This is a genomic window from Rhizobium sp. Rhizsp42, from assembly GCF_047304155.1.
GTDB lineage: Bacteria > Pseudomonadota > Alphaproteobacteria > Rhizobiales > Rhizobiaceae > Rhizobium.
Genome location: NZ_JBGLYS010000013.1, coordinates 53921 through 111591, shown reverse-complemented (window position 1 = coordinate 111591; position 57671 = coordinate 53921). Strand labels below are relative to the sequence as shown.

Annotated in this window: 46 protein-coding genes, 1 tRNA gene and 2 pseudogenes (2 of these 49 running past the window's edge); 19 read left to right on the top strand and 30 right to left on the bottom strand. The window is 62.0% G+C overall.

The features are described 5' to 3' along the window. Both ACCD05_RS14850 and ACCD05_RS14845 read left to right on the top strand, forming a co-directional pair. Window positions 1-1267: the 3' portion of a sensor histidine kinase gene (locus tag ACCD05_RS14850; RefSeq protein WP_047513591.1), read on the top strand. It extends 137 nt beyond the left edge of the window; only the last 1267 of its 1404 coding nucleotides appear in the window; its start codon lies beyond the left edge, outside the window; it ends in the stop codon at window positions 1265-1267. 122 nt (window positions 1268-1389) lie between these two features. After that, entirely contained in the window at window positions 1390-4344 is a 2955-nt protein-coding gene (locus ACCD05_RS14845) for a bifunctional [glutamine synthetase] adenylyltransferase/[glutamine synthetase]-adenylyl-L-tyrosine phosphorylase (RefSeq protein WP_413393599.1), read from the top strand. A gap of 52 nt (window positions 4345-4396) precedes the next feature. On the opposite strand, the gene ACCD05_RS14840 is transcribed toward ACCD05_RS14845, so the two are convergent. Both ACCD05_RS14840 and pepN read right to left on the bottom strand, forming a co-directional pair. Then, the gene (locus ACCD05_RS14840; protein ID WP_047513585.1) at window positions 4397-6718 is read right to left on the bottom strand and encodes a PAS domain-containing sensor histidine kinase; all 2322 of its coding nucleotides are present in this window, start codon (window positions 6716-6718) and stop codon (window positions 4397-4399) included. A gap of 180 nt (window positions 6719-6898) precedes the next feature. Further along, complete coding sequence (pepN, locus tag ACCD05_RS14835; protein WP_413393597.1) at window positions 6899-9547, bottom strand: aminopeptidase N; 2649 nt, start codon at window positions 9545-9547, stop codon at window positions 6899-6901. Between the two features lie 352 nt (window positions 9548-9899). Here pepN and ACCD05_RS14830 point away from each other — a divergent pair, with 352 nt between their 5' ends. Continuing rightward, a complete protein-coding gene (locus ACCD05_RS14830) occupies window positions 9900-10832 on the top strand; it encodes a DMT family transporter (RefSeq protein WP_413393595.1) in 933 nt (310 codons plus the stop codon). A gap of 262 nt (window positions 10833-11094) precedes the next feature. Beyond that, window positions 11095-11574 (top strand): annotated as a pseudogene (locus ACCD05_RS14825) (hypothetical protein); the annotation flags it as partial. A gap of 187 nt (window positions 11575-11761) precedes the next feature. Here ACCD05_RS14825 and ACCD05_RS14820 read toward each other — a convergent pair. The 6 genes from ACCD05_RS14820 to ACCD05_RS14795 all read right to left on the bottom strand — a co-directional run bounded on the left by ACCD05_RS14820 (window position 11762) and on the right by ACCD05_RS14795 (window position 19872). Continuing rightward, window positions 11762-11911, bottom strand: coding sequence for a hypothetical protein (locus ACCD05_RS14820; RefSeq protein WP_018898858.1), 150 nt, complete (start codon window positions 11909-11911; stop codon window positions 11762-11764). Between the two features lie 181 nt (window positions 11912-12092). Continuing rightward, the gene (locus ACCD05_RS14815) at window positions 12093-12974 is read right to left on the bottom strand and encodes a uracil-DNA glycosylase (RefSeq protein WP_413393593.1); all 882 of its coding nucleotides are present in this window, start codon (window positions 12972-12974) and stop codon (window positions 12093-12095) included. Between the two features lie 59 nt (window positions 12975-13033). After that, the gene (locus tag ACCD05_RS14810) at window positions 13034-14326 is read right to left on the bottom strand and encodes an Hsp70 family protein (protein WP_413393591.1); all 1293 of its coding nucleotides are present in this window, start codon (window positions 14324-14326) and stop codon (window positions 13034-13036) included. A 165-nt stretch (window positions 14327-14491) separates the two neighbouring features. Continuing rightward, window positions 14492-17608 carry an efflux RND transporter permease subunit gene (locus ACCD05_RS14805; RefSeq protein ID WP_112980824.1) on the bottom strand — a complete coding sequence of 1039 codons (3117 nt, stop codon included), beginning with the start codon at window positions 17606-17608 and terminating at the stop codon, window positions 14492-14494. Next, on the bottom strand, window positions 17605-18873 hold the full coding sequence (locus tag ACCD05_RS14800) for an efflux RND transporter periplasmic adaptor subunit (protein WP_413393588.1): 1269 nt from the start codon (window positions 18871-18873) through the stop codon (window positions 17605-17607). The genes ACCD05_RS14805 and ACCD05_RS14800 overlap by 4 nt, the downstream gene beginning before the upstream one ends. A gap of 210 nt (window positions 18874-19083) precedes the next feature. Continuing rightward, a complete protein-coding gene (locus ACCD05_RS14795; protein ID WP_413393586.1) occupies window positions 19084-19872 on the bottom strand; it encodes an SDR family oxidoreductase in 789 nt (262 codons plus the stop codon). 255 nt (window positions 19873-20127) lie between these two features. Between ACCD05_RS14795 and ACCD05_RS14790 the strand changes: the two genes are divergently transcribed. Both ACCD05_RS14790 and ACCD05_RS14785 read left to right on the top strand, forming a co-directional pair. Further along, on the top strand, window positions 20128-21792 hold the full coding sequence (locus ACCD05_RS14790; protein ID WP_413393585.1) for an electron transfer flavoprotein-ubiquinone oxidoreductase: 1665 nt from the start codon (window positions 20128-20130) through the stop codon (window positions 21790-21792). A gap of 11 nt (window positions 21793-21803) precedes the next feature. Next, complete coding sequence (locus tag ACCD05_RS14785) at window positions 21804-22337, top strand: GNAT family N-acetyltransferase (protein ID WP_413393583.1); 534 nt, start codon at window positions 21804-21806, stop codon at window positions 22335-22337. On the opposite strand, the gene ACCD05_RS14780 is transcribed toward ACCD05_RS14785, so the two are convergent. Next, on the bottom strand, window positions 22328-22693 hold the full coding sequence (locus ACCD05_RS14780; protein WP_413393581.1) for a type II toxin-antitoxin system VapC family toxin: 366 nt from the start codon (window positions 22691-22693) through the stop codon (window positions 22328-22330). The two genes, ACCD05_RS14785 and ACCD05_RS14780, sit on opposite strands and share 10 nt — an antisense overlap. Continuing rightward, window positions 22690-22926, bottom strand: coding sequence for a type II toxin-antitoxin system VapB family antitoxin (locus tag ACCD05_RS14775; RefSeq protein ID WP_113199241.1), 237 nt, complete (start codon window positions 22924-22926; stop codon window positions 22690-22692). Before ACCD05_RS14775 ends, ACCD05_RS14780 begins: the two co-directional genes overlap by 4 nt. Before the next feature lie 174 nt (window positions 22927-23100). Between ACCD05_RS14775 and ACCD05_RS14770 the strand changes: the two genes are divergently transcribed. Beyond that, a complete protein-coding gene (locus ACCD05_RS14770; RefSeq protein ID WP_413393579.1) occupies window positions 23101-23721 on the top strand; it encodes a L,D-transpeptidase in 621 nt (206 codons plus the stop codon). Between the two features lie 41 nt (window positions 23722-23762). On the opposite strand, the gene mgtE is transcribed toward ACCD05_RS14770, so the two are convergent. Together mgtE and ACCD05_RS14760 are read right to left on the bottom strand one after the other, a co-directional pair. Beyond that, window positions 23763-25139 carry a magnesium transporter gene (gene mgtE / locus ACCD05_RS14765; protein ID WP_413393577.1) on the bottom strand — a complete coding sequence of 459 codons (1377 nt, stop codon included), beginning with the start codon at window positions 25137-25139 and terminating at the stop codon, window positions 23763-23765. Window positions 25140-25459: 320 nt separating this feature from the next. After that, window positions 25460-26473: a zinc-binding alcohol dehydrogenase family protein gene (locus ACCD05_RS14760; RefSeq protein WP_413393575.1), complete on the bottom strand. Its 1014-nt coding sequence runs from the start codon at window positions 26471-26473 to the stop codon at window positions 25460-25462. 103 nt (window positions 26474-26576) lie between these two features. Here ACCD05_RS14760 and ACCD05_RS14755 point away from each other — a divergent pair, with 103 nt between their 5' ends. Beyond that, on the top strand, window positions 26577-26984 hold the full coding sequence (locus tag ACCD05_RS14755; protein ID WP_413393573.1) for a winged helix-turn-helix transcriptional regulator: 408 nt from the start codon (window positions 26577-26579) through the stop codon (window positions 26982-26984). On the opposite strand, the gene ACCD05_RS14750 is transcribed toward ACCD05_RS14755, so the two are convergent. Next, window positions 26955-28172 (bottom strand): MFS transporter, encoded by a 1218-nt coding sequence (locus tag ACCD05_RS14750; protein WP_413393571.1) that lies wholly within the window; start codon window positions 28170-28172, stop codon window positions 26955-26957. The two genes, ACCD05_RS14755 and ACCD05_RS14750, sit on opposite strands and share 30 nt — an antisense overlap. A gap of 299 nt (window positions 28173-28471) precedes the next feature. On the opposite strand from ACCD05_RS14750, the gene ACCD05_RS14745 reads away from it, so the two are divergent. Continuing rightward, the gene (locus tag ACCD05_RS14745) at window positions 28472-29416 is read left to right on the top strand and encodes a diacylglycerol/lipid kinase family protein (RefSeq protein ID WP_026283068.1); all 945 of its coding nucleotides are present in this window, start codon (window positions 28472-28474) and stop codon (window positions 29414-29416) included. Here ACCD05_RS14745 and ACCD05_RS14740 read toward each other — a convergent pair. Then, window positions 29413-30765, bottom strand: a complete 1353-nt coding sequence (locus ACCD05_RS14740; RefSeq protein ID WP_413393569.1) for a glutamine synthetase family protein — start codon at window positions 30763-30765, stop codon at window positions 29413-29415. The two genes, ACCD05_RS14745 and ACCD05_RS14740, sit on opposite strands and share 4 nt — an antisense overlap. An 83-nt stretch (window positions 30766-30848) precedes the next feature. Here ACCD05_RS14740 and ACCD05_RS14735 point away from each other — a divergent pair, with 83 nt between their 5' ends. Beyond that, on the top strand, window positions 30849-32216 hold the full coding sequence (locus ACCD05_RS14735; RefSeq protein ID WP_413393567.1) for an aspartate aminotransferase family protein: 1368 nt from the start codon (window positions 30849-30851) through the stop codon (window positions 32214-32216). Between the two features lie 7 nt (window positions 32217-32223). Here the strand turns inward: ACCD05_RS14735 and ACCD05_RS14730 are convergent, their stop codons facing one another. Both ACCD05_RS14730 and ACCD05_RS14725 read right to left on the bottom strand, forming a co-directional pair. Next, entirely contained in the window at window positions 32224-33720 is a 1497-nt protein-coding gene (locus ACCD05_RS14730; RefSeq protein WP_413393566.1) for a glycosyltransferase family 39 protein, read from the bottom strand. Next, entirely contained in the window at window positions 33713-34729 is a 1017-nt protein-coding gene (locus ACCD05_RS14725; protein ID WP_413393660.1) for a glycosyltransferase family 2 protein, read from the bottom strand. Before ACCD05_RS14725 ends, ACCD05_RS14730 begins: the two co-directional genes overlap by 8 nt. Before the next feature lie 69 nt (window positions 34730-34798). On the opposite strand from ACCD05_RS14725, the gene ACCD05_RS14720 reads away from it, so the two are divergent. Beyond that, window positions 34799-35761, top strand: a complete 963-nt coding sequence (locus tag ACCD05_RS14720; RefSeq protein WP_413393564.1) for a lysylphosphatidylglycerol synthase transmembrane domain-containing protein — start codon at window positions 34799-34801, stop codon at window positions 35759-35761. Window positions 35762-35775: 14 nt separating this feature from the next. Here ACCD05_RS14720 and amn read toward each other — a convergent pair whose 3' ends face one another. From amn to ACCD05_RS14705, 3 genes are all read right to left on the bottom strand, one after another. Next, window positions 35776-37278, bottom strand: coding sequence for an AMP nucleosidase (gene amn, locus ACCD05_RS14715; protein ID WP_018898839.1), 1503 nt, complete (start codon window positions 37276-37278; stop codon window positions 35776-35778). 118 nt (window positions 37279-37396) lie between these two features. Then, window positions 37397-37606 (bottom strand): hypothetical protein, encoded by a 210-nt coding sequence (locus tag ACCD05_RS14710; RefSeq protein ID WP_247750131.1) that lies wholly within the window; start codon window positions 37604-37606, stop codon window positions 37397-37399. A 170-nt stretch (window positions 37607-37776) separates the two neighbouring features. Further along, complete coding sequence (locus ACCD05_RS14705; RefSeq protein ID WP_047513524.1) at window positions 37777-38115, bottom strand: DUF2147 domain-containing protein; 339 nt, start codon at window positions 38113-38115, stop codon at window positions 37777-37779. 436 nt (window positions 38116-38551) lie between these two features. Between ACCD05_RS14705 and ACCD05_RS14700 the strand changes: the two genes are divergently transcribed. Continuing rightward, window positions 38552-38818, top strand: a complete 267-nt coding sequence (locus tag ACCD05_RS14700; RefSeq protein ID WP_018898836.1) for a sel1 repeat family protein — start codon at window positions 38552-38554, stop codon at window positions 38816-38818. 131 nt (window positions 38819-38949) lie between these two features. Here ACCD05_RS14700 and ACCD05_RS14695 read toward each other — a convergent pair whose 3' ends face one another. The 3 genes from ACCD05_RS14695 to ACCD05_RS14685 form a co-directional block, all read right to left on the bottom strand. Beyond that, window positions 38950-40062 carry a pyridoxal phosphate-dependent aminotransferase gene (locus tag ACCD05_RS14695; protein ID WP_413393561.1) on the bottom strand — a complete coding sequence of 371 codons (1113 nt, stop codon included), beginning with the start codon at window positions 40060-40062 and terminating at the stop codon, window positions 38950-38952. A gap of 91 nt (window positions 40063-40153) precedes the next feature. Next, a complete protein-coding gene (locus tag ACCD05_RS14690; RefSeq protein ID WP_018898834.1) occupies window positions 40154-40549 on the bottom strand; it encodes a hypothetical protein in 396 nt (131 codons plus the stop codon). A 109-nt stretch (window positions 40550-40658) separates the two neighbouring features. Next, window positions 40659-41060, bottom strand: a complete 402-nt coding sequence (locus ACCD05_RS14685; RefSeq protein WP_018898833.1) for a DUF2177 family protein — start codon at window positions 41058-41060, stop codon at window positions 40659-40661. 181 nt (window positions 41061-41241) lie between these two features. Here ACCD05_RS14685 and ACCD05_RS14680 point away from each other — a divergent pair, with 181 nt between their 5' ends. Then, complete coding sequence (locus ACCD05_RS14680; protein WP_047513517.1) at window positions 41242-41685, top strand: host attachment protein; 444 nt, start codon at window positions 41242-41244, stop codon at window positions 41683-41685. A gap of 59 nt (window positions 41686-41744) precedes the next feature. Here the strand turns inward: ACCD05_RS14680 and ACCD05_RS14675 are convergent, their stop codons facing one another. Then, the gene (locus ACCD05_RS14675; RefSeq protein ID WP_026283067.1) at window positions 41745-42077 is read right to left on the bottom strand and encodes a hypothetical protein; all 333 of its coding nucleotides are present in this window, start codon (window positions 42075-42077) and stop codon (window positions 41745-41747) included. 347 nt (window positions 42078-42424) lie between these two features. Here ACCD05_RS14675 and ACCD05_RS14670 point away from each other — a divergent pair, with 347 nt between their 5' ends. Beyond that, on the top strand, window positions 42425-42856 hold the full coding sequence (locus ACCD05_RS14670; protein ID WP_413393559.1) for a glyoxalase superfamily protein: 432 nt from the start codon (window positions 42425-42427) through the stop codon (window positions 42854-42856). Window positions 42857-42922: 66 nt separating this feature from the next. Here ACCD05_RS14670 and iolB read toward each other — a convergent pair whose 3' ends face one another. The 5 genes from iolB to ACCD05_RS14645 form a co-directional block, all read right to left on the bottom strand. Next, window positions 42923-43720 carry a 5-deoxy-glucuronate isomerase gene (gene iolB / locus ACCD05_RS14665; protein ID WP_413393557.1) on the bottom strand — a complete coding sequence of 266 codons (798 nt, stop codon included), beginning with the start codon at window positions 43718-43720 and terminating at the stop codon, window positions 42923-42925. 208 nt (window positions 43721-43928) lie between these two features. Further along, on the bottom strand, window positions 43929-44846 hold the full coding sequence (iolE, locus tag ACCD05_RS14660) for a myo-inosose-2 dehydratase (protein ID WP_413393555.1): 918 nt from the start codon (window positions 44844-44846) through the stop codon (window positions 43929-43931). Window positions 44847-45043: 197 nt separating this feature from the next. Further along, complete coding sequence (iolD, locus tag ACCD05_RS14655) at window positions 45044-46894, bottom strand: 3D-(3,5/4)-trihydroxycyclohexane-1,2-dione acylhydrolase (decyclizing) (protein WP_413393553.1); 1851 nt, start codon at window positions 46892-46894, stop codon at window positions 45044-45046. A gap of 86 nt (window positions 46895-46980) precedes the next feature. Continuing rightward, window positions 46981-48918, bottom strand: coding sequence for a bifunctional 5-dehydro-2-deoxygluconokinase/5-dehydro-2-deoxyphosphogluconate aldolase (locus tag ACCD05_RS14650; protein ID WP_413393551.1), 1938 nt, complete (start codon window positions 48916-48918; stop codon window positions 46981-46983). A gap of 95 nt (window positions 48919-49013) precedes the next feature. Further along, window positions 49014-49889, bottom strand: coding sequence for a MurR/RpiR family transcriptional regulator (locus tag ACCD05_RS14645; protein WP_112980841.1), 876 nt, complete (start codon window positions 49887-49889; stop codon window positions 49014-49016). 220 nt (window positions 49890-50109) lie between these two features. On the opposite strand from ACCD05_RS14645, the pseudogene ACCD05_RS14640 reads away from it, so the two are divergent. The 4 genes and pseudogenes from ACCD05_RS14640 to ACCD05_RS14625 all read left to right on the top strand — a co-directional run. Continuing rightward, window positions 50110-50301 (top strand): annotated as a pseudogene (locus ACCD05_RS14640) (gfo/Idh/MocA family oxidoreductase); the annotation flags it as partial. A 78-nt stretch (window positions 50302-50379) separates the two neighbouring features. Then, window positions 50380-51597, top strand: coding sequence for an NAD(P)/FAD-dependent oxidoreductase (locus tag ACCD05_RS14635; RefSeq protein WP_413393549.1), 1218 nt, complete (start codon window positions 50380-50382; stop codon window positions 51595-51597). An 81-nt stretch (window positions 51598-51678) separates the two neighbouring features. Then, a tRNA-Ser gene (locus tag ACCD05_RS14630) sits at window positions 51679-51768 on the top strand. 626 nt (window positions 51769-52394) lie between these two features. Next, window positions 52395-53444: a porin gene (locus ACCD05_RS14625; protein ID WP_047513658.1), complete on the top strand. Its 1050-nt coding sequence runs from the start codon at window positions 52395-52397 to the stop codon at window positions 53442-53444. A 119-nt stretch (window positions 53445-53563) separates the two neighbouring features. Here the strand turns inward: ACCD05_RS14625 and ACCD05_RS14620 are convergent, their stop codons facing one another. Both ACCD05_RS14620 and ACCD05_RS14615 read right to left on the bottom strand, forming a co-directional pair. Then, window positions 53564-54457 carry an alpha/beta fold hydrolase gene (locus tag ACCD05_RS14620; RefSeq protein WP_413393546.1) on the bottom strand — a complete coding sequence of 298 codons (894 nt, stop codon included), beginning with the start codon at window positions 54455-54457 and terminating at the stop codon, window positions 53564-53566. A 59-nt stretch (window positions 54458-54516) separates the two neighbouring features. After that, window positions 54517-56592 carry a lytic transglycosylase domain-containing protein gene (locus ACCD05_RS14615; RefSeq protein ID WP_413393544.1) on the bottom strand — a complete coding sequence of 692 codons (2076 nt, stop codon included), beginning with the start codon at window positions 56590-56592 and terminating at the stop codon, window positions 54517-54519. Window positions 56593-56808: 216 nt separating this feature from the next. On the opposite strand from ACCD05_RS14615, the gene dapA reads away from it, so the two are divergent. Beyond that, window positions 56809-57671 carry the 5' portion of a 4-hydroxy-tetrahydrodipicolinate synthase gene (gene dapA / locus ACCD05_RS14610; RefSeq protein ID WP_413393543.1) on the top strand. The gene runs 22 nt beyond the window's last position, so 863 of the gene's 885 nt are visible here — the first part of the coding sequence; its start codon is at window positions 56809-56811; its stop codon lies off the right edge, out of view.

The window sequence follows — 57671 nt, the reverse complement described above, 5'->3', positions numbered from 1 at the left end:
CCGCGAGGCGGTGCAGCAGGAAGTCGACCAGGTTCAGCGCGCCTATGACAATGGCGGCATGAACCTGCTTCTGAGGACCATGGAGCGCCGCGCCCGCCAGCCGGGCGCCAATCTCTACATCATCGCCGGCCCCTCGGGCGACATCCTTGCCGGCAACGTCGCTTCCGTCCAGCCGGGCGTGCTCGACGAGCAGGGCTGGACCAGCCTGCCGTTTCGCTATCAGCGATATGCGGAAGGACGCCAGAGCAAGCCGCATATGGCTGTCGCCAACATCAACGTGCTCGACAATGGCCTGCGCATCCTGATCGGCCGCGACCTCGGCGAGCCGGAGGCGTTCCGCGTGCTCGTGAGGCAGGCGCTGATGGTCGCGCTGGCGATCATGGGTCTCGGCGCCGTCATCATCTGGTTCGGCATCGGCCGCAACGCGCTGAAGCGCATCGACCGCATGTCGGCGGCGAGCAAGAAGATCATGGCCGGCGATCTCTCGCAGCGCCTGCCGGTCGGCGGCTCCGGCGACGAGTTCGATCGCCTCTCCGTGTCGCTGAACACCATGCTGGGCCGTATCGAGAAGCTGAACGAAGGGCTGCGCCAGGTCTCCGACAACATCGCCCACGACCTGAAGACGCCGCTGACACGCCTGCGCAACAAGGCGGCGGACGCGATCGATACGCCGGATGCCGATACGCGCCGCGTGGCGCTGGAAGGGATCATTTCGGAATCCGACCAGCTGATCCGCACCTTCAACGCGCTGTTGATGATCTCCCGCGTCGAGGCCGGCTCGGTGGCCGCCGAAATGTCGACGATCGATCTCTCGGCCATCGTCGCCGATAGCGCCGAACTCTACGAGCCGGTGGCCGACGAGGCGGGCCTTGCCATGACCACCGATATCGAGCCCGGTATCGAGGTGCAGGGCAACCGCGAACTGATCGGCCAGGCGATCTTCAACCTGATCGACAACGCCGTGAAGTATTCCGCGGGTGCGGAGGCGGGCGGTGAAGTTTCGCTGCGGCTGACACGCCGTCCCGATGCCATCTGCCTTCAGGTCGCCGATCATGGCCCCGGCATCCCTGCAGACAAGCGCGAGGACGTACTCAAGCGCTTCGTGCGGCTGGACGAGAGCCGTTCGAAGCCCGGCACCGGCCTTGGCCTGTCGCTGGTCGAAGCGGTGATGGAATTGCACAGCGGCAAGCTGGAACTCAGCGATACCGACCCGGATGCGGCGACCAATCGCGGCCTTGCCGTCACGCTGGTCTTTCCCCTGAAGTAGGCGTTTCCGCGCTACCCCGATTTGTCTGTTGGCCATTTGCGTCTCAGACCCTAACTTAGCCTCAGGCGGCGAGCGGCTTTGATTCTGCTTCGACTTTCGCTGCCTGTTGCCAGGGAGGGCGCATGCTGACGAATTCGACGCACAGCCTGAGCGAGGTGGTCGACGGCCTGTTGAAGCCGTTGAGCAAGACCGAATTGAAGCTCGTGCTTGATGATCTGCAGAAGATCGGCGCCGACGAACCCGTCGTGGCCGATATGCTGAAGACCGAGGGCGCACTTCGCGATTTCATCTCCGCCGCACTGACGCTCTCGCCCTATCTGCGCGACATCGCCAACATCGATCCCGGCATCCTCACCATCGCCATCAGCGAGCCGCTCGAGCCGCGCCTGGAGGCGCTGATCTCGGAAGCGCGTGATGCCTGGATGCCGCGCGATGGCGCGTCACCGAGCGAGAGCGAAATCATGGGCCGCCTGCGCATTGTGAAGCGGCACGTGGCCTTTCTCTTGGCGCTCGCCGATCTCGCCCGGATCTTCGATGGCCGCACGACCACGGCGTGGCTGAGCCGGCTTGCCGAGGCAACGGTCTCGTCCGCGATCGATCATCTGCTTCTCTCCTCGCACGAGGCCCGCAAGCTGCAGCTGAAGAACGTGGCGCGGCCGAGCGAAGGGTCGGGTCTCGTCGTGCTCGGCATGGGCAAGCTCGGCGCCTGCGAGCTCAACTATTCCTCCGACATCGATCTCGTCGTCTTCTTCGACGAGCAGGCGGGCATCCTGTCTGATCCCGACGATGCGATCGATATCTTCCCGCGCCTGATGCGCAGGCTGGTCCGTATCATGCAGGAGCGCACCGGCGACGGCTACGTCTTCCGCACCGATCTCCGGCTGCGCCCGGACCCCGGCGCCACGCCGCTGGCCGTCTCGATCGATGCCGCCATGGTCTATTACGAGGGCAGGGGGCAGAACTGGGAACGCGCGGCTTTCATCAAGGCCCGCCCCGTTGCCGGCGATATCGCCGCCGGCGACCGCTTCCTGCGCGATCTCACCCCCTTCGTCTTCCGCAAATATCTCGACTACGCGGCGATCTCCGACATCCATTCGATCAAGCGGCAGATCCATGCCCATAAGGGGCATGGCGCGATCGCGGTGAAGGGGCATAACGTCAAGCTCGGCCGTGGCGGCATCCGCGAGATCGAGTTCTTCGCCCAGACGCAACAGCTGATCGCCGGCGGACGCATGCCGGCGCTGCGCTCGCGCGCCACCGAGGAAACGCTCCACGAGCTCACCAAGGCCAAGTGGATCGACGAGGAGACCTGCGAGGAGCTGACGGACGCCTACTGGTTCCTGCGCGACGTCGAGCACCGCATCCAGATGGTGCGCGACGAGCAGACCCACCTGCTGCCCGAGACTGAGGGCGAATTGAAGCGCATCGCCTACATGATGGGCTTCAGCGACACACCGAGCTTTTCCGAGCGCCTTGTCGAGGTTTTCAGGACCGTCGAGCGTCGCTACGCCCGGCTGTTCGAGCAGGAGACCAAGCTGTCGACGGAGACGGGCAACCTCGTCTTCACCGGCCAGAACGACGATCCCGACACGCTGGTCACCCTGCGCAAGCTCGGCTTCGAACGCCCCTCCGACATCTCACGCGTCATCCGCACCTGGCACTACGGGCGCTACAAGGCGACGCAATCGGTCGAGGCCCGTGAACGGCTGACCGAACTGACGCCGGAGCTGTTGCGCGTGTTCGGCGAAAGCAAGCGTGCCGACGAGGCAATCCTGAGGTTTGACAGCTTCATCTCAGGGCTTCCCGCCGGCATCCAGCTGTTCTCGTTGCTCGGCAGCAATCCGGCGCTGCTCTCGCTGATCGTCTATATCATGTCGGCGGCGCCGAAGCTCGCAGAGGTCATTGCCGCGAGGCCGCATGTCTTCGACGGCATGCTCGATCCGGGCCTGATGGCCGAGCTTCCGACGCGCGACTATCTGGCGGGACGCCTCAAGGGCTCGCTGCAGCAGGCACGCTACTACGAAGAAGTGCTGGACCGGCTGCGCATCTTCGCCGCCGAACAGCGCTTCCTGATCGGCATTCGCCTGCTGACGGGCTCGATCAATGGCGCGATGGCCGGCCGCGCGTTTACGCACCTCGCCGATCTGATCGTCGAGGCGGCGTTGAATGCCGTGCTCTCGGAGATCGAGGCGGCGCACGGCAAGTTCCCTGGTGGCCGCGTCGCCGTCGCCGGAATGGGCAAGCTCGGAAGCTTCGAGCTGACCGCGGGCTCCGATATCGACCTCATCCTGCTTTACGACTACGACGATGCGGCCGAGGAATCCGACGGCGCCAAGCCGCTGGATGCGGTGCGCTATTTCACCCGCATCACCCAGCGGCTGATCGCCGCCTTGTCGGCGCCGACTGCCGAGGGCGTGCTCTACGAGGTCGACATGCGCCTGCGCCCTTCGGGCAACAAGGGGCCCGTCGCCACGCGCGTCAGCTCATTCGCGAAATACCAGCGCGAGGAAGCGTGGACCTGGGAGCATATGGCGCTCAGCCGCGCGCGGCTGATCTGCGGCGATGCCAGCCTGATCGGTGACGTCGAGCGCGTGATCGAGGAGGTGCTGTCGACACGGCGGGACGTGCGCAAGGTGGCCAAGGATGTGGCCGAGATGCGCGCGCTGATCGAGCAGGAGAAGCCCCCGGCCAACATGTGGGACCTGAAGCTTATCCCCGGCGGTGTCGTCGATATCGAGTTCATCGCGCAATATCTGGCGCTGATCGCGCCGGCGAAGGATGTCGCGGTCAAGGTCAATGGCATCAGCACCGGCGAAGCGCTGAAGCAGCTGGGAGCGCCGCTGATGGCATCGGCCGATGTCGATAGCTGCAGCAAGGCCTTCGGGCTCTACACCGAGCTGTCGCAACTGATCCGGCTCTGCATCGATGGTCCCTTCGATCCCAAGGATGCGCCGGCGGGTCTCATCGATCTCGTCTGCCGTGCCGGCGATTGCCCCGACATCAAGACGCTCGAGGGAGAGATGAAGCAGCTGTCGAAGACGGTGCGGAAGGTCTTTCAGGCGGTGGTGAAGGCGTAGCGCATGTCGCGCAAAAGTGTGTAGCGGTTTTGCGGCGCCGACATGCGAAGCTTTATGCAGCGCTATCCGGGATCAGCAGCGAAATCACCGTGCCGATCGCCTCGCGTGAGCGGATCTTCATGCGGCCGCCGTGCAGGGTCGTCAGCGAGCGCGAGATGGCGAGCCCGAGGCCGGAGCCGCCCTTGCTCTTGGCATACTGGTTCTGCACCTGTTCGAAGGGCTGGCCGATCTTGCTGAGCGCGGTCGTCGGGATGCCGATGCCGGTATCGGCGATGGTCAGCATCACGCCGACTGACGTGCGACGGGTGCGCACCGCGATCCGGCCGCCTTCGTCGGTGAACTTCACGGCATTGGAAAGCAGGTTGAGCAGGATCTGTTTCATCGCCCGGCGATCTGCGTTGAGTGTCATGCCATCGCAGATGCGCTGCTGGATCTCGATGCGCTTTTCGCTGGCCGGGATCGCGGTGAAGCGCAGGCTTTCCTCGATGAGCGGCGCGAGGTCGATCGTCTCGCATTGAAGCTTCATGTGGCCTGCCTCGATCTTCGACATGTCGAGAATGTCGTTGATGACGTTCAGCAGGTGCCGGCCGCTGTGATGGATATCGCGAGCATATTCGTCGTACTTGGCGGAGCCGAGCGGACCGAACATCTCGTCCTGCAGGATCTCGGAGAAACCGAGGATGGCGTTGAGCGGGGTGCGCAGCTCGTGAGACATGTTGGCGAGGAATTCCGACTTCGCCTTGTTGGCGGCCTCGGCGCGTTCTTTTTCCGAGAGATAGTTGGCGTTCGCCAGCGACAGTGCCGACTTCTGCCGTTCCAGCGTCTGGCGGGAGGAGGAGAGGTCGCCGATCGTCGCCATCAGGCGACGTTCGGAATCGCGCAGGCGCTCCTGGTTGCGCTTCAGAAGCGTGATGTCGGTGCCAACGGAAACCATGCCGCCGTCGCGGGTGCGCCGTTCGTTGATCTGCAGCCAGCGTTCGTCGGCGAGCTGCACTTCGCTGGTGCGCGAATAGCCGTTGCCATGGGCGTCGGCGATCCGGCGCTCGATGACGGGGCGGGCGGCGGCGGCATTGACGGCGGCGCGCTCGGTGCCCGGCACCAGCACGCTATCGGGAAGGCCGTAGGCCTGCTGGAAGTGCGTGTTGCACATCACCAGCCGATCGTTCTTGTCCCACAGCACGAAGGCTTCCGACGTGCTCTCGATCGCGTCCGCCAGCCGCTGGTCGGCTTCGGCGTAGCGTTGTGCAAGGCGGTGCTGCTCGGTCACGTCCATGGCGATGCCGATCATGTGCACCTGGCCGGCATTGGTGCGGATGACCTGCGCGCGGGCGCGCATCCAGACATAGTGGCCGGCGGCGTGGCGCATGCGGAAGATCTGGTCGATCTGCTCGGCGTCGCCACGGGCAACCGAGCGGGCGATCTCGTAGATGCCGCTGTCGTCGGGGTGCATCAGTCGGGCGGCGTCGCCGAAGCACATGTTGCCGTCGCCGCCTGGAAGGCCGAGCATCTGGTACATCGAGCGCGACCAGAAGAATTCGCGGCGATCGAAATCGAAATCCCAAAGGCCGCAGCGGCCGCGCGACAGCGCCGTCTCGACGCGCTGGTTGGACTCGACGAAGATCTCGTCGGCATGGCGGGCGCGCCGCACCTGCATGTAATAGGCGTAGAGGATGACCAGCAGGATCGAGGAAATTCCGGCGAACAGCGTGACGTTGAGCGTCAGCTCCTCGCGCCATAGCTGGCTGATCCGATCGAGCGAGGTTGCCGCGACCACATAGCCACCGCTGTCGCCGATGAGCGTGATCTGCGCGTAGTGCGGCCGGCCGGCGATGGTGGTCTCAATCACGCCCGCGCGGTCGCCGAAGCGGCGGATCGCGGACACCTCGGAGAAGAAATCGCCGATACCGGCGCCGACATAGGCCGCACCGGCGGCGGACGCCGCGAAGACCTTGCCGCTCGACTGCACGAGCAGAACGAAGGCGTCGTCGTCGAGCCGGTCCTGCGGCAGGAAGCGGGCGAGGCGGGCTTGGCCTTCCGTTGCGTTACCGCTGTCGAAGATCGCAGCGGAATCTGCGAAGGCTGCTGCGGCGGTGGCGGCTGCGAGCGCCGTGGAGTGGCGGGCGGCTGCCTGCATGCGGTCGTGCTCGGAGAGCATGCCGAAGAAATGCGAGGCTGCGACGACGGTCAAAAATGCAACGATAAGGATAGGAATGGCGCGCTTCAACACGGCCTCGGCATGCGTGTAATTTCGGGTAGAGGATGGTCGTGAGGTCGCGGTAGCCTTGCCGGTGAAGCTCTCACGCCAGGCGCGGAAGCTCTCGAAATCGACACGCAGCCGTCCTTCGGCCACGGTTGCCCGCCGCACGTTCATCATTTTCTGAGCCTTGTCCCTCGTGATTCGCTGCGCCGCTCGCCCGAACCTGACTCAATGAATCATTGGTGATTCGCCTTGTCCAGAGGAAAAGGTAAAAATCTGTTAACCGATTCTAAGTGCTGATTTTTCCAGCATGCGTGGGAGGCGGCTTCGACAGGCTCGGCCGCCTCGCTTTGCAAATCACCCCTTGAGGGTGCGCTCGACGATGTCGCGAACGTCGGTGGAGAGCGCCGGTGCTTCGGCGATCTCGGTCAGCGCCTTGCGTGCATGCTCGGCTCTTGCCGGCTCCAGCGAGCGCCAGGAGCGCATCGAGGTGAGGATGCGCGCCGCCAACTGTGGGTTGCGTATGTCGATGTCGAGGATCTCGCGGGCGAGGAAGCGATAGCCCTCTCCATCCGCGCGCCCGAAGCCGGTCGGGTTGCCGAAGGCAAACGTGCCGACCAGCGCGCGGACGCGGTTGGGGTTGGTGCGCTTGAACTGCGGATTGTCCATCAGCTTCAGCACCCGATCGAGCGCCTTTGCGCCCGGAATGGTCGCCTGAACGGAGAACCACTTGTCGATAACAAGCGCGTTTCCGGCAAAGCGGTCATGGAACGTGGAGAGCGCTGAGGCCGCCTCGCTGCTGTCGGGGAAGCGGTGCGCGAGGATCGTCAGCGCCTGCATCAGATCCGTCATGTTGTTGGCGGCGTCAAAGGCGGCCTTCACGCGATCAGGCGTATTCTCGGCGTAGGACAGATAGGTGAGCGCGCTGTTGCGGAGCGCACGGCGACCGGCGCTCTTGGCGTCGGGGCTGAAATCGCCTGGCGTGGTCATGCTGTCGTAGAGTGCGGCGAAGACGCTCTTTCCGGCATCGGCGACCTGCTGCAGCACGGCGGAGCGGCCGGCGTGGATGGCGTCAGGATCGTTGTTGCCGCCGAGTTCGCGGGCGATGTCGGATTCGCTGGGGAGCGCCAGCGCCTGGGCGCGGAAGGCGGGCTCCAACGTTTCGTCGGCTGCTGCTGCAAGCAGGGCTTCGACGAAGTCCTTGGAAGCGACGACCGGCTTGCCGTCACGCGCATCGCGGGCGGCTGCAAGCAGCGTCGGCAGTGCGAGATCGGTCAGCGCCTGCCAGCGCGCGAAATGATCGGTCTCGAAGCGGGCGAGAAGCGCCAGATCCGTGGGCGACTGATCGAAATGCAGGTTGATCGGGGCGGAGAAGCTGCGGTTGATCGACACGATCGGCCGCGAGCCGATGCCCTTGAAGGTGGCCTTCTGGCTGCGCTCGGTCAGATGAAGAACGTTGTCGCCATACTCGGCCCCATCGACCGAGGAAGGCTCGAGCGGCGTGCCGTCTTCGGCAAAGAGCGCGATGCTGAGCGGAATGTGCATCGGCTTCTTGTCGCTCTGGCCGGGCGTTGCGGGAACCATCTGCTCAAGCGACAGCGTGAAGCTCTTGGCGCCAGCGTCATAGCTGCCGGATGCGGTGACGAGCGGCGTGCCGGCCTGATGATACCAGAGCGAGAACTGCGTCAGGTCGCGTCCGCTGGCATCCTCGAAGCACTTGACGAAATCCTCGATCGTGACGGCCTGGCCGTCATGGCGATCGAAATAGAGATCCATGCCCTTCTTGAACAGGTCCTTGCCGAGCAGCGTCGCGATCATGCGCGTGACTTCGCTGCCCTTCTCGTAGACCGTTGTCGTGTAGAAGTTATTGATCTCACGATAGGTGGTCGGGCGCACCGGATGCGCCAGCGGGCCACCATCTTCGGGGAACTGCTCGGACTTCAGATGGCGCACTTCGGCGATGCGTTTGACCGGGCGTGAACGCATGTCGGCCGAGAATTCGTGGTCGCGATAGACCGTCAGGCCTTCCTTCAGGCAGAGCTGGAACCAGTCGCGGCAGGTGATGCGGTTGCCAGTCCAGTTGTGGAAGTATTCGTGGGCGATGATCGCTTCGATGTTGGCGTAGTCCTGATCGGTCGCGGTCTCCGGATCGGCCAGCACGTACTTGTCGTTGAAGACGTTGAGGCCCTTGTTCTCCATGGCGCCCATGTTGAAGTCCGACACGGCGACGATCATGAAGATGTCGAGATCGTATTCGCGGCCGAACCGCTCTTCGTCCCACTTCATCGAGCGCTTGAGCGCATCCATGGCATAGGCGGCGCGCGCTTCCTTGCCATGCTCGACGTAGATCTTCAGCGTGACTTCGCGTTCCGACATGGTGACGAACTTGTCTTCGACGACACCGAGATCGCCGGCGACCAGCGCGAAGAGATAGCTCGGCTTCGGATGCGGATCGAACCAGGCGGCGAATGCGCGGCCTTCATCATAACCGGCGCCGCCGAGGAAGTTGCCGTTCGACAGCATGACCGGGTTGGCGGTCTTGTCGCCGATGATGGTGATCGTATAGGGCGCCAGAACATCCGGGCGATCGGGGAAATATGTGATGCGGCGGAAGCCTTCGGCCTCGCACTGGGTGCAATAGACACCGTTGGTGCGGTAGAGGCCCATCAGCTTGGTGTTCGCCTCGGGATTGATGATCGTGGTGATCGTCAGTTCGAACGGCTTGGATTTCGGCAGGTTGCGGATCGTCAGGCTGTCTGGTGTCGCCGTATACTGGCTGGGCTTCATTTCCGCCTGGTCGAAGAGCAGGCCGGAGAGGGCGAGTTCGTCACCGTCGAGGATGAGCGGTGCCTTGGGATCGGCGCCCTTGCGGCGGTGGAAGATCAGGCGGGCATCTACCTTGGTCGCGGTCGGGTCCAGTTCAAACGTCAGATCCACGCGCTCGAGTACGAAATCGGTGGGGCGGTAATCTGCCAGATTGATGACCTGGCCGGTATCTGTGCGCATGATATTCCCTGAGACCTTTAGACAATGCTTCGCAAACAGAGTGGGCGCTCTGCCGTAAAATTTGATTGGTATAATTACACTAAAGTCTGAACTAAAGCTAAAGCCAGAGGCAGTTTCGCGGGGTTTTAGCGACGCCAGTGCCGGAGATACTTGAGGCGCATTCTCCGACGCTATGATCCGCTTCGTGTGAGGCGATCTGGGCGCTGAATGGGATGGTCTGGGCAAAAAGACGACCAAATTCGCGCATATGGCGTTTTCACCTGTTCTTTGGCAGAAACCCTGTCAAAGTGAGCATGCATCGAATCCGGTGCGATCCCCCGACGTTCAATTGGTGAATTCGCGAGTTTCTGACATGCGGCCGGTATTCGAAAACCCGATGCGAGGTATCGCGTGCAAAGTCGCCTCCGTCGTCTTCTTTCTGGCGATGCAGACCTTCATCAAGCTTGCTGGCGCCGGCATCCAGCCCGGCCAGGTGACCTTCTACAGGTCGTTTTTCGCCCTGTTCCCGATCATGGCATTTCTGGCCTATCGCGGACAGTTGAAGACGTCGTTCTACACCGCCAATCCTGTCGGTCACCTCAAGCGCGGCACGCTTGGCATCATTTCGATGGGCCTGGGCTTTTATGGCCTGCTGCACCTGCCGCTGCCCGAGGCGATCGCGCTCGGCTATGCCTTGCCGCTGATCGCGGTGATCTTCGCCGCGCTGCTTCTTGGCGAGACGGTGCGCGTCTATCGCTGGAGCGCGGTGTTTGTCGGCTTGATCGGCGTGGCGATCGTGTCCTGGCCGAAGCTTACACTCTTTCGTGATGGCGGCGTGGAGACGGCGCAGGCAATCGGCGCCGTTACGGTGCTCCTGGCGTCCGTTCTCGGCGGTCTGGCGATGATCCAGGTGAGAAAGCTGGTGGAAGAAGAGAAGACCTCGACGATCGTGCTCTATTTCTCGATCACCGCCTCGGTGTTTTCGCTGTTCACTGTACCCTTCGGCTGGGATCTGCTTGATCTCGCGCCGCAACTCTATCTGATCTCCGCCGGCTTCTGCGGCGGTATCGCGCAGATCCTGCTTACGGAAAGCTATCGCCACGCGGATGTCTCGACGATCGCGCCATTCGAATACACATCGATCGTCTTGGGAAGTGTGCTCGCTTACTTCGTGTTCGATGATATCCCGACCACGAGCATGCTGATCGGAACCGCCGTCATCGTCTCTGCTGGCATTTTCATTATCTACCGCGAGCATCAGCTGGAGCTTGAGCGGGCGGCTGCGCGGAAAGCCAGTTCCCCGTAACGCGATTCTCACGAAATGGTGCGGCTAAGTGTCGCAAAATTCATGCATTTTTGACGTCGCGTGCTCGTCCCTACAAAATTTGAGGGTAGCGCCAGGCGATTGCGCATGCTTTGTGAACATGAACAATTTTCATTTATTTATATGTCATGATGTTGAGAATAAGTGACGGCTTCGCATTGTTGAGCTTGTGCATGGGCAAGTCGAGTGCCGTCCGGGAGACCAATGCCGTTTAGTGCCGCAGACTTGATCGCCGACCCCAAGTTCCAACCTGCTCGCGCTCGACGTCCTCGACGACGGCAATAGGGCGGAGCGCTTTGAGGCAAACCCTCAGTGGATAGGGCTGATGCAGCCGCGCATCGCGCGTGATTGCCTGCGCGACACGGCCTGGCGCGAGCCGCCGGAGCGGGTTGCCATGTTTATGTGGAACGACGCCGGCGGGCTTATCGTCGATTATCTGATGTCGAGGATCGACCCGGAAGAGCAGCATCCCGACCGCTTCTTCGTCGGGCCGATCGACAGCAGGGCGCTGGCAGCCGACTTCATGATATCGCGCACGCATATGCAGCGCCTCTTCGCCAAGGCGGCGCAGGATGGCTGCATGGGGTGGGACGTCGATATGAAGAAGCCGTCGCTATGGATATCGCGCGCGTTCGTCGAGGAATATTGCCAGTGGCAGGCGATCAAGTTCGCCTATGTCGATCAGGCGTTTCACGCGGCAAGTCAGATGTCGGGAGAGAAATAGGCCGCTGCGGCGGCTCTGGCGTGCGCCGATGGCGACGCGTCAGGATTCGCGATCGTAGGCTTCCGCTGCGCACACGGCTGCGCGGATATGCTCGATGGCGTCGATCTTGCAGAGAAGTGAGATGAGGCGTGTCGTCATGAGAATAAGCCGATAAACGGCAGGGACGGCGAGTGGCCGCGCCCTGCGATCAATACTGCTGGAAGTCCGCGAAGATGGCAGCGGGGCGCACGATGCGACCGCTTGCGCCAGTACCACGAGCGATCATCTGCTCGTTGGTGGCGAAGCCGGTACGGCAGTAGCTCTGCGTGGTGCGGCCGTTGCTGTTTGCGTTTCTCAAGGTTTCAAATCTGCAGTGTGTAGGACGACGAGTGTTGCTCATTGCCTTGGTTCCTTAGTGATTCCTCCCAAGACACAACGCTAATATTGCAGCGCACAATAGATTTCACAAGGCATAGGAATACGCGGCAGGCATGCGTTTTGCGCATGGGTTTCGTCGCAAATCTGTCAATGTTGGTTATTTAGGAGGCAGAATTGATTTCTGTCAGTTTCGCCTGAAAAGCCAATAAATCGTTCCAGGCCAAGCGCTTATTGACCGGCGCGGTCAACAGGTCCTGCGGATGCAGAGTGGCGATGGCGGGGACGACACGGTCGCCTGCGGCAATTTCGCGCCACTGGCCGCGCAGGCCGTGAATCGTGTCGCCTTCGCCAAAAAACACTCGAGCGGCAAAATTCCCAAGCAGGAGAATCACTTTCGGCTCGGCAAGCGCGATCTGCCGCTCGATGAAGGGACGGCAGATATCCATCTCGGCGGGCGAGGCGACGCGGTTGCCCGGCGGGCGCCACGGAATGACCTGGGTCAACAGGATGCCCGCGCGGTCGAGCCCGATCGCGGCAAGCATCTTGTCCAGCAGCTGGCCGGGGCGTCCGGCAAACGGCTGCCCCTCGCGATCGTCCTCCGCGCCGGGTGCAGAGCCGATCAGCATGATGCCGCTCGCAGCATCTCCACTGGCGAAGATCGTCGAGCGCGCGCTGTGCTTGAGATTGCAGCCGTTGAAGGCTTCGAGCGCGGTCTTCAGTTCCGCGAGCGAACGCGCGCTTTCGGCGGCGAAACGCGCCTGTTGGATCGCCTCGCCGTCAGGGATCGCCGGCTGAGGCCGTTGCGCCGAGCGCTCAGGCTGGGGCGCAGCGCGTTGTGCGGAAGCCGCTGGTGCGCGGGATGCCGTCTCGCGTGCCTCCGCCCGTGGGGCAGGGGCGGCGCTGCGGCGCGCCGCCTTCATCGCCTCGAATTCGGCGAAGCGATCGACGGCCTCGTTCTCCAGCAGCCACTCGACACCGGCGTCCGCATGGAAATGCAGAAGGGCTGCGAGTTCGCCTGGAGAGAGGTCGTTGACGGAGATCATGGGCGCGACATTACCGAAGCTGAGGCCTCAATGAAAGTGCGCAGCCGACACATCCCGGCCTATTGCACCGTCCATTGCGCGATATCGTCGCGTTCGCCGATCAGGGCCAGACCGTGCGCGATCGAGAGCATCTCGCCGCCGGTCTCGATACGATCGGTGTCGAAGCGCTCGGTGAAGATGCGGCGAACGGCCGGGACAAAGGATGTGCCGCCGGTGAGGAAAACCTTGTCGATCGCGCCCGCTTCCGTGTTGGTCTTTTCGAGCACATCGTCAAGCGCGCCTTCGATGCGGGCGAGATCGTCCGAAATCCAGCTCTCGAAGTCCGCACGGGCCACCATGCGCTTTCCGGCGCGGCCGAGCGGCGAGAAGTTGAACTCGGCTTCCTCGGAGGCCGACAGCGCCATCTTCGTGGCCGAGACCGCCTGGTAGAGCGGGTAGCCTTCGTCGTGGTCGACGAGATCGATGAAGAGCTCCAGCTTCTCGGGTTCGAGCGCGGTTCTGACAAGCTTCTTCAGGTCTTCGTATTCGCGCGAGGTCTTGAAGATCGACAACTGGTTCCAGCGGCTGAAGCTGGAGTAGTAGTTGGTCGGGACTTCAAGGATCTTGTCGAAGCTCTTGAAATGACTCCCCTTGCCGATTTCAGGCGCGACGACGTTCTCGATGATGCGCGCGTCGAAGTGGTCACCGGCGATGCCGACACCGGAATGGCCGATCGGCGTTGCCTTCAGCTGGCCGGCGACGGTCTCGAAGCGGATCAGCGAATAGTCGGTCGTGCCGCCGCCGAAGTCGGCGACCAGTACCGTCGCGTCGCTTTTCAGGTTCTGCGCGAAGTAGAAGGCGGCCGCCACCGGCTCATAGACATAGTGCACCTCGGGGAAGCCGAAGCGCGACAGCGCCTCGTTGTAGCGCTGCGTCGCCAGCACCGGATCGGGGCTCGCGCCGGCGAAATGCACCGGCCGGCCGGTGACGATGCGCGCGACGTCCGACGGCCAATTGCTGCCCGCATAATTGCTGAGGCGGCGGATGAATACCTCCATCAGGTCTTCGAAGCTGTGGCGCTTGGCGTAGATCAGCGTGCCCTGGAAGAGGGCGCTGGCGGCGAATGTCTTGATCGACTGCAGGAAGCGACAATCGCCGGGATTGTCGATGAACTGGCGGATCGCCGCATGGCCTGCCTCGACCTTCAGCGCCGATGCGCCGAGCTTGCCGTCCTTCATGAAGGACAGCGCGGTGCGCATGCTGTCGCTTTCGCCCGCCGAGCTGGTGAAGCCCATGGAATGCGTGGTCTTCCCATCCGCGGTGGCAAGTACGGTGTTGGTCGTGCCAAAGTCCAAACCTAGCGCTTGAGCCATGCTCGCACCTCTCAATGTCGATCGTTGCTGGAGACTGGAGCAACTGCTCCGCCAGGGCGCCAAGGGACGCCCGAATTCAAGAGGGCGCGTGATGCCACAGCGGTTCGTCTTATTCAAGACGCGGAAGCGCAAAATGAAACGGGCGCCGATGGGCGCCCGTCTCGATCATTCCGCCGCGATGGCCCGCGTGGGCTCCTCGTGTTGCTCTTCTGTCTTCTTCCGCCCGAGGCTGAGCAGCCAGTCGCTAAGCCGTCCCATCTCGACGAAGATGACGGGGGTGATGAACAGCGTCAGCGCCTGGCTGACGATGAGGCCGCCGACGACGGCGATGCCGAGCGGCTGGCGAAGTTCCGAGCTTGCGCCCGAGCCGAGCGCGATCGGGAGCGCGCCGAGCAGCGCGCAGAAGGTCGTCATCATGATCGGCCGGAAACGCCGCACGCAGGCTTCGTGGATGGCCTCGGACGAGGTCATGCCAGTGCCGGAGCGCAGGTTCTCCAGCGCCACGTCGATCATCATGATCGCGTTCTTCTTGACGATACCGATCAGCATCAGGAGGCCGATCAGCGCGATGATCGACAGATCGAAGTTCATCACCCTCAATGCCAGAAGCGCGCCGAGGGCTGCCGCCGGCAGACCGGAGAGGATTGTCAGCGGATGGATGAAGCTCTCGTAGAGGACGCCGAGAACGACATAGATCGTCAGCACCGCCGCCAGGATCAGGAGAGGCGTGTTCCCCTGCGATTGCTCGAAGATCTGCGCCGTGCCGCCATAGGACGTGAAGACGTCCGAGGGCATGTCGATGTCCTTCTTGATCTGGTCGATCGCCGCCGTCGCGTCGCCGAGCGCTTCGCCGGCGGGCAGGTTGAACGACACCGTGGTCGAGACCAGCTGGCCGGTCTGGTTGATCGTCACCGGCCCGGTCGTGCGTTCGACGGTCGCGAAGTTCGACAGCGGAACGAGCGCGCCGCTCGAAGACGCCACGCGGATGTCCTGCAGCTTCTGGTCATCCCAGGGTGCGTTGGTGTCGTACTCGACCAGCACGTCGTAGCTGTCTCCGGTCGACTGGATCTGCGCGGCCGCGTAACCGCCGAAGGATTCCTGCAGCGTCGTGCGCAGCTGGTCGTCGGTGATGCCGAAGGCGGCGGCCTTTTCCGTGTCGACCTTGATCTCGGCCTGCAGCGCGTTGTTCTGCGCGTCCGATGTCACGTCGGTAAAGCGCGGATCGCCGTGCATGGCCTGCTGGATCTTGTTGGCCCAGAGGTTCGTCTGGTCGGCGCTCAGCGCCTGAACCACCAGCTGATACTGGCTGGCCGTCTGCCGCCCGCCGAAGCGCAAGCTCTGCTGCGGCGTGATGAAGGCTTGCAGGCCGGGGATCTTGCTGATGCTGGCGCGCAGTTCGCGCAGCGTCTGGTCGAGCGGCGGCCGGTCCTTCTTGTCCTTCAGTTCGACGAACATCGTGCCGTTGTTGAGCGGGCTGCGGGCATTGCCGCCGACGATCGACATGACGTGATTGACCGCCGGGTTCTGCTTGACGAGTGCCGCCGCCTGGTTCTGTAGATCCTTCATCGCCGGGTAAGAGATATCCTGGCGGGCTCGGGTCGAGATGTTGAGGCGGCCGATATCTTCCGTCGGGAAGAAGCTCGTCGGCAGCGTCATGAATAGGTAAATCGTCAGGCCGACCGAGGCGAGGAACAGTCCGAGAATGGCCGGGCGGTGTGCCAGGCACCAGGCGACGGAGCGGTCGTAGCCGCGCAGAGTCCGCTCGAAGCCGGCATCGAACCAGCGGATGAAGAAGGGCGGCTGGCTATGGCCGCTGCCGAGCCGCGAGGCAAGCATCGGCGTCACCGTCAGCGACACGATCGCGGATGCCACGATGGCGATCGCCACCACCATGCCGAACTCGTTGAAGATACGCCCGACCACGCCGCCCATCAGAAGGATCGGAATGAAGACCGCGATCAGCGAGACGGACATGGAAATGATCGTATAGCTGACTTCGCCCGATCCCTTAATGGCGGCCTCGAGAACCGGCATCCCGTCCTCGACATGCCTCAGGATGTTTTCGAGCATGACGATGGCGTCGTCGACCACGAGGCCGACGGCGAGCGTCAGCCCGAGCAGCGAGATGTTGTCGACGCTGTAGCCCAGCACATACATCATGCCGAAGGTGGTGATCAGCGACAGCGGCACGGCAAGGCCCGGTATGATCGTCGCCGTCAGGTGGCCGGTGAAGAGGTAGATGACCAGAACGACGAGGCCGATCGTCAGGAACAGCGTGAACTTCACATCCGAGATCGCGTCGCGGATCGGCTTGGCCGAATCGTTCATCACCTGCGTCGTCACCGATCCCGGTATCTCGGCATGCAGCGCCGGCAGCTTGGCATTGATCGCATCGACCACGGCAACCGTGTTGGCATCCGGCTGGCGCTGGATTGCCAGGATGATGCTCTGCTTGCCGTCGTACCAGCTGCCGGTGTTCTGGTTCTCAACGCTGTCCTCAACGTCGGCGACATCGCCGAGATGGATGGGCGCGCCACCGGGATTGGCAATGACGAGGGTGCGGAACTGCTCGGCATTCGTGCGCTGCGTGTCGGCAGTGATCGTCATACTCTGGCTGTCGTTCTGCAGCGTGCCGACGGGCACCTGGCTGTTGGCAGCCTGGATCGCCTTGTTGACCGTATCGATCCCGAGGCCGCGGTTGAGCAGCTTGTTCGGATCGACCTCGACGCGCACGGCATAGGTCTGCGCGCCAAAGACCGAGACCTCGGCCACGCCGGGGAGGGTGGAGAGCGAGGGCGAGATGATGTTTTCCGCGACATCGTCGAGCTTGCTGCGCGGCATCGTATCGCTCTGCACCGCAAGCAGCATGACGGGAGCGTCGGCCGGGTTGGTCTTCCTATAGCTCGGCGGCGTCGTCATGTTGTCGGGCAGCTGCCGCGTCGCATGCGAGATCGCTGCCTGAACGTCGGCGGCAGCCGCATCGATGCTGCGGTTGAGATCGAACTGCAGCACGATGCTGGTATTGCCGAGCGAGTTGGTGGCGCTGATCTCGCTGATCCCGGGGATCGTCTCGAACTGCTTGATGAGCGGTGTCGCGACGGATGTCGCCATGGTCTTCGGCGAGGCGCCGGTCAGCGCCGCCGAGACGTTGATGGTCGGGAAGTCGACCTGCGGCAAGGCTGCCACCGGCACGAGCTGATAGCCGGCGATGCCGGCAAGCACGGCGCCGATGGCGAGAAGCGTGGTGGCGACAGGGCGCCGGATACAGAAATTTGGTATCATTCTTCCGTGCCCGCCACGATGGTTTCCGTTGACTTCGGCTGATCCGCCGAGGCGACGTTGATCGCCTTGCTATCGAATTCTTCCTTCACGGCCTGCTTGTCGACGAGCTGCGCCTGTCCCTCGATGACCACATGGTCGCCTTCCGAAAGACCGGCCGAGATCGCCGTATAGCCGCCATTGGCGCGGGCGACGGTGACGGGCGCCAGCCGCACCTTTTCGTCGTTGACGACGAACGAGTAGAAGCCGTCGGCGCCGGGGCTCACCGCTACCGTCGGCACGACGATCTGCTGTTCGTTGTTGTTGAAATGCACGACGATGTTGACCGACTGGCCGGGCCAAAGCGCGCCCGATGCATTCTCGAATTTCGCCTTGGCGAGGATGGTGCCGGATGCTGTATCGACGGTGTTGTCGTAGAAGCTGATGTGGCCGGTGCGCGGCTTGCCCTTGCCTGATGGCGGCACGGTGGTCACGTCGACGGGGCCGGCGGCGAGCGCCAGCTTGAGCTGCCGGAGATCACGCTCCTGCAGGTGGAACTTCACGTAGATTGGGTCGTATTTCGCGATCGTTACGATCGTCGCACCTGCCGTCACGAAGGCGCCGGGGCTGACGGCGACGTCGCCAAGGCGGCCGTCGAACGGCGCCCGGATGTCGGTATGTTCAAGCAGTACCTGATCGGAAGCGAGCGTCGCCTTGTCCGCCTGCACGGTGGCGACGGCGGTGTCGCGCGCGGCCTTGGCCTGGTCGTAGGTCTGCTGCGTGCCGGCTTTCGATGTGAGAAGGTCCGAGGCACGCGTGAGCGCTGTTTCGGCCTCGGCGACCGTCGCGGTATCGCGCACGATCATCGCATTGTCCTTGTCGACCGCGGCCTGTGCCGTCCGGTTGTCGAGCTTGGCGATTAGGTCGCCCTGTTTGACGGTTGAGCCATCAGTGGCGATGATCTCGGTCACCAGCCCCTGTTCCTGCGCGGCAATCGTCGTGTTGTCGTCAGCGTCGGCCCAACCGGATGCCGTGACATCGCGCGGCAGCACGGTCTTCACCGCGGCCACTGTTTTCACCAGCGTCGGCCCGCCGCCCTTGCGCCCCTTGCCCTTCTGGTCGCCGCCCTGTTGCGCGCCATCGCCTGCCGCCTGCTTGCCGCCGGAGGCGTCGGCCTGTGCGGTCGGTTTCGGTCCGAATTGCGAGAGATAGGGTATGCGATCCTTATAGTGCCACGCGCCGAAGCCGGCTGCGACAACAAGGCAGGTGGTGATCCAGAGTTTCTTCATGTTGATACCGGTCGGGGGCTGTTGAGTATGACTTATTCAACCACTTTTATTGCGGCACGAAAAAGACACAATCCCGACAGGGGCATCACTAAGTGGTTAGAATGGCTTAAATTTTCGTAATGTTCGCATATTCTAAACAACAGGCGATCGCGTGAATGTGACGCAACCGAGCTCGGGCGTCAGTCGCTGACGCCCGATTGTCGTTTGCGATCAGAGGGATCGCGCCGCGCCGCCATCGCAGCGCACCAGGCTGCCGGTGATATAGCTCGCCTGCTGGCTGCACAGGAAGGCGGCGGTCGCCGCGAACTCCTCGACCTTGCCATATCGCCCGACCGGGATGGCCGCTTCCTTGACGACACGAATGTCTTCGATGCTCTTGCCAGTGCGCTTGGCGGCGGCGCCGTCGAGATCGTCGAGGCGGCTCGTCAGGATGCTACCGGGGAGCAGCAGGTTGGTTGTGACGCCGAAGCGGCCGATTTCGGTGGCCAGCGTCTTGCTCCAGCCGGCAAGCGCTGGGCGCAGGGTGTTGGAAAGCGCGAGATTGCCGATCGGCTCGATCACGCCTGACGACGCCACCGTCAGGATGCGGCCCCACCCCTGTTCCTTCATGCCGGGCAGCAGCGCGTTAGTGAGCGTGATCACCCGGAGCACCATCGAGAAGAAATAGGTCTCCAGTCGATCGGCCGTCATGTCCTCGGTGGTGCCGGGCGTCGGGCCGCCGGTATTATTGATCAGGATGTCCACGCCGCCGAGCTTGCTCTTGACTGCGGTCGTGACCGTCTCGACGAAGTTCTCTTCCGAAAGATCGGCCCAGATCCAGTCGGCCTTGCCCTTGCCCTCGGCATTGATCGCCTTGCAGTTCGCCTCCAGCGTTTCGCCGCTGCGTCCGCACAAAAGCACATTGGCGCCTTCGCGCGCCAGAGCGACCGCGATGCCGTGGCCAAGTCCGCGCGACGATGCCAGCACGAGCGCGCGCTTGCCCTTTATGCCCAGATCCATTTTGAAGTCTCCTGTTGTTCGCTCCGTTTATAGGGCGCGCGAGGATCAAAAGGAAAGACCGGCCATGGCGTCATCAGCTTCATTTATTGACGTTGACGTAAGTGGCATGTAGTTCTCTGGTGAAGAGGAATATCATTGCGCGAAATGGGGTATTGGCTGTCGTTTCCCGGCTCGACAATCCAGCCATGTTTTGCCAAGAGATAGCCTACACACGGGGAATTATGGCCGCAAAGCCGGCCGAGCGGAGAATGATGAATGACCGAAGCGACTGAACTGCCCGAACGCGAGAGCATGGAATTCGACGTCGTGATTGTCGGCGGCGGTCCTGCCGGCCTCTCGGCCGCGATCAGGCTGAAGCAGGTCAATCCCGAACTCTCCGTCGTGGTGCTGGAGAAGGGCGCCGAAGTCGGCGCGCATATCCTGTCGGGTGCCGTCGTCGATCCCGTTGGTATCGATCGCCTGCTGCCGGATTGGCGCGAAGAGGCCGATCATCCCTTCAAGACCGAGGTCAAGGACGACCACTTCCTGCTGCTCGGCCCGGCCGGCTCCATCCGCCTGCCGAACTTCGCCATGCCGCCGCTGATGAGCAATCACGGCAACTACATCGTCTCGCTCGGCAACGTCTGTCGCTGGCTGGCGGGCCACGCGGAAGCCTTGGGCGTCGAGATCTATCCGGGCTTTGCCGCCACCGAAGTGCTCTACAACGACGAGGGTGCGGTCATCGGTGTCGCGACCGGCGACATGGGCGTCGAGAAGAACGGCGAACCCGGCCCGAACTTCACCCGCGGCATGGAATTGCTGGGCAAATATACGCTGATCGGGGAAGGGGTGCGCGGCTCGCTCGCCAAGCAGCTCATCGCCAAGTTCGACCTGCAGAAGGATCGCGAACCCCAGAAATTCGGCATCGGCATCAAGGAGCTCTGGCAGGTCAAGCCGGAGAACCATAAGCAGGGTCTCGTGCAGCACTCCTTCGGCTGGCCGCTCGGCATGAAGACCGGTGGCGGCTCGTTCCTGTATCATCTGGAGGACAACCTCGTGGCCGTCGGCTTCGTGGTGCACCTGAACTACAAGAACCCCTATCTCTATCCCTTCGAGGAATTCCAGCGCTTCAAGACGCATCCGGCAATCCGCACCACCTTCGAGGGCGGCAAGCGTCTGTCCTATGGCGCGCGCGCCATCACCGAGGGCGGTTACCAGTCGGTGCCGAAGCTGACCTTCCCCGGCGGCGCGCTGATCGGCTGCTCGGCCGGCTTCGTCAACGTTCCCCGCATCAAGGGCAGCCACAATGCCGTGCTCTCGGGCATGCTGGCGGCAGACCGCATCGCCGACGCGATCGCCGCAGGCCGGGCCAATGACGAGGTCATCGAGATCGAGAACGAATGGCGCGCAAGCGACATCGGCAAAGACCTGAAGAAGGTCCGCAACGTCAAGCCGCTGTGGTCGAAGTTCGGCACGGCGATCGGCGTCGCACTCGGTGGTCTCGACATGTGGACCAACCAGCTCCTCGGCTTCTCTTTCTTCGGCACGCTCGGCCACGGCAAGACCGACGCCGCATCCCTGGAACCGGCTGCCAAGCACAAGCCGATCGATTACCCCAAGCCCGACGGCGTGCTCACCTTCGACCGTCTCTCCTCGGTGTTCCTGTCGAACACCAATCACGAAGAGAACGAGCCGGTGCATCTGAAGGTCAAGGACATGGCTCTGCAGAAGTCGTCGGAACACGACATCTTCGCCGGTCCCTCGACGCGCTACTGTCCCGCAGGCGTCTATGAGTGGGTCGAGAAGGACGGGCAGGAGACCTACGTCATCAACGCCCAGAACTGCGTCCACTGCAAGACCTGCGACATCAAGGACCCCAACCAGAACATCAACTGGGTGCCGCCGCAAGGCGGCGAGGGGCCGGTCTATCCGAATATGTAAGGTAGAGAGCCATGAGCGCTACCTTCGCGATCAGGCAGGCGCGCTTGGAAGAACTGCCGCGCCTCACCGAGATCGAACTTGACGCCTTCGCGACATTGTCGGAGGCGTTGGGCATCTCCGACGCCGCGCATGCCTTGCCGCACGCTATCCTGCGAAAAGCGCTTGAAGCCGGCCTGCTGATCGTGGCCGCTGACGGCGATGATCACCCGGTCGGCTTCCTCGCGGCGGAAGAAATCCACGACACGCTTTATGTGATCGAGCTCGATGTCGGCAGGGACTGGCAACGAAAGGGCGTCGGCCGGCAACTGATGTCCCACGCGGTCAACATGGCAAGGACACGCCGGCTTTCCGCGCTGACGTTGACGACGGACCGCCATGTCCCTTTCAACGCACCTTTCTACCAATCCATCGGCTTTCAAACGGTAGACGGCGAGGACATGCCGCCATTTCTGCGAGCGAAGATCGATGATGAGATCAGCAACGGCATGGACCCGCAACGGCGCGTGGCCATGATGCTCACGCTTGGGCGACCGACTCAGGGCTGAAAGCCGACTTCTAGCGCGGTCGCGATTCGAGCAAGACGTTTGTCGCGAGTAAAGAGACGGGAGCCAGCAGACAGCATCACGGATGCCAGAAGATGCGCATCGACATAGCCAATCCCGCTTCCCATCAAGGCGTGCCGACTAATGAGCGCTAGCACTTCATCATTGTCGGCCACGCTGGCTTGAGGCAACTCGCTTAGCGCTTTTATCGTCGCGTCGTAACGCGGCATGAACCCGAGTGCGATTTCTCCGATAACAAACGGATGAACGAGTATCTGATTGCGTTTGAGCAGGAATTCGACCTGCCCGTCGCTCTTTCGCAGATGATCGATCCAGAGTGATGTGTCGAGCAGGATCACTCCGGCAAATCCATGTCGACATTCCCACCCCAAGTGCCGTCCTCATTCCAGCGACGGCGCGGGGGTGCTTTCAAATCTGGAGCGCTGCCACCAAGCATAATCAAGCGACGTGCTGCCTCTTGCTGTATCAGGCGCGTCAAAGCCTCTTTTAACAAGGCGGAACGTTCGCTGATTCCAGTCACCTCCTGCGCACGCTTGATCAAATCGTCGTCCAGCGTCACCGTCGTTCGCATTTAAGCCTCCGCATCAAATCGTGCATCTAATGATGCGCCTTCCCGCAACGGATGTCGAGCAGCCACCTCACAACCTCTTAACGAATGCGTTACCGCAGGTACACGCTTAGCAGTTCATTAACCATAATCTCATTAACCTCGGTCTCATCAACCGAACGTTAAGGAACTGCTTCGATGTCGCTTTCCCGCCGTGGTTTCGTTTTGGGCGTCTCCGCGCTTCTCGCCGGCTGCGCTGCAAGCGGTCCTGATCATCGCGCCAACTACGCGGCCATTCCGGCCGAGAAGTTTCCGTTGCCGGCCATGCCGATCGACAAGATTGATCCGGAGCTTCGTCGCCAGCAGGTCAGCTACGCCTCGAGCTACAGCCTTGGCACCATCGTCGTCGATACGCCCGCCCGCCGCCTCTATTACATCCTCGGCGACAATCAGGCGATGCGCTATGGCGTCGGCGTCGGCCGGGAAGGGCTGGCCTTTGCAGGCGGCGCCTATGTCGGGCGCAAGGCCGAATGGCCAAGCTGGACGCCGACCGAAAACATGCAGCGCCGCGAAGAGCGCTACCGCAAGCTCGCTGGCGGCATGCCGGGTGGGCCGAACAATCCGCTCGGCGCCCGCGCCATCTATCTCTACCGCGGCGGCAACGACACCCATTTCCGCATTCACGGCACAAACCAGCCGCAGTCGATCGGTCTTGCCATGTCAAGCGGCTGCATCCGCATGCTCAACCACGATGTCATCGATCTCTACGAACGGGTAGAGCCCGGCGCACAAGTCGTCGTCATCCAGGCAACGGCCTAAGTGACAATGAGAAACGGGGCCGATTGGCCCCGTTTTCCTATTTAAAGCAATGTGCCGCTGAGGATCAGCAGCGCCACCGAGAAGTAGATCACCAGCCCGGTCACGTCGACCAGCGTGGCGACAAAGGGTGCCGAGGCGCTGGCTGGATCGAGCCGCAGCTTCTGCAGCACGAAGGGCAGCATCGAGCCTGCGACCGAGCCGAACGTCACGATCCCGATCAGCGCCGCGAAAATCGTGAAGCCGACGAGGATCCAGTGCTCGCCATAGTCATAGAGCCCGATAGTCTGCCACAGGATGATGCGGGCAAAACCGACGGCGCCGAGGATGGAGCCGAGCACGATGCCGGTCGGCAATTCGCGCAGCAGAACCCGCCACCAGTCCGACAGCTTCAGCTCGCCCAGCGCCAGCGCCCGGATGATGAGCGAGGTCGCCTGCGAACCGGAGTTGCCGCCGGAGCTCATGATCAGCGGCACGAACAGCGTCAGCACGATCGCCTTTTCCAGCTCGCCCTCGAAATGCTGCATGGCGCTTGCCGTCAGCATCTCGCCGAGGAAGAGGGCGCAGAGCCAGCCCGCGCGCTTCTTCAGCATGCCGGCGAAGCTGATCGCCATGTAGGGCTTCCCGAGCGCCTCCATGCCGCCGAACTTCTGCGCGTCTTCCGTCTGGTCGGCGATCATCGTGTCGATCACGTCGTCGACGGTCACGATTCCCAGCATATGGCCGTTCTCGCCGATAACAGGCAGAGCCAGCAGATTGTGCTTGCGGATCAGCCGCGCCACGTCTTCCTGCGTCATTAGCGGATCGGCCCGAACGATGCCGCCCTGCTGGGCGACGCTCAGCACCGAGGCCTGCGGTTCGCCGTTGATAAGGCGACGCAGCGTGACGACGCTCGTGAGCGCCTGTGTCTCCACGTCGAGAACATAGATCGCATAGACGGTCTCGCGCGAACGCTCGACTTTGCGCACATGCTCCAGCGTCTTCTCGACCGTCCAGGTCGCCGGCACGCTGACGAATTCCGTCGTCATGATGCTGCCGGCCGTGCGCGGCGGGTAGCCCATGAGGTGCTGCACGGCGAGGCAGGTCGCGCGGTCGAGCTTGGAAAACAGGTGTGCCCGTGCGGCCTCGTCCATTTCCTGAAACAGGTCGGCGACGCGATCGTTGGCGGTGGCGTTCAAAAGCCGTGCGGTCTGCTCGACCGGCATTTCGGTCAGCATCGCAGCGGCATGATGCAGCTCCGGGCGTCCGAGTATGCGGACGGCCTTCTGCTGCGGCAGCGTGGCGAGGATAGCCGCTGCTTCGGGAATTTCGAGCGCGTTCAGACGCTCGACGCGTTCAGCCGTGGTGATGGCACCGAGGCTGTCGCTGGCAAAGAAACGGGCGGCATGGCCTGCCCGCAGAGGGAAGCGATTGATGTTCATATAGCTCGCCTTTCCGTCGATCCGCCGCAGCGTCCGACGGGCGAGCCCGATCGATATCGGTCAGCGCACGAAGGCCGCGTACGGCAAAGGCAATCGACTACTACTGTCGCTTGGCATCGTGAGATGGCTCCGTTGATATCCGCTCGGAACGGGCGTTCCGTGCGTGATGCTGTAGGTGGTCCCAAACGCTGAAAAAGTCAAGCGGGGTAGGCGGTTGCGGCGAGAAAGCCGCGCAGCCCGCGCGGCTTTCTTCGTGGGCGTGATGAATGAGTCGCTTCTTTATGCCGAAATGCTCATCCACCGGGACGAGCCTGTCGCCATCAGAAGCCTGCGAGCACCAGCTTGCCCTTGGTCTTCCCGCTCTCGATCATCGCGTGCGCCGTCTTCAGGTTCGCCGCATCGATCACGCCGAGCGTCTCGTTCAGCGTCGTGCGGATGGTGCCGGCATCGACCAGGTCGGCGATCTTGTTCAGGAGCTTGTGCTGCTCGATCATGTCGGCGGTGTTAAAGAGCGGGCGCGTGAACATCAGCTCCCAGTGGATCGAAATCGCCTTGCGTTTGAAGGGCACGATGTCGAGCGTCTTCGGATCGTCGATGAGCGCAAAGCGGCCCTGCGGCGCGATGGCCTCGACGATATCCTGCAGGTGGTCGCTGGTGTTCGTCGTGGAGAAGATGAAGCCGGGTGCGCCAATGCCGAGTGCTGCCATCTGCGGAGCGATCGGCTTCGAATGGTCGATCACATGGTGGGCGCCGAGTTCCTTCACCCATGCCTGTGTTTCCGGCCGCGAGGCCGTCGCGATGACGGTGAGGTCGGTCAAGGCGCGGGCGATCTGGATGGCGATCGAGCCGACACCACCGGCGCCGCCGATAATGAGGATGGCGTTGGCGGCGCCCGGTACGGCGTCCTGCACCTTCAGGCGGTCGAACAGCGCTTCGTATGCAGTGATCGAAGTCAGCGGCAGGGCAGCGGCGGCCGCGAAATCGAGGCTCGTGGGCTTGCGGCCGACGATGCGCTCATCGACCAGATGGAACTCGGCGTTGGAACCGGGGCGATTGATCGCGCCCGCATAGGCGACCTCGTCACCGACCTTGAACAGCGTAACCTCGGGGCCGACCGCCTTGACGATGCCGGCCGCGTCCCAACCGAGAACCTTGAACTCGCCTTCCGCGGGCGCCACGCCGATGCGGATCTTGGTGTCGACGGGATTGACCGAGACGGCCTTGATCTCAACCAGGAGATCGTGGCCGCTGGCCTCAGGCATCGGCAGGTCGACGTCGATCAGGGACGTTTCGGCGGAAATGGGCTGCGGTGTGGTGTAGGCGACGGCGCGCATGAAAGACTCCAGTGTTTGTTGCACGGATGCTAGATGCGTCTTACGTTAGGATCACGCAAGAATGCACAAATTCTGTACGTAGTACCCAAAAGGATACCGTCAAATGTCGTTGCCGAGAGACAAGCTGACCGAGAACTTCCCCGGATGCCCCGTCGAGGCGACGTTGAGTTTTCTGGATGGCAAGTGGAAGGGCGTGATCCTCTTTCACCTGATGGAGGGCACGCTGCGCTTCAACGAACTGCGCCGCAAGCTGCCATCGGTAACGCAGCGGATGCTGACTAAGCAGCTTCGGGAACTGGAGGAATGCGGTCTGGTGTCGCGCACCGTGTTTGCCGTCGTGCCGCCGCGCGTGGATTACGCGCTGACGCCGCTTGGCAAGACGTTGAAGCCCGTCATCGCCGCCTTGGCCGCATGGGGCGAGGAAAACATTTCCTGCCGCCCCAGTGGCCGCCACCTCAGGGATGTGGCGGCCTGTGAAGGGTCAGCCGCGGCTGCGGCGGTCGAGGCGTAGCGAAGCCGCGAAAACGACGATGCCGAGTGCCGACAGGATCGCGCCGACATAACCCGTCGAAGCCGAGCCATAACCCCAGGCGATGACGAGGCCGCCGAGCCAGGCGCCGAGCGCGTTGGCGATGTTGAAGGCGGAGTGGTTGGAGGCGGCTGCCAGCGTCTGCGCATCGGCGGCGACATCCATCAGGCGGGTCTGCAGCGCCGGGCCGGCGGCGAAGCCGCAACCGATCAGGAAGACGCAAAGGCCGAGCATGAACGGGCTGGAGGCGGTGAGCGAGAATAGCGTCAGCACAATGATGTTGAAGACCAGCGAGCCGCCGATCGTGCCCATGATCGATTTGTCGGCGAGCCAGGAGCCGACGACATTGCCGGCATTCATGCCGACGCCGAACAGCACCATCATCACGGCGACCATTCCTGGTTGCAGCATGGCGACATCAGTGGTGGTGTCGGCGATGTAGCTGAACATGGCGAACATGCCGCCGTAGCCGACAGCCGCAATCGCAAGCGTGAGCAGCACCTGCGGACGCTTGAAGGCGCCGAGTTCGCGCATGAAGCTCGCGCCTTCGGACACCTCATCGCGCGGCACGTAGTACCAGATCAGCGCCATGGTCACGAGGCCGATCACGCCGACGGCGGTAAACGCGACGCGCCAGTCGAGCGACTGGCCAAAGAAGGTGGCGAGCGGGGTGCCGAGCAGCGTCGCGATCGTCAGGCCCAGCATGACGCGGCCAACGGCGCGGGCGCGCTTGTGCACCGGCACCATCGATGCGGCGACGATCGCGGCCACGCCGAAATAGGCGCCGTGCGGCAGGCCGGTGATGAAGCGCAGCACGGTGAAGCTCTCGAACGAGGGAGCCATGGCACTCGTGATATTGCCGACGGCGAAGATCCCCATCAGCAGCAAGAGCAGCGAGCGGCGCGCCATCTTGGCGGCCAGCACGGCAATCACGGGAGCGCCGATGACAACGCCGAGCGCATAGGCGCTGATGACATAACCAGCCTGCGGGATGGTCACGGAAAACGTGCCGGCGACATTGGGAAGCAGGCCCATGATCGCGAACTCGCCGGTGCCGATCCCGAAGCCGCCACAGGCCAGCGCCAGCTGCACGAGCGCTACCGCCATGGGCGAGGGCGCCTCGGAGACGGGGATGTCGGCGATGGAATCGTTTACGGCGACCTGGCTCAAGCGCGAGCTCCTTCGGCATGCAATGGCTTGGAACAGTCGCGCAATGAAGTGTCACTGCCGGACGGACAAGCGGAAAATGAGGGAGATGGAGCGCCTGCTCCAACGCGGTATTAATTTACGATTTGTTGGGAGCCGTCATGTGCGTTTTATGCAGCGCAGCATCCCGCCAGGCGCATACGTAGGCGGCGTGCCGGCTGAACGCGCGCGTAACGGCGTCATTTGACATGCCATCTGCTTGAAATTGCACGCACAGCAACCATGTCTAAGCAGCGCGTCAGCCGATGAATAACGGGAACTCGATGAAGCTTATAGGTTTTTTCAACCGCGATGGCGGCACCTTTCGCACGACCGACATGGAGGCGTACGAGAAGCATGCGGAACGGGTTTTCCGCGAAGCCGGCCATGATTTCGAGGCGGTGGTCTTTCCGGGCAAGGAGATCGTTCCGGCCATGGAGCGCGCCGCCCGCCGCGACGACATCGACGGCATCGTCGCCGGCGGCGGCGACGGCACTATCTCGGCCGCATCCTCCATCGCCTGGAAAAATGGCGTGGCGCTCGGCGTGATCCCGGCCGGGACGATGAACCTGTTTGCGCGATCACTGCGCATTCCGCTCGATATCTGGCAGGCGCTCGATGTTCTGGCCTCGGGTGAGGTCGATCATGTCGACATCGCCAGCGCCAACGACCGCCCCTTCATCCACCAGTTCTCCGCCGGTCTTCATGCGCGCATGGTCCGCTATCGCAATTCCTACAGCTATAGGTCCCGGTTGGGGAAAATGCGCGCCAGCACCCGCGCGGCTTTTGGCGTCGTGCTCAATCCGCCGGAGTTCGAGGTCGAGTTCGAGGCTATAGGCATCAAGGAACGCCGCAAGGTGTCGGCCGTGTCGGTATCGAACAACCCCTTCGGCGAGAATGCGCTGCTTTACGCCGATACGCTGACCTCGGGCGAACTCGGCTTCTACACCGCCAAGCCCTTGAAGCCATGGGGCGTGGCGCGGCTCGCCATCGATCTCCTGCGCGGGAAGGTGAGGGAAAACGCCGACGTGATGATCATGCACCCGGCCGAAGTGCATCTGCACTTCCCGAAAGTGCACTCCAAGGCCAATTGCGTCATGGACGGCGAACTCCTGCCGCTCGCCCGCGACGTGGCGCTGAAGCTGCATCCCGGCGAACTCAAGGTTCTCGTCCGACAGGGGCTTGCCGCCCAGGTCGATGAGGCCGAACGCCGCGAACCGACGTCCTAAAGCCGCGGCAGATAGGTGCGGTAATCGAAGTCGGAAACGGTGCGGAGGTGCGTGATCGCCTCCTTCCGCTTCGTGTCGCCGTAGAGCCTCTGGTAGGCCTGGCCGAAGATGTCCGCGATGAACGGCGACGCCCTGAACGTTTCAACCGCCGTCAGGAAGTCATGCGTCAGCTTGGTGGTATTGTCAGGCATATGCGACGGCGTCGTCTCCTCGCCGGGGTCGAGCTCATCGTCGAGCCCGAGCAGCATGCCGCCTAAAATGGCCGCGAGCAGCAGATAGGGGTTGGCGTCGGCACCGGCAACGCGGTGTTCAATGCGGGCGGCCGGGCCGTTCTTGTCGGGAATGCGGATCGCAGTGCCGCGATGCCCGTAGCCCCAGGTGAGATCCACAGGCGCGAAGGAGCCCGGCTGGAAGCGGCGGTAGGAGTTGGCGAAGGGTGCGAACACCAATTGCGCGTCGCGCATGCTCTGCAGCATCCCCGCACAGACCGATTTCAGCTTCGTTGCCTCTCCGCCTTTGGCATCGAGAATGTTACGGCCCTCGCGGTCGATGATGCTGGCATGCACATGCAGGCCTGAGCCGGCGTGATCCGAATAGGGCTTCGCCATGCAGGTGGATTTCAGCCCGTGCTTGCGCGCCGCCTGCTCCACGATCCGCTTCAGGTAGATGCAGTCGTCGGCCGCCGCCAGCGCGTCGGCGCGGTGCAAAAGGTTGATCTCGAACTGGCCGGGGCCGAACTCAGCCGTTGTCGCATCCGCCGGCAGCGCTTGCGCCTTCGCATAGGCGCGCACCGTCTGGAGATAGTCGTCGAGCGCATCGACGGCGCTCATGTCGTAGAGCTGGAAGCCGTTCGGATCGCCCTGATAGGTCAGGCTTGCCGGCGGCATCGGCCGGCCGGTCTCGCGCCAGTCCGGCGCCACCACGTAGAATTCGAGTTCCGTGGCCACAACAGGCGTCAGGCCGCGCTCAGCATAGCGGTTCAGCACCGATTGCAGGATGGCGCGCGGGTCCATGAAGCTCGGCGTGCCGTCGAATTCATGCATGGTGGCGAGCACCTGGACCGAGCCCTCCGGCGCCCAAGGCATCGGCGCAAGACTGCGCCGGTCGGGAAGACAGTGTCCATCGGGATCGCCGACGGATAGCGACAGTCCGGTGATATCGTCATTGTCGTCGCCCCAGATATCCAGCGACTGCGTGGAGGAGGGGAGGCGGACTTCGCCGGCCCATACCTTCTTCTGCGCTTCGAGCGGGATCTGCTTGCCGCGCAGATCGCCATTCATACCGACCAGCAGGATTTCGATGCGCGGATCGCCACCCGCAGCTTTGCCGTGCATGTTGTCGCTCGCCATGATCTTGAAAATCCCCTCGGACAAGGCCAAGGTCGTAGCTCATTGGGAAGAGGCTTTCAATATCCGAGGGTGTTTAGCAAATCATGTCTGATACTTACGCGCGCTCCAATCTCGCCGCCATCGATGCCGCTCATCATCTGCATCCATTCTCCGATATGAAGAAGCTGAATGCGGATGGCACTCGCATCATCCAGCGCGGCGAGGGCGTGCACGTCTGGGACAATCACGGCCGCAAATATCTCGATGGTTTTGCCGGCCTCTGGTGCGTCAATGTCGGCTATGGCCGCAACGAGATCACCCAGGCGGTGGCGCGGCAGATGAACGAACTGCCCTATTACAACACCTTCTTCGGCACCACGACGACGCCGACGACCTTGCTTGCCGAAAAGGTCACGGCCCATGCCGGCCCGCGCTTCAACCACGTGTTCTTCACCGGCTCCGGTTCCGAGGCCAACGACACATGGTTTCGCATGGCCCGCGTCTATTGGAGCGCCATCGGCCAGCCGTCGAAGAAGATCGTGATCTCCCGCAAGAACGGCTATCACGGCTCGACCGTCGCCGGCGCCAGCCTCGGCGGCATGAAATACATGCACGAGCAGGGGCACCTGCCGATCGAGGGGATCGTCCATATCGGACAACCCTATTGGTATGGAGAGGGCGGCGATCTTTCTCCGGCCGAATTCGGCCTCAAGGTCGCGCGTGAGCTCGAAGCGAAGATCGACGAACTCGGCGAGGATAACGTTGCCGCCTTCGTGGCTGAACCGGTGCAGGGCGCGGGCGGCGTGATCATCCCGCCGGAAACCTACTGGCCGGAGATCGCCCGCATCTGCAAGGCGCGCAACATCCTGCTCGTCGCCGATGAAGTGATCTGCGGCTTCGGCCGTCTCGGCGAATGGTTCGGTCACCAGTATTTCGGCGTGGAGCCGGATCTGGCGCCGATCGCCAAGGGCCTGTCGTCGGGTTATCTCCCGATAGGCGGCGTGCTGGTCAGCGATCGCGTCGCCGATATCCTGATCAACGAGGTCGGCGATTTCAACCACGGTTTCACTTACTCCGGCCACCCCGTCTGCGCTGCCGCCGCGCTAGAGAACCTCAGGATCATCGAGGACGAAAAGCTGGTGGAGCGCGTTCGCGACGACATCGGGCCTTACTTCGCCAAGGTCTGGAGCGCGCTCGGCGAGCACGACCTCGTCGGTCAGGTCCAGAGCATCGGCCTGATGGCAGCGCTGCAGCTCACAGCCGACAAGAAAACCCGCACCCGCTACGAAAAGCCCGATGCCGTCGGCACGCTTGTCCGCAATCACGCGCTCGCCCACGGCCTCATCCTGCGCGCCACCGGCGACCGCATGCTCGCATCCCCGCCACTCGTCATTAGCCATGAGGAGGTCGACGAGATGGGCCGCATCGCCAAGCTTGCGCTGGATGCGGCGTGGAAGGAACTCAAGGCTTGAGGCCCGCTTACTTCGGATAGATCCAGACGTAGCTGAAACCGACCTGATCCTCCGGCCGTCCCCGGTGATAGGGGACGGAGGTGCTCTTCACGTCGACGGCGCTATATTGCTCACCGAGATTTTGGTTGATCCATTCGGCGAGCAGGGGCGGCAAAGCCTCTCCGCTGTCCTTGGTGATCCACACCATCAGGATCGGCCTGTCAGCTGTCCACTCGTAGGCGATCTTCATATTGTCGAAGAACCGCGACATCAGCGGCACATTCGGCCACTGCAGATGCAGGTTTCCGGCCGGCAGCCAGCTGTCGGTCACGATGAGACCCGGCGTCTTGCTCTCCTCAGCAGCAATGTGTTTGGCAAAGCCGCTATAGGGCACGTTGTAGGCCTCGTACCGACCAAACAGGGTAGGCAGGTTCGGCCTGGCGAGCAAAGCGGCGGGGATGACGATCATCAGAACCAGCGGCACGACGATGAAGCGGCGGAAGTGACTATCCGAGTGATGCCCGGCGGCCTGCATCTTCAAGCAGAAATAGATCGGCATGAGGAACAGGAATGGCAGCAGCCATCGGTCGCGCAGCGAGGTCATGCCGATCGTGACGACCAGAATCAGCACCAGAAGCGCGATCGTGACGAACAGAGCGGTGAAGAACCGTGTCCATTCGGAGGATGCACGAAGGCTTTTCCAGAAGGAGCGGCCGAAGACGATCGCATAGACGATTACCGTCGGCGCCATGATGACCAAGACAAGCCGCAGGAACTTGAATGGCCCCTGCACCAGCTTAGCAAACGCCGTGTCTGGCGCTTCCTGCTTCATGATCCCAAGCGTACGCCCCGACGCGATATCGAGATTGTGGAGCAGCCAGAGCCCGTGCGGCAGGAAGATCAGCACGGCAAGCGCGATCGACAGCAGGAACCGCCGATCCATGATCCGCGCGCGTCCCTGCGGATGCAGCCAGACGGCGGGGATAGTGGCCACCGCGACGAGCGTGAAATTGTACTTCGACAGCATCCCCAATCCGAGCGCCAGCCCCATGAACGCATAGGAGCCGAGCGACGGCGCCTTCAGCGTCTTGATCACGCCGTAGAGAAAGAGGTTGATCGTCAGAAGCTGAATGACGGTGTGGGTGAGGTCGCGCTGCGCTTCCCAGAAGAGCTGAGGGATGGTCAGCAGCGAAAGCGTCGCGATGACAGCGTAAAGCTTGTCCTCGAGCACCTCGCGGGCAAGCTTGTAATAGGTCAGGTAGACGAGAAAGAGCACCAGGTTCTTGGTCGCGGACACTGTTGCCAGCGACAGACCGAAGAACCAGACGACGATCGATTGCAGCCAGTTGTAGAGCGGCGGCTGCGAATCATAGCCGAGCGTCAGCCACTGCGAGACGAATGCCTGCTGCGACTCGTCAAATCTCAGGCCGTGTGGCTGCAGGAGACGAACAATAAACTGGATGCAGAAATACCCGGCGATCAGCCAGACGACGGCATCCGGCTTGCGCGCCAGGAGATTACGCATTCTCATTCCCGTCGAAGATCCGCTGGACGATATAGTTGGGCGAGACGTCGTCGCGGTAGTAGGTACGCGCGATCATTTCGGCCAGGATCCCGGTGGTTATCATCTGCACCGACGACAGAAGAAGGACGACGCCGACCATGAGCATCGGTCGGGCTCCGATATCGTTGCCCATGATGAACTTGTCGAAGAACAGATAGATCAGGATCAGCGCCGACAAGGCGCCGAGCCCGAGACCCAGCGAGCCGAAGAAATGGCCCGGACGCGCCTTGTAGCGCATGAAGAACATCACCGAGAGCAGATCGAGGATAACCCGGAACGTGCGCGAGATGCCGTATTTCGATTGGCCGTGCGCGCGGGCATGGTGGGTGACGACCATTTCGCCGATGCGCGAGCTCGGCACGACGCCGGCGACCCAGGCCGGAATGAAGCGGTGCATCTCGCCCATCAGCTTCACCTGCTTGATGACCGAGGTGCGATAGATCTTCAGGCTGCAGCCATAGTCGTGCAGCTTCACGCCGGTGATGCGGCCGATCAGGTAGTTCGCGCACCAGGAAGGAATCTTGCGCAGCAAAAGCCCGTCCTGACGGTTCTTACGCCAGCCGACGAGCAGGTCGAGTTCGCGACGCTCGAGTTCGGCGACCATGTGCGGGATGTCGTTCGGATCGTTCTGGAGGTCGCCGTCCATGGTGGCGATCAGGCGGCCGGTGGCCGTGTCGATGCCGGCCTGCATGGCGGCGGTCTGGCCGAAATTGCGCTGCAGCGCCACGATGCGAAGCGACAGGCCGTCGCGGCCGATATGCTTGCGAGCATTGACGAGCGTGGCGTCCGTGCTGCCATCGTCGACCAGGATGAGCTCCCAGCGGTTGGGGTAGCGGGTCATCGCCGAGCAGATGCGATCAACCAGCGGGCCTACGCTTTCTTCTTCGTTGAAGACGGGGACGACCAGCGATAGTTCGACGGGAGCAGCGGCGTCGATCGCGCCTGAAAGTGTTTCTGCCGTTGTCTGCAACACGTATTTCTCCTAAAACGCCGCCCAGTGGTGCCGCTCTTCTGTCGGCCGAAGGCAGGAAGCTAGTACATGAAGTCTCCGGTGGTTGCCAGCCGACAATCCTGGTTCGCACGCAATCGAATGCTGCTGTTCACAGTCATAATTGTCATAGTCTATGCCGCCTTCATCGAGTGGTTCTGGGGCTGGTCGACCATTCTGCGGCAATGGGCCGAGGTCGGCGCGCTGACGATCATTGCCGCGCTGGCGCTTTTGACCAGCACCTATTTCCTGCGCACCTGGCGCATCTACGATTACTTCCCGCGCGAAACCAGCGGCCGCTTCACGGCGCTCTTCCGCGTCACGCAAGTCCATAACCTCTTGAACATCATGCTGCCGTTTCGAACCGGCGAAACCAGCTTCCCGCTCTTGATGCGCACTGAATTCGGCATTCCGCTGGCGCGCGGAACGGCGGCGCTGCTCGTCATGCGTCTTCTCGATCTTCATGCGCTCTTTGCCGCAGCGGGCATCGGCTTCGCCATCGCCTCGCCGCACAAGCTGGTCGCATGGCTTCTCTGGACCGCATTCCTGCTACTGCCGGTCGGAGCGTTCGCGGCGCGCAAACCGCTTGTGCGCCTTGCCGCGAAGCTCCTGCCGAGGAAACTGCAGCACTTCGTCGCCGAGATCGAAAACGGCCTGCCGGCAAATGCATCGGCCTTCGCGCGCGCCTGGGCGATGACCGTCATCAACTGGCTGGTCAAGGTGCTGGTGCTAGCCTGGGCGCTGCGGCTGATGGGCGTCGTGCCGGCGGCTGCAAGCTTCGGCGGCGCACTCGGCGGTGAGCTGTCGTCGGTGCTGCCGATGCATGCCCCTGGCGGTGTCGGCACCTATCCGGCGGGCATCACGGCAGGCGCCGTTGCCTTCGGCGCGTCGAGCAATGCCGCCGATATCGCGGCACTCGCGCGCGCAAGCATCAATGCCCATCTGCTGATCATTGTTTCCGCTCTCACGGGAACGGCAATCTCATTGCCGTTCGGTCGTCGTCGCACCTCGTGAGAAAAGCGAGGCGGCTATTGGAAGGCCGTCTCGAAGAAGCTTCTGAGCTTGCGCGAATGCAGCGTCTCCGGCGGCATGGCCGCGAGCTTCTGCACGGCGCGGATGCCGATCTGCAGATGCTGGTTGACCTGCGTTCGATAGAAGGCCGTTGCCATCCCAGGTAGCTTGAGTTCGCCATGCAGCGGCTTGTCGGAGACGCAAAGCAGCGTCCCGTAAGGCACCCTGAAGCGGAAGCCGTTGGCGGCGATGGTCGCCGATTCCATGTCGAGCGCGATGGCACGGGCCTGAGACAGCCGCTTCACCGGTCCACGCTGGTCGCGCAGTTCCCAGTTGCGGTTGTCGATCGTACCCACGGTGCCGGTGCGCATGATGCGCTTGAGCTCGAAGCCCTCGTAGCCGGTGATCTCGGCCACGGCGGCCTCCAGCGCTACCTGCACTTCGGCAAGCGCCGGGATCGGCACCCAGACCGGCAGGTCGTCGTCGAGAACGTGGTCTTCGCGCATATAGGCATGCGCCAGCACGTAGTCACCCAATCGCTGGCTGTTGCGCAGGCCGGCGCAATGGCCAAGCATCAGCCAGGCATGCGGGCGCAGCACCGCCACATGGTCGGTGATCGTCTTGGCGTTGGACGGGCCGACGCCGATATTGATCATGGTGATCCCGGCATGGCCCTTCTTCTTGAGGTGATAGGCCGGCATCTGCGGCAGGCGCGACAGCGTCGCGTCCGTCTCCGGCGTGCTGGAGCCGGCATGGGTGACGATGTTGCCGGGCTCGACGAAGCAAGTATAGCCGTCGCCGCCGTCTGCCATCAGCTTGCGTGCCCAGGCGCAGAACTCGTCGATATAGAACTGGTAGTTCGTAAACAGCACGAAGTTCTGGAAGTGCTGCGCGCCGGTCGCCGTATAGTGCGAGAGGCGCGCCAGCGAATAGTCGATGCGCTGCGCCGTGAAAGGCGCAAGCGGCGAGGGCTCGCCCGGCGGCGGGATATATTCGCCGTTGGCGATCTCGTCATCGGTGGTGTTGAGGTCGGGCGTGTCGAACAGATCGCGCATCGGTACATCGACGAAAGCCGACGCGGATGCCTCCACATGGGCTCCTTCGCCAAAGGCGAAATGCAGCGGGATCGGCGTGGTCGATTCGGAGACGACGACGGGCACATTGTGATTGCGCATCAGGTGCCCGAGCTGTTCCTTCAGATAGTGCCGGAAGAGCGAGGGACGGGTGATCGTCGTCGTGTAGATGCCGGGCGCCGTGACGTGGCCATAGGAAAGGCGCGTGTCGATATGGCCGAAGCTGGTCGTCTCGATGCTCACCTGCGGATAAAACGCCCGGTAGCGCGAGGTGATCGGCGCGCCCTGCGCCAGTTCCTTGAAGTGCTCGATCAGGAAGGTCGTGTTGCGCTCGTAAAGCTCTGTCAGCGCTTCGACGGCCTTGATGGGATCGTCGAAACTTTGCGGCTTGAAGGGGCTCGGAGACGAGACGTCGAGGGGGGCAGAAGGAGAGATTCGGTTGCTCATGAGGCATTATAGTACGTCGTTCTTAACAAGCAAACGACGCGTTCATGACCAGCATGACATGTGCTGAATGACCAGGATGACCGGCAGCCGGGGTCGGCGGTTGCCGGTCGCGGCTGCGTCAGTTGACGCTGGTGCAGATCGGGTTGGTTCTGTCGACGCAGGTATAGTTCGCGCCGAAATGCGACTGCGCGCCCCCGCCGGCATTGCGGTTGACGGCCGCCGAAAACGAGACGGCGAAGATCGCTGCGAACAGCGTGATGATGGTGAAGCGTCTTGCCATGATAAGCACTTCCGTATCCTTGCCCATGTGCCATGTTCCGAATGTCATGTGTGCGCCGAGTGCTGCTTGCGACGCAGTGCACTTTAGAATGACACCGTTTTGCCATGGTCAGGCTGAACCGATGCTGAGATCGGAATTCATCCGCCGTTCATGAAAGAAGCATGGGCGGGAAGGACGGAGGAGATGCGCCCGATGGGCCGGGCGCACCTGATATTGTCTTACAGGCGTGTCCAGGTCTGCGACTTGCAGAGAACGGCGAGCACGCAGCCCTTCATCTTCAGCGAGTTGCCGGAGACCGTGCCCGAGCCGCTATAGGTCTTGTCGTTGCTCGGATCGGTGATCTCGCCATTATAGGTGCCGTCCTTGCCCGTCAGCGTGCCGATCTTGCGCCCGGCATATTTGCCCGTCTTCAGCGTGATGCAGTAGCTGCCGCCACAGGATGCGATCACGGCGGTATCGCCCGCCACCGTCTTCCAATTGCCTGCGATCGGCTCCTCGGCATGCGCAAGCGTTGCGGAAAGCGCCAATGCGCTCGCCAGAATGAGGCTGCGGATCATCTTATTCCTCCCTGATGTCCTGAGGTTGCGGACGATAGCTTACGCGAACGTAAAGGTAAATATTTGTGGTTCCGGCATGCCTGAAAGTGCCTGTTCGCGAAGACGAATTTCCGTGTGTTTTCATTTCGACGCTGATTTCGTGGTGAATGAAGGGTTGATTTTCAACTCTGAATTTTTCCTTAAACAAATGCCGGAATCCTTAATGAGCAGGCGATCCGATGTTTAACAAAAACCCAATTTTACCAAGCGTTTGCACTTTGTTTGTCTCAAATTAATCATGCATTTTAGGCGTTTTTTGAAGGGCTTGCTGCATATTGAACCCATCAAACGAGCGGGGCAAACCCGCCGAGCCGAAGAGACCGAACGCCGCGTTAGACGGCAAGGCTCCGAGGTAAAACAGGGTAAGTCGATAACAGGCTAAACAGGGATAAAACCGATGGCACGCTTTGAAATGCATAATGCTGAAACGGCCACCATGGGTGGCGAAAACAACGCCGATGTCTTCTGCGAAATGGGTCTGATGTACGCGACAGGTCGCGGATGCTCCGTTGACCTCGTTGCGGCCCACAAATGGCTGAACATCGCCGCCATCAAGGGCCACGATCGCGCCGCCGAACTGCGCGCCGATCTCGCGGCCACGATGGACAAGATGCAGCTTGTCGAGGCGCTGCGCGCGGCTCGCGAATGGATGACGGTTCACTAAGATACCGTCGCCGGAAACAATTCAATAAAAACAATAACCTCGAAGAGGGGATGGCGAGGCGCCTTGCGCCTGCGCCGACATATCGAACCGCGACCGGCAGGAACAAGGCCGGCGCGGTTCTTGTCGTTCAATCAGCCAATCGACTTCAGAACCTGAGGCAGTGCCGCCTCGAACAGGTCCATATCGGCGGCAGGGCCGACGCTGACGCGAATGCAGCGGTTGAGCGGCGCCACGCCAGGCATGCGGATGAACACGCCATGCTGCATCAGTCCGTCGACGATCGCCCGCGCATAGGTGCCGTCGCGGCCTGCGTCGACGGCGACGAAATTGGTGGCCGAAGGCAGCGCCTGCAGGCCGTTGGCATCGGCAATGCCGGCAATCCGGTCGCGCGCGGCGTGAATCTTTGTAATCACCTCCGAGAGATAGGCCTGATCCTTCAGCGCGGCGATTGCGCCGGCGACAGCCATGCGGTTCATGCCGAAATGGTTGCGGATCTTGTCGAAGGCGAGCGCAGTGCCCGGTGTCGAGATCGCATAGCCTACGCGCGCGCCGGCAAGGCCGTAAGCCTTCGAGAAGGTGCGCGTCCTGATCACGTTTGGCAAATCGATCAGCGATGCGATCGACGGCAGGGCGCTGGCCGGGCCGGTCTCGCTGTAGGCCTCGTCGAGGATCAGCAGCGTGGTCTCGGGGATAGCGCGGGCAAAGGCCACCACCCGGTCGGCATCCCACCAGCTACCCATCGGATTATCAGGGTTGGCGAAGTAGACCAGCGGCGGATTTTCGCGCTTCACCGCATCCAGCAATCCGTCGAGATCTTCCCGATCGTTCACATAGGGAACGGTGACCAACCGGCCGCCGAAGCCCGCGACATGGAAGTTGAAGGTCGGATAGCCGCCGAGCGACGTGACGACGGGCGCGCCGGGTTCGATCACCATGCGCACGATCTGCCCGAGCAACTCGTCGATACCGCCGCCGATCGCGATATTGGCAGCGCTAGTGCCGAGATGGGCGGCAAGTGCTTCTTTCAGGTCGTGGTTCTCGGGGTCGCTGTACTTCCAAATATCAGCGCCCGCCTCGCGCATCGCCGTCAGCACTGATGGGGCGGGGCCGAAGCCGTTTTCGTTGGCGCCGATGCGCGCTTTGACGGCGAGGCCGCGTTGACGCTCGATGGCTTCTGGTCCGACAAAGGGAACGGTGGAGGGCAGGGCGCTGACAAGCGGTGTGAAGCGCGAGAAGGCAGACATTGAAGGGCATTTCCCAAGGCTATGAAAATCGCGCCAACAATAGGCGCTGATGGTGCCATGGCAAGGACGATTATTCCCCTGGGAAGCCTATTTACATGCTGATCGTGCGGCTCGCGCTGATCGCTTCCATATTGCCGATCATGAAGTCGGCACGCACGACGCGGCGCAATACCTCGGGCTCGATCGTGTTGATGAAGCGTACATGCAGGCGCTCATTGCGCCGGGAGACCTCGGCGCAGCCGATGCGGTAGGCAAGCCCGAGGATGTTGAGATAGTAGTGCTTGGGAAGACCGGTCGCCGAGGCGACAAGAAGCGTGGCGCCGCCGCGGGAGATATCGATGATCTCGGCGCTGCGCATCGAGACACCCGTCAGACAGGGCCGCACGGCGACGATGCGGGCCGGACGCCGCACGTTGAACTGCTCCCACCGGGTCTCGTAAATCTCCGATTTCACCGTCGTGAGGTGCGTGTTGTTGAGCATCGACATCGCAGGCACACTCCTAAAATCAGGAAAATCCTAGTCTTTCCAATGGAGCGTCACATGAATGCTTTGCGCAATCATCAACGAAGTCACTACAATTTTAGTGAATGAGAATTTAACTGAAAGCTCGGACGGCAAAAAATCCACCGGCGGCCGTCATGGCGGTGATAAAGCCGCCCCAGGCGAGATCGACGATGCTCATCAGCGGCGGCCAGTTCTTCAGCGTGGCGAGGTTCGTCACGTCATAGGTCCCGTAGGCGGCAAGCCCCAGGATCAGGCCGTAGATGACGGCGGTCCATAGGGACCCAGACGCGATCGCCGGAAGAACGGCGAGAACCACCACGGCTACGGCGAAGAAAAGATAGAAGATCGCGGCAATGCCGAAATTCGGTGACGGCAGCATTAGATCGCCCAGTTGATCGCGATAGAATGTCCGGGCGACGAGGCCGAGCCATATGGCATCCAACACGAGCAGCGTACCAAATGAACCGGCATAGGCGACGAGAGCTGTTTTCATGATCCTGTCCTGACGTTTGCCTCTCTGTACGTGCTCTACACGGATTGGATTGCCTATCGCGCGAATTCCACAAATCGTTGAACTCTTTACGACCCCGGGCGTTTGCTTCTTGTTCACGAGCACAGATTTGTGCTCCCGAGTGCGGGATCCGCACTCAGCAAAAAAGATCAAGGAGACTGATATGGCTGACATCAGAGTGCCGCGAAATTCCTGGGTTGTGGTGTGCGACGGAGGCAAGGCTCTGATTATGCAGAATGACGGCGACGTTAGCGGCGTCGATCTCAAGGTCAGGGAAACCCTGGCGCAACCGAACGAGCCCGATCGCGAAATCGGCACCGACAAGCCCGGCCGGGCGCACAATGCGGATGGCCGTGGCAGCGCGGTCGAGGAACTGGATTGGCACGATCAGGCCGAGGCCGAATTCTTGAAGCAGATCGCGTTCAAGCTGGATGATCTGATCATCGAGAAGGATGCGACCAACATCGTGCTGGTGGCGCCGCCGCGCGCGCTCGGAACACTTCGTTCCAACCTCAGCGTCGAGGCGCAGGCCATTATCTCGGCCGAAATTCCCAAGGATTACACGAACCTGCCGATCGACCAGATCGAGCGGCGCTTGGCGGCCTGACGATATCAGGCGAAGCCGGAGCGGGCGCGAGCCCGCTCTTTTTCCATGGGTGACTGGTCCTAGTTTTCGAAGCTCAGGCGCAGTACGTGGTGCAGGAATTCCGGATTGATCAGCATGTTGAAGCTGATCGTCGCAAGGTCGCCCTCACGCTTGACCAGCGTCGCACCGATCTCGTCCTGGATGCCGAGAATTTCGAGGAAGAAATGGTTCGGCATTTCGATCGACGCATTCACTTCGAGCGTCGCGCCGGCGAGCGTGATGCTGCGGATCAGGCAGCGGAGTTGGGTAGCGGTGCTGAGGTGATGGCCGACGAAAATGATCTTGCCGGGGCGATCGAGCGCGAATTCCCGGTAAGCCTGCTCCGGTTCGGGATGTGCAGTATCGAGGTGCATCTGAAAGGCCATGGTCGCCTCCGCTGGTTGTCTGGTTTCAATCTAGGGCAAGTGTGCTGAATAGTTCTGAAAAAGATCTTTAAAACTAGATGCTTATGTAGATTGTGGCGCTCGGAAGTCCCATTTTTAGGCAATATTCGGCGCATTTGCCGGAAATTTGCGCAGGTTGACAGATACGCGTCCCTGCCTCATACCGAAAACCGGTTAGAGACGCCTGCCGCTCGCGGATGAAAATCCATGGTGAAGATCTCCTGAAATGAACGGTCACAGCCCTCTGTGCATGCTGACTGGTGGCAATGCGAGCTCCCAACTGCTTCGAACAGCATGCCTTTTTGAAAGGCTGAACCATGAAATATCCTTCGATCGACGATTTGAAGGCGCAGGCAAAGCGATTACGTGGCGCCATGGAATCCAGCGGCACACCGATATCGCATAGCGCGGCACTCGAGCTGATCGCCAGCCAGCACGGCGTCCGCGACTGGAACACGTTATCGGCGCTGGCAAGCAGGCCCAATACGACGCCGCTCGCCGCACTCACAGTCGGCGCACGCGTCAGCGGCCGCTACCTCAACCAGCCGTTCACCGGCAAGATCCTGGCGCTCGGCGAACAATCCGGCGGCCTGCACAAGTTGACGCTTCATTTCGACGAGCCCGTCGACGTGGTCACCTTCGAGAGCTTCTCGGCCTTTCGCCAGAGGGTCAACGCGCAGGTCGACGAGAACGGCGTTTCCCCGCGCAAGACCTCGAACGGCCTGCCGCAGCTGGTGCTCGACATCTGAGGCCGCGTGGCTGAAACGAAAAAGCCGCGCTGTCGAGGCGCGGCTTTTGTCGTCATGCTTCCGGTCTCAGGCCTTGAGCAGCCATTCATGCTCCGGCGCGTTGTAGAACTTCCAGACGCGCTTCGGGCCGGCCATCACGTTGAGATAGTAGAGATCGTAGCCGTGCGTGGCAGCGCAAGGGTGATACCCCTTCGGCACCAGCGTCACGTCGCCATCTTCGAGAACCATCGCCTCGTCGAGCGACCGGTCGTCGGTATAGACGCGCTGGAAGCCAAAACCCTGCGGTGGGTTCAGGCGGTGATAATAGGTCTCCTCGAGGAAGCTCTCGTTCGGCAGGTTGTCCTGGTCGTGCTTGTGCGGCGGGTAGGAGGAGGTATGCCCGCCCGGCGTGATCACCTCGACCACAAGCAGCGAATAGGCCGATGCGTCATCCTCCGGCATGATGTTGTTGACGTAGCGCACATTGGTGCCCTTGCCGCGCGTCAGCGCCGGATGCGTGCCCGGCGGAATCGCCTTCGCCTCGTATGCGCCACCGCCCGGCGCCGAGCAGACCGCCAGCTCCAGATCGGTCTCGGCCGTCACCGACCATGCCGATTCCATCGGGATGTAAAGCGCATGCGGCGCTCCGTCGAACGGGCTCATCCGCTCGCCGAGCGTGCCGAAATCCCTGATACCGGCGCTGGCCTTGCCCTTGCCGCTCACCCAGACGAGGCAGACCTCGCGCTCACCGGTCTCCCCCGACACGGTCTCCCCCGCCTTCAGCCGATGCATGTCGAAGCCGACATAGGTCCAGCCGGCGCTCTCGGGCGTCACATGCGTGACGCGGCCGTGCGTGCCTGTTGGTTTGACTTTGAGGTTTGGCATTTGTTTCTCCTCGTGAACATTCGTGGGTGTGGCGCCCCCTCTGTCCTGCCGGACATCTCCCCCACAAGGGGGGAGATCGACATGCGGTGAGGTTTACGCCAAACAATGAAGGTAGAGCGAGCGGCTGCGCCCAGCCAATCTCCCCACCTGTGGGGGAGATGCCCGGCAGGGCAGAGGGGGGTATCCCACCCACCGTTCTCGCGTAAGATTACCCCTTCGGAAACCCTTCCGTCTCCACCGTATACCCGGCAGCCGTCATCACCCGCATCAGTTCGGCGTGACCGATCTCCGCCATCTTCTGCGGCGGCGCCTTGCGTGGGTCCTGCTCGGCCTCGACGACGAACCAGCCCTCGTAGCCGTAATCGGCAAACCGCTTCACGATCGCCCCGAAATCGAGCGACCCGTCACCCGGCACCGTGAAGGCGCCGAGCGCCACGGCGTCGAGGAAGGACTGCCTGCTGCGGTCGAGACCGTCGACCACCGACTTGCGGATGTCCTTGACGTGGACATGGTTGATCCGGGCGTGGTGGTTGTCGATGGCGCGTAGCACGTCGCCGCCGGCAAAGGCGAGGTGGCCGGCATCGAGCAGCAGCGGAATGCCGGCGCCTGAGTTGCGCATGAAGGCGTCGAGTTCCGGCTCGGTCTCGACCACGGCCGCCATGTGGTGGTGGTAGGAGAGCGGCATGCCCTGTTCCGCGCACCATTCGCCAAACTGCGTGACCTTGCGGGCATAAGCCTTCATCTCGTCGTCGGAGAGTTTCGGCTTGGTGGCAAGCGGCTTGGAGCGGTCGCCCTGGATCGAGCGGCCGACTTCGCCATAGACGATGCAGGGCGCATCGACGGCCTTGAAGAGCTCGATCATCGGCTGGATGCGATCCTTGTTGGCCGAAAGCTCCTCATCAACCAGCGTGCCGGAAAACCATCCGCCGCAGAGCGTCACGTCGGCGGCCTTCAGGATCGGCAGCATCTCGCGCGGATTATTGGGGAACCGGCGTCCCTGTTCCATGCCGGTAAAGCCTGCGCCGCGCGATTGGCGCAGGCATTCCTCCAGCGATACGTCGTCGCTGAGCTCAGGAAGATCGTCGTTCCACCACGCGATGGGCGACATGCCAAGTTTGGCTTTCATTGTTGTTTCTCCTCAAATGTTTGTGCCCGGAGCCCCCTCATCCCCGGTGCAACTAGTTGCACCTGACCTGCCGCCACCTTCTCCCCGAGGGGAGAAGGGGAGATCGGAGCGAGCGCCTCACCACGATTCTCTTCTCCCCAACGGGGAGAAGGTGCCGGCAGGCGGATGAGGGGGGCCACTTGCTCTAATGCTTCAAATCACCCAATCCGCTGTGCTTCCCGCGCCTTCACGTAGTTGGCGCGAGCCTTGTTGACCTCCTCGCGCGAACTGACCTCCGGCACAGCCACATCCCACCAATGCCCGCCGGCCTCCGTCGTGATCAGCGGATCCGTATCGATCACGAACACTGACGTCCGGTCGTTCTTTTTCGAATCGATGATCGCCTGCTCAAGCTCGGCGATCGAAGACACCTTGACCGCGATCGCCCCCATGCTTTCGGCATGTGCGCGGAAGTCGATGTCGGGCATCACCTCGTGATAGGAGTCCTTCAACAGGTTGTTGAAGTTGGCGCCACCTGTGCCCATCTGCAGCCGGTTGATGCAGCCGTAGCCGCGGTTATCCAAGAGGACGATGTTGAGCTTCAGGCCCAGCATCACCGAGGTCGCGAGCTCGGAATTCAGCATCATGTAGGAGCCGTCGCCGACCATGACAATGACGTCCTTGTCGGGATGCGCCATCTTGGCGCCGAGGCCGCCGGCGATCTCGTAGCCCATGCAGGAGAAGCCGTATTCCATGTGGTAGCTGCCGGGCACGGTGGCCGGCCACAGCTTGTGCAATTCGCCCGGCAGGCCGCCCGCCGCACAAAGCGCGATCGCGTTCTCGCCGCCGATGGTGCGGGTGACCGCGCCTATCACCTGGGCGTCGGAAGGAAGCGCGGCATTGGTTGATGCCGTCGCCTTGGCGGCGGCTTCCATCCAGATCTTCTTTTCCTTCTCGGCCTTCGCCGCTAGCGCCGCCGGAGCCTTCCAGCCGGAAAGACCCTCGGAGATCGCCTTCAACCCTTCGCGCGCATCGGCCACCAGGGGAAGCCCGTCATGTTTGACGGCGTCGTAGGCGGCGATGTTGAGGCCGAGGATGGAGAGCTTCTCATTCTTGAAAAGCGCCCATGAGCCGGTGGTGAAGTCCTGGCAGCGTGTGCCGACAGCAATCAACAGGTCTGTCTCCTCGGCAAGCGCGTTGGCCGCCGATGTGCCGGTCACGCCGACCGAACCGAGCGCCAGCGGATGCCGCTCGTCGATCGCCGACTTGCCGGCCTGCGTGACGACAACAGGAATGCCGTGCGCATCTGCGAACTCTGTCAGTTCCTTCGTCGCCTGCGAATAGAGCACACCGCCGCCAGCGATGATCACGGGCTTTTCCGACTTCTTGATCAGCGCGATGGCGCTCGCCAGCTCGTCCGCATCGGGGCGAGGGCGCCGCGTGGTCCAGATGCGCTCCTCGAAGAAGCTCTCCGGATAGTCGAAGGCTTCCGCCTGAACATCCTGGCAAAGCGACAGTGTCACCGGGCCGCAATCATAAGGATCGGTCAGCACCTGCATGGCGCGCTTCAGCGCCGAGATGATCTGTTCTGGCCGGGTGATACGGTCGAAATAGCGCGAGACCGGGCGGAAGGCGTCGTTGGCCGAAACCGTGCCGTCGCCGAAGTCCTCGATCTGCTGCAGCACCGGATCCGGCGCGCGGTTGGCGAAGACGTCGCCTGGGAGGAAGAGCACGGGAATGCGGTTGACATGCGCCACGCCCGCCGCCGTCACCATATTGAGCGCGCCGGGGCCGATCGATGTCGTGCAGGCCATGAAGCGCTGACGGAAGCTCGCCTTGGCATAGGCGATCGCCGCATGCGCCATGCCCTGCTCGTTATGGGCGCGATAGGTCGTCAGCTCGCCGCGCACCTGATAGAGCGCCTCGCCGATGCCCGCGACATTGCCATGGCCGAAGATCGCCCAGACGCCGCCGAAGATCGGCACCGTCTTGCCGTCGATGACGGTCATCTGCTTCTTCAGAAAGTGGGTGACGGCCTGCGCCATCGTCAATCGTACAGTCTTGCCCATAAGGCTCCTCCCGCAATTCTCGTATCCGTTTTCCTCTCCCCAACGCCTCGCCTGACGCACCGGGCTGGGGAGGGGTCTATTCGTAATTAAGAAGCTAGCCCGCGTGTTTTCAACCAGGCTTCGGTTAGTTCACGGAAGCGTCCGGCCATGTCGGCGACCGCCTGCTCGTCGTTGATCTTGCCCGACAGCCAGGCGCGTGCCGCATCCGAAAAGATCGTCCTCCCCACGGCAAAGCCCTTGACCGAAGGGGCTGCCAGCGTCGCCTCGAAGCCCTTCACCAGCTCGTCCGCCGGCGCCTCCAGCCCGAGCAGCACGATGCCGCGGCACCAGGGGTCATTCTTGGCGATCACGGCGTCGATCTTCTTCCACGCCGCGCTCGATGCCTGCGGCTCCAGCTTCCACCAGTCCGGCTTGATGCCGAGCGCATAGAGCTCTTCCATCGCCGTAGAGATGGTGTCGTCGTTGAGCGGCCCGTTCTTGCTGGCTATGATCTCGACCAAAAGCTCGCGGCCAACCTTGCGCGCCGCCTCGAATAGCGTCCGCAGCTTCTCCTGCTGTTCGATCTTCAGCTCTGCGGGATCGTCGGGATGATAGAAGCACAGGCACTTGATGCAATGATCGAGCGGCCATTCGACCAGTTGCGAGCCGATATCCTGGCTGAACTCGAAACGCAGCGGTTTCGAGCCCGGCAGCTCGACCGGTCGTCCGATCCAGGCGAAATTCTTGGTCGCTGCGTCGAAGAAGGCATCGCGCCCGAAGCGCTCGTCGATCAGCATCCCATAGCCGCTGCGGCCATCGGCGACGCGCGCGGCGGCTTCCACCGCCAGCCGCTTGAAGGCGACGATCTGCTTGTAGTCGACGCCGAGTTCGTCGCAGACGCTCGTCAGCTGCGAGCGATGATCGATGGCGAGCGCCATCAGAAGCGGGATGTCGCCCTTGCGGTTCGAGGCCCAGTGAATGTGGTTGATCGCCTCATCCTTGCGCAGCGCCCGATGCTTGCTGCCATTCTTCAGGAAGAAATCAAGTTCCGCCCAGGTCGGATATTCTGGCGAGCAAAGGAGGCGGGAGACCGCGAACGCGCCGCAGGCATTCGCCCAGGTCGCACAGGTCTTCAGCGGCTCATCCTTCAGCCATCCACGCAGGAAGCCCGACATGAAGGCATCGCCGGCGCCGAGCACGTTGAACACCTCGATCGGGAAGCCTTCGCCGACGATGCCGGCTTCGAGATCGTCCGAGATCGGCCCGTCATAGACGATGCAGCCCATGGCGCCGCGCTTCAAGACGATTGTCGCGGGCGACAGGCGCCGGATCTCCTTCAGCGCGCCCAGCACGTCGTCCGCGCCCGATGCAATCAGGATTTCTTCTTCCGTACCGACGATCAGATCGCAATCCGGCAGCGTCTCCTTCATCTTCGAAGATACGCGGTCCGACTTCACATAGCGTTCGAAGCCTTCCGCATGTCCGGCGAGACCCCACAGGTTCGGGCGATAATCGATGTCGAAGATCACCTTGCGGCCGTTGGCCTTGGCGATACGGATCGCCTTGCGCTGCGCCGCTTCCGTGTTCGGCCGTGAGAAATGCGTTCCCGACACCAGCACTGCGCGGGAGGACTTTATATAGGCTTCGTCGATATCCTCTTCTTCGAGCGCCATGTCGGCGCAGTCGGAGCGATAGAAGATCATCGGCGACACGCCTTCGGCCTCTACCGCCAGAAGCACCAGCGCCGTCAGGCGCTCCTTGTCGGTCACGATGCCGTCGGTCGCGACCCCCTCGCGTGCCGATTGCTCGCGAATGAAACGGCCCATCTGCTCATCGCCGACGCGGGTGATCAAGCCCGACTTCAGGCCGAGGCGCGCCGTGCCGATCGCGATATTCGCCGGGCAGCCGCCGACAGACTTGGCGAAGGACGCGATGTTTTCGAGTTTGGAACCGATCTGCTGGCCATAGAGATCGACCGACGAGCGGCCGATGGTGATCACATCAAGCGGCAGCCCCGGATTCGCGCCCGGTTGAGTTAGTGCCATCATGTCCTCCCGATCATTTTCAGTCCGGCGTGGATGTCCGCCGGTGATATTGATCAATGAAACATCGGTTCCGTTTGAATGTCAATTCAGAATATTTATTCCATTTTTGCTTTTTTGGATTTTGGCTGCCCCAGCTTTCGCCGCCGCTCGGCGATTGCCACCGGCAGCGCCATGGTGAGCGCCATCGAGGCCGAAAGCGAACGGAAGCCGGCAAAGTCGGCCTCCGCCACCTCGAACCAGCAGGCGGCGCTGGTGGCGAGCGGCGAGAAAGCCGAATCGGTGATGACGACAACAGGTACGCCGCGCTCCTTCAACATCTCGGCCTGACCGAGGCTCTCGGCGGCGTAGGGCGAAAAGCTCGCCGCGATCGCCGCATCCTTGGGCGTTGCGAACTGGACGGTCTCGGGGTCGACGCCATTGGGAGAAGCGACGATCTGGTGACGGATATTGAGCTTCGAGAAGGCGTAGCTCATATGCGCCGTCAGCGGATAGGAGCGGCGCTTGGCAATCAGATAGATGGTGTCGGCCGCCGCCAGAATGTCCACCGCCTTGCTGAACGTGTCCGACTGAACGGTCGCGGCCAGCCGGTTGATCGATTGGCCGGCGGCCGAGATGAAGCCGGAAAGCAGATTGGCGTCCTCGTCCTCGCCGCCCGATTGCTCCAGCGTAACCAGCCGCTCTTCGTATGTCAGCGTCCGGTCGCGCAGGCGCTCGCGAAAAATGCTCTGCAGGTCGGAAAAGCCCTCATATCCCAGATGATGCGCAAGCCGCACCAGCGTCGATGGCTGAACCTCGGAAGCCGACGCGATGCTTGCCGTCGTGCCGAAGGCGATCTCGTCGGGATTGGCAAGCGCGAAGGCCGCCACTTGCGCCAGGCGCTTCGGCATGGTCGCCTTGCGCTCGATGATCGTGCTGCGCAGGCTCTCGAAATCCCTGGGAACGCGAGAGGAGGCCTTGGGGTCGTTGTCCATGTGTTGATCCGAAAATGAAACGTATATTCCAGTTTCCCGACCATAGATGATTTCCATTTCCCCGCATATTTGTTTTTTATTCCGGGAATATCGAGCCATTTCCGCTGTTTGATTGCACTCGCCTGCTTCTTGGCTCGCTCGCCAGTCTTGTCAAAATGGTCCAAGCATTCCAAAATCATGATCGAAGCGGGAGGATATCATGAAGTCATTGGGCGTTGGCCGGTTCATTCTTGCGTCAGGTCACGGCCTCGGCTTCAACGATCTGAAGATCATCGAATGCCGCGAACTCATTCGTGCGATTTCCGGTGAGCCGTCGGTGATCGTCACATTCGAAGACGGTCTTAGGATAGAAAAGTCTGTTCACGCCATGGCAGAGTCCTATCACCAGCGCCGCTGGATCGAGATCGCCTGACGGCGCTCCGCTCCGGTTGACGACGCAAGGGGCAGGGGATAGGCCTTTGCTCGATACAGTGAATGCGGGAGTGATATCGTGACGGACAGATTGGTGATTATCGGCGCGGGTCAGGCAGGCTTTGCAATGGCGGCCAAGCTTCGTGCGCTCAAGGATACCAGGCCCATCACCATTCTTGGCGCCGAGGACGTGCTGCCTTACCAGCGCCCACCGCTCACCAAGAAGTATCTGCTCGGCGAAATGAGCTTCGACCGCCTGCTGTTTCGCCCCGAGCAGTGGTTCACCGACAACGACGTGGAGATTCGTCTCTCCACATGGGTCGAGCAGATCAAGCGCGACAAGAAGCAGGTCGTGCTCCAGGATGGCTCCACGATTGACTACGGCACGCTGGCGTTGACGACGGGCTCTACGCCGCGTGGGCTGCCGGCGGCGATCGGTGGCGATCTCGAAGGCGTATATGTCGCCCGCGACAAGCGCGACGCGGATCTTCTGGCCGCCGAAATGCGCCCCGGCCGCCGCGTCCTTATTATAGGCGGCGGTTATATCGGCCTCGAGGCCGCTGCCGTTGCGCGCCATTTGGGCCTTGAAGTCACCGTCATCGAAATGGCTGACCGCATTCTCCAGCGCGTCGCTGCCAAGGAGACCGCGGATATCATGCGCGTCATCCACGAAGAGCATGATGTGCAGATTCGCGAAAAGACTGGCCTCAAGCATCTGATCGGCCGCGACGGCAAGCTCGTTGGCGCCGAACTCTCCGATGGCTCGATCATCGATATCGATTTCGCCATCGTCGGCATCGGCGTGACGCCGAACGACCAGCTCGCCAAGGAATCGGGCCTTGAGGTCGCGAACGGCATTGTCGTCGATGAATTCGCGCGCACCTCCGATCCGTCGATCTTTGCGGCCGGCGATTGCGCGGCACTTCCCTGGCAGGGCGGGCGCATCCGTCTCGAATCGGTGCAGAACGCCGTCGACCAGGCCGATGCGGCTGCCGCCATCATTTCCGGCGGCAATGCGCCCTATGAGCCGAAGCCATGGTTCTGGTCCGATCAATATGACGTGAAGCTGCAGATCGCCGGCTTCAATCTCGGCTATGACGAAACGCTGCTCCGCCCGGGCGCCCGCGAAGGCGCGCATTCGATCTGGTACTTCAAGTCAGGCAAGTTCATCGCCGTCGATGCGATCAATGATGCCAAGGCCTATGTCAGCGGCAAGAAGATGTTGGAACTCGGCATAAACCCCGACAAGTCCATCCTCGCCGATGGGTCTTCCGATCTGAAGCAATTGCTGGCTTAGAAATAAGCCGCTTTTTCTTCAGGGGCAAAGCCGAAAAAGCGCTTGCGTCCCCCAGCGAATGACTCTATCAGGCTCTCGACCGGAGAGGTGGCCGAGTGGTCGAAGGCGCTCCCCTGCTAAGGGAGTATACCCGAGAGGGTATCGTGGGTTCGAATCCCATCTTCTCCGCCATCATCCCAAATGTCCGACACGGACGCATGGGTACTGCTCCTTAGTCGAGCGTTTTTTCCAAACAGACACTTCAGTGATTATGCGTCGAACATACGTGGTCGTGCGCGCGCATCTCTGCGCGGCGGACCTTGTCGTCATCTCCATGACACGACGATGACAGTGCCGCACAGAATCGCTTCGAGAATCATCGAACGCTCCGCAAGCGATTCCGCATGGGCGTCTCTGCCGATCTGTCACGCCGCTTATTCATTCACCTGCTAAAATCCTTGGCTATCCCGCCGAATCCGGCCGGAAAACGGTACCAATGTGGCACATCGCCGGGTTCCGCCGTGCTGTCGGTTGACACTAAACCCCCGCAAAACCAGGGCTTTCTTAACGAAGTATAAACAAACGGAATGGCCGCATGTCGTATTTGTGACCTTTCAGCAACAGCGCATACGGAAGGCTGTCGTAAATCCCCCAATCGAACAAGTTGGTGATTGCGTGACAGGCCGGGTCTTGTATTTTCAACTTCGGAAGCGAGGGCGGTTGATCGTCCGACTTCTTGAAACACGGTGACGGGGCAGGGAACGCTGCCAAAACGGCGAAAACCCGGATCCGATTGAAACTTTGAATTGGAGGTCAATATGAACATCAAGAGCCTACTTCTCGGCTCCGCAGCTGCCCTGGCAGTTGTATCCGGCGCTCAGGCTGCTGACGCGATTGTTGCAGCTGAACCGGAAGCAGTAGAATACGTTCGCGTTTGCGACGCATACGGCACCGGCTACTTCTACATCCCGGGCACGGAAACCTGCCTGAAGATCAACGGTTACATCCGTTTCCAGGTTGATGCTGGCAAGGATGCTTCCGGTACGTCTGACTGGGATTCGTTCACTCGCGGCCAGGTTCAGTTCACGGCTAAGAGCGACACCGAGTACGGTCCGCTGACCGGCGTTATCGTTCTGCAGACGGACGCTGACAACGCTACGCAGCAGTCTTCCTACCTCGACTCTGCTTACATCGACATCGCCGGCTTCCGCGCTGGTCTGTTCTACAGCTGGTGGGACGATGGTCTCTCTGGCGAAACCGACTCGCTTGCTTCTGGCCCGACCCTGCACAACTCCATTCGTTACCAGTATGAGTCTGGCGACTTCTACGCCGGTATCTCGGTTGACGAACTGGAAGACAGCATTCACTCGAGCCTCGGCGAATCCGCGAACAACGTTGGTATCGCTGCTGGTATCGGTGGCAAGGCTGGCGCATTCAGCTACCAGCTGATCGGCGGCTACGACACGGATACCGAAGAAGGTGCAATCCGCGGTATGGCTACGGTCGCAGTTGGTCCGGGCACCCTCGGCCTCGCAGCTGCTTGGGCTTCTGGCCCGAACGCCTACTACGAAGAGTCGGAGTGGACGATTGCTGCTGAATACGCCATTCAGGCAACCGACAAGCTGAAGATCACCCCCGGTGTTCAGTACTTCGACAACTACCGCAACGGTGGTTATGTATCTGGCGGTCGTTTCACCACCACCACCGACTTCTCGGACCAGGACATCTGGAAGGCTGGCGTAACGCTCGACTACCAGATCGTAGAAAACTTCTACGCCAAGGCTTCGGTACAGTGGCAGGACCACACGTCGGCAACGAACGACGACGACAACTGGTCGGGTTACTTCCGTCTGCAGCGTGCATTCTAATCTGATCTGACTTCGGTCTAATCAGGAAAGCCCGGTTCGCAAGAACCGGGCTTTTTGCATTCTTGGCGGTGTGCAAGTTGCACTGGAAAGCTTGTCGTCTGAAGGTTCGGATCGGAGCGCTATGTCGCCGTCAGAAAAGTCCGGATGCTCTGGAGCGCCGGCTCCGAATGCAGCAAAGGCGGGTGGCCTTGGCCGGGAACTCTAACGATCCTGAGATTGGAATGCCTATCAGCCATCGCTGTTAGTGTGTTCTCGGAAAGCAATGCCGAATTCTTCCCGCGAACCACCATCAGAGGCAGGCGTGCAAAACGCTCATATTGCGCCCAGAGGTCCGGCACCGGCTTGGTGAAATCGATAGACAACAGCTGCCTGGCAATCGCGGGATCGACATCGGGCACGAGCTGACCATCGATGTCGCGAAAGATTGCCGTCGCCATCTCCGCCCAGTCGCTATCCGACAGGGCAGGGAATTCGGCGCTATGCCGCAGCTTCAGCAGCGCGGCCGCCTCTTCCATAGCGCTCGGAAGCCGTGCGGCGTTGAGATCGTCGCGGATCTTCATCAATCCGCCAGCCTCGATAACCGGGCCGATATCATTAAGAACCACTGCGGCCACCAGATCAGGGTTCATTCCCGCAAGCAGGTGCAGGATTAGCCCGCCGCGCGATGTGCCGATGAAGGCGGCGCGGCCGATGTCGAGATATGTGCAGGCTTCGACGACATCGCGGGCTTCGACGGCGAGGTTGTAGTTGTCCTTGTTCTCGTCCCAGTCGGAGAGGCCGCGGCCTCGGTAGTCAAGAGCAATCACCCGTCTTGGAGCAACCGGATCCCGCGAAAGGATCAGCGCCAGCGCGTGGAAGTCGCGCGAATTCCGCGTGAGCCCAGGAAGACAGATCAGCGGCAGCCTGTCTTCGGTTGCCTCAGCGGGTGGATCATAGTCCCGCAGATGCAGCGTCAGGCCATCGCTGGATACGAAAGTCCGGTCCTTAAAGGCTTGGCTGTCGCTATCGTCCATCGTCTCTCCCCGCTTTGACGAGAGACTAGCCTGCGCTGCACCAGCAGGCAAACAACGCTTTAGGACGCGTTGCGTCCGCCGATCAGGTCCTGCTGGATGCTGGCGGGCTGGCCGAGGCGGGCCTTGTAGACCTCGTAATTCTCCATCACCCGCTGCACATAGTTGCGCGTTTCGGGGAAGGGGATGCGTTCGATCCAGTCCACGACGGCGTCGATCGATTTGCCGCGCGGATCGCCATAACGGCGGATCCATTCCGGCACGCGCTTCGGCCCGGCATTATAGGCGATGAAGGTCATGATGTAGGAGCCGCCGAAGGCGTCAATCTGCTCGCCGAGATAATGCGCGCCGAGCGTCGCGTTATAGCCGGCATCGGCTGTCAGCTTGTCCTTGGAATAGGCGATGTTGTGGCGCTTGGCGACGGCCATCGCCGTTCCGGGCAGGATCTGCAGCAGGCCGCGCGCATCGGCGATGGAAACGGCAGTCGGATTGAAGGCGCTTTCCTGCCGGGCGATCGCGTAGGCGAGCGCCTTGCCGGAGCCCGAGATGTTGGCTGTGCCGGGAATAACGCCGATCGGGAAGGCCAGCGCCGCGACATCAACGCCGCGCGCATAAGCACTCTTGCCGATCTGCAGCGACAAATGATGGTCGCCGGAGCGCTCGGCCTGCGCGGAGAGGATGGCGAGTTCACCGGGGCTCTGCATCTGCTCGCCAAGCGCGAGATAAAGTGCGTTAGCCCGCCAGCCATGGCCGGCGGCGTCGAGTCGGGCGATGGCCTGCACAGCCTCGCGCGCCTGATAGCGCTGACGGTCGGCCGGACTGGGTGAGGGGTAGCTGACATTGATCGTCTTGCGGCCAAGCTTCTCGCCGGCAAGCTGGCCGTAGAAGGTGGTCGGATAGCCCGCGGCCTTGGCGTAGAATTCGGCAGCCTTGCCGGCACCACCCGCTTCTGCCGAGCGTCCCATCCAGTAGTAGGCGCGCGACACGGAAATCGGGCCGTTCGAGAAGTCGAGGATCTTGCGGAAATGCGCCTGCGCCGTCGTCGGGTCCTGCAGCCCGCGCAGCGCGTACCAGCCGGCATGGAATTCGGCCTCGACGATATCGGTCGGCGTCGTCGCCGCGTATTTCGAAACGATGCCATAGGCGAGCTTGAACTGCCCCTGATCGACCAGCCCCCGGCTGACGATCCGCTGCTCGTTCCACCATTCGCCGGCATTGACGAGTTCGTCGCGGTCGCGCGGCATCTGCTGCAGAAGCTTGGCGGCCTCCGGATACTTCTCCTGCTTGCGCAGATATTCGATGCGCGCGAAGAGATAGCCCGGATCGCCGTTCCATTTGCCGTCGACGCCGGCAAGAAGCGCGCCGGCGTTCGGCGCCTTGTTGGCGACGGCTTCCCATGCCTTGTAGAGCGACTGAGCCTGCCCGAGATCGCCGAAGCGCTTGGCCTGCGCCGTGCGGTTGCGATACATCAGGTATTCCATGCGCGCCTTGTGATCCACAACGGTGAGCAAGCCCGCGAACTCGGCCAGAATCTTGTCTTCTGTCGCCTTGTCCAGCGTCTCGCCGCGCCAGACCTTGCGCATATATTTCGCCGCCTGCTGCTGCTTGCCGGTGGCGACAAGCGCGCGCGACAGGATCATCGCGCCTGACGTGGTCTCCGGAGCGGTTTCGCCGAAGGCTGCTAGAACCGCTGAAGGCGAGGGGTTTTCGTCATAGAGCGCACGTTCGGAGTATATCCTGAGCTTTGCCAGCCCAGGCCAGCCCTTCAATTCCTGGGCAGCGGTGGCGATCTCGACCGAGGGTACGCCCTTCTGCCCGGAAACGGCGATCGCCCAGGTCAGGATGTGTCGGTCGAGCGTGCCCTGCGCCATGCCGTCGCGGATCGAGATTGCCTGCATCGGGTCCTTGGCGGAGAGCGCGTCGAGGCCGGTCTTCAGGTCGCTGTTGACGGGGGCGATTGCCTGGCGACGCGGGACCGCGCCTGTCGTCATCGATTCCGGCAGCGAGGTCTGCGGCATGTAACCGATCGGCCGGACGTCGGGAACGGGCGCGTCCTCGCCTGGGAGCTGCGCGGCAAATGTGCCCCATGCGGCGGCCGTCAGGCCGAGCGCGGACAGGATCAGAACAGCTCTCTTCATCAGGGATACTCGCAATGGAAACGCGTCCATACATTTGCTGGGACGCATATTAACGAAACCTTACCGAAGCCCTTCAATTTCATTCACATTTGCGATCGGAATTTGTTGCAACGAAGCTCTGTACGCTTGTCGGACCCTTTTTGGCGCACTATGGTGCGCTCCTTCGTATTCAAGGAATGCGGCCGAAGCATGGATTGCGGTCGTAAGGAGTTCTGCATGTTCCAGGGATCCATTCCCGCACTCGTCACGCCTTTCACCGATGCTGGCCTTGTCGATGAAGCGGCCTTCGCCGCCCATGTCGACTGGCAGATCAAGGAAGGCAGCAGCGGTCTCGTTCCAGTCGGAACGACCGGCGAATCCCCGACCCTGTCGCATGCCGAACACAAACGCGTGGTCGAACTCTGTATCGAGGCCGCCGCCAAGCGCGTTCCCGTCATGGCTGGTGCCGGCTCCAACAACACCCGCGAAGCCGTCGAACTTGCCCAGCATGCCGAAAAGGCCGGTGCCGATGCTGTCCTAGTCGTCACGCCTTATTACAACAAGCCGACGCAGAAGGGCCTCTACGCCCATTTCGCGGCGATCGCCGAAGCCATCAAGCTGCCGATCTACATCTACAATATTCCGGGCCGCTCGGTCATCGACATGACGCCGGAAACCATGGGCGCGCTTGCGAGGGCGTACGGCAACATCGTCGGCGTCAAGGACGCGACCGGCAAGATCGAACGCGTCTCCGAACAGCGCATCACCTGCGGCAAGGATTTCCGTCAGCTCTCCGGTGAAGACGCAACCGCGCTCGGCTTCAACGCCCATGGCGGCGTCGGCTGCATCTCGGTCACGGCCAATGTCGCCCCGCGTCTCTGTGCCGAATTCCAGGCCGCGACGCTGGCCGGCGATTTCGCCAAGGCCCTTGAGTATCAGGACCGCCTGATGCCGCTGCACAAGGCGATCTTCCTGGAGCCGGGCCTCTGTGGCGCCAAGTACGGCCTGTCGAAGATCCGCGGCATGAACCGCACGGTTCGCTCGCCGCTGGTCTCCTCGCTGGAGGCAAGCACGGAAGCCGCACTCGATGCGGCGCTGCG

Coding starts and splice junctions, on each gene's coding strand:
- ACCD05_RS14615 (WP_413393544.1), bottom strand. CDS start 56,592: ATGAAGAGAGCTGTTCTGATCCTGTCCGCGCTCGGCCTGACGGCCGCC.
- ACCD05_RS14735 (WP_413393567.1), top strand. CDS start 30,849: ATGTCTGATACTTACGCGCGCTCCAATCTCGCCGCCATCGATGCCGCT.
- ACCD05_RS14810 (WP_413393591.1), bottom strand. CDS start 14,326: ATGGCTCAAGCGCTAGGTTTGGACTTTGGCACGACCAACACCGTACTT.
- ACCD05_RS14785 (WP_413393583.1), top strand. CDS start 21,804: ATGAGCGCTACCTTCGCGATCAGGCAGGCGCGCTTGGAAGAACTGCCG.
- amn (WP_018898839.1), bottom strand. CDS start 37,278: ATGAGCAACCGAATCTCTCCTTCTGCCCCCCTCGACGTCTCGTCTCCG.
- ACCD05_RS14690 (WP_018898834.1), bottom strand. CDS start 40,549: ATGTCGATGCTCAACAACACGCACCTCACGACGGTGAAATCGGAGATT.
- ACCD05_RS14790 (WP_413393585.1), top strand. CDS start 20,128: ATGACCGAAGCGACTGAACTGCCCGAACGCGAGAGCATGGAATTCGAC.
- ACCD05_RS14625 (WP_047513658.1), top strand. CDS start 52,395: ATGAACATCAAGAGCCTACTTCTCGGCTCCGCAGCTGCCCTGGCAGTT.
- ACCD05_RS14745 (WP_026283068.1), top strand. CDS start 28,472: ATGAAGCTTATAGGTTTTTTCAACCGCGATGGCGGCACCTTTCGCACG.
- ACCD05_RS14650 (WP_413393551.1), bottom strand. CDS start 48,918: ATGGCACTAACTCAACCGGGCGCGAATCCGGGGCTGCCGCTTGATGTG.
- ACCD05_RS14845 (WP_413393599.1), top strand. CDS start 1,390: ATGCTGACGAATTCGACGCACAGCCTGAGCGAGGTGGTCGACGGCCTG.
- ACCD05_RS14760 (WP_413393575.1), bottom strand. CDS start 26,473: ATGCGCGCCGTCGCCTACACCACACCGCAGCCCATTTCCGCCGAAACG.
- ACCD05_RS14700 (WP_018898836.1), top strand. CDS start 38,552: ATGGCACGCTTTGAAATGCATAATGCTGAAACGGCCACCATGGGTGGC.
- ACCD05_RS14755 (WP_413393573.1), top strand. CDS start 26,577: ATGTCGTTGCCGAGAGACAAGCTGACCGAGAACTTCCCCGGATGCCCC.
- ACCD05_RS14620 (WP_413393546.1), bottom strand. CDS start 54,457: ATGGACGATAGCGACAGCCAAGCCTTTAAGGACCGGACTTTCGTATCC.
- ACCD05_RS14770 (WP_413393579.1), top strand. CDS start 23,101: ATGTCGCTTTCCCGCCGTGGTTTCGTTTTGGGCGTCTCCGCGCTTCTC.
- mgtE (WP_413393577.1), bottom strand. CDS start 25,139: ATGAACATCAATCGCTTCCCTCTGCGGGCAGGCCATGCCGCCCGTTTC.
- ACCD05_RS14795 (WP_413393586.1), bottom strand. CDS start 19,872: ATGGATCTGGGCATAAAGGGCAAGCGCGCGCTCGTGCTGGCATCGTCG.
- ACCD05_RS14800 (WP_413393588.1), bottom strand. CDS start 18,873: ATGAAGAAACTCTGGATCACCACCTGCCTTGTTGTCGCAGCCGGCTTC.
- iolD (WP_413393553.1), bottom strand. CDS start 46,894: ATGGGCAAGACTGTACGATTGACGATGGCGCAGGCCGTCACCCACTTT.
- ACCD05_RS14815 (WP_413393593.1), bottom strand. CDS start 12,974: ATGATCTCCGTCAACGACCTCTCTCCAGGCGAACTCGCAGCCCTTCTG.
- ACCD05_RS14805 (WP_112980824.1), bottom strand. CDS start 17,608: ATGATACCAAATTTCTGTATCCGGCGCCCTGTCGCCACCACGCTTCTC.
- iolB (WP_413393557.1), bottom strand. CDS start 43,720: ATGCCAAACCTCAAAGTCAAACCAACAGGCACGCACGGCCGCGTCACG.
- ACCD05_RS14775 (WP_113199241.1), bottom strand. CDS start 22,926: ATGCGAACGACGGTGACGCTGGACGACGATTTGATCAAGCGTGCGCAG.
- ACCD05_RS14730 (WP_413393566.1), bottom strand. CDS start 33,720: ATGCGTAATCTCCTGGCGCGCAAGCCGGATGCCGTCGTCTGGCTGATC.
- ACCD05_RS14740 (WP_413393569.1), bottom strand. CDS start 30,765: ATGGCGAGCGACAACATGCACGGCAAAGCTGCGGGTGGCGATCCGCGC.
- ACCD05_RS14840 (WP_047513585.1), bottom strand. CDS start 6,718: ATGATGAACGTGCGGCGGGCAACCGTGGCCGAAGGACGGCTGCGTGTC.
- iolE (WP_413393555.1), bottom strand. CDS start 44,846: ATGAAAGCCAAACTTGGCATGTCGCCCATCGCGTGGTGGAACGACGAT.
- ACCD05_RS14710 (WP_247750131.1), bottom strand. CDS start 37,606: ATGACATTCGGAACATGGCACATGGGCAAGGATACGGAAGTGCTTATC.
- ACCD05_RS14675 (WP_026283067.1), bottom strand. CDS start 42,077: ATGCACCTCGATACTGCACATCCCGAACCGGAGCAGGCTTACCGGGAA.
- ACCD05_RS14695 (WP_413393561.1), bottom strand. CDS start 40,062: ATGTCTGCCTTCTCGCGCTTCACACCGCTTGTCAGCGCCCTGCCCTCC.
- pepN (WP_413393597.1), bottom strand. CDS start 9,547: ATGCGCACAGATACCGGCCAGGTCATCAATCTGGCAGATTACCGCCCC.
- ACCD05_RS14670 (WP_413393559.1), top strand. CDS start 42,425: ATGAAATATCCTTCGATCGACGATTTGAAGGCGCAGGCAAAGCGATTA.
- ACCD05_RS14720 (WP_413393564.1), top strand. CDS start 34,799: ATGAAGTCTCCGGTGGTTGCCAGCCGACAATCCTGGTTCGCACGCAAT.
- ACCD05_RS14680 (WP_047513517.1), top strand. CDS start 41,242: ATGGCTGACATCAGAGTGCCGCGAAATTCCTGGGTTGTGGTGTGCGAC.
- ACCD05_RS14645 (WP_112980841.1), bottom strand. CDS start 49,889: ATGGACAACGACCCCAAGGCCTCCTCTCGCGTTCCCAGGGATTTCGAG.
- ACCD05_RS14830 (WP_413393595.1), top strand. CDS start 9,900: ATGCGGCCGGTATTCGAAAACCCGATGCGAGGTATCGCGTGCAAAGTC.
- ACCD05_RS14705 (WP_047513524.1), bottom strand. CDS start 38,115: ATGATCCGCAGCCTCATTCTGGCGAGCGCATTGGCGCTTTCCGCAACG.
- ACCD05_RS14685 (WP_018898833.1), bottom strand. CDS start 41,060: ATGAAAACAGCTCTCGTCGCCTATGCCGGTTCATTTGGTACGCTGCTC.